General features: G+C 65.2%; 54 protein-coding genes (2 of these 54 cut by a window edge). 31 read left to right on the top strand and 23 right to left on the bottom strand.

The genetic code is table 11. The features are described 5' to 3' along the window. Window positions 1-916, top strand: the 3' portion of a protein-coding gene (locus CXX84_RS06760; RefSeq protein WP_102975946.1) for a Ppx/GppA phosphatase family protein. 74 nt of this gene lie to the left of the window's left edge; only the last 916 of its 990 coding nucleotides appear in the window; its start codon lies beyond the left edge, outside the window; its stop codon occupies window positions 914-916. A gap of 295 nt (window positions 917-1211) precedes the next feature. Further along, window positions 1212-2045 carry a pyrroline-5-carboxylate reductase gene (gene proC / locus CXX84_RS06765; protein ID WP_102975947.1) on the top strand — a complete coding sequence of 278 codons (834 nt, stop codon included), beginning with the start codon at window positions 1212-1214 and terminating at the stop codon, window positions 2043-2045. Window positions 2046-2063: 18 nt separating this feature from the next. Here proC and CXX84_RS06770 read toward each other — a convergent pair whose 3' ends face one another. Beyond that, complete coding sequence (locus tag CXX84_RS06770; RefSeq protein ID WP_172801511.1) at window positions 2064-2702, bottom strand: potassium channel family protein; 639 nt, start codon at window positions 2700-2702, stop codon at window positions 2064-2066. Window positions 2703-2742: 40 nt separating this feature from the next. Beyond that, window positions 2743-4176: a TrkH family potassium uptake protein gene (locus CXX84_RS06775; protein ID WP_102975948.1), complete on the bottom strand. Its 1434-nt coding sequence runs from the start codon at window positions 4174-4176 to the stop codon at window positions 2743-2745. 104 nt (window positions 4177-4280) lie between these two features. Here CXX84_RS06775 and CXX84_RS06780 point away from each other — a divergent pair, with 104 nt between their 5' ends. Both CXX84_RS06780 and CXX84_RS06785 read left to right on the top strand, forming a co-directional pair. Continuing rightward, window positions 4281-5492 (top strand): acetoin utilization protein AcuC, encoded by a 1212-nt coding sequence (locus CXX84_RS06780; RefSeq protein WP_102975949.1) that lies wholly within the window; start codon window positions 4281-4283, stop codon window positions 5490-5492. 87 nt (window positions 5493-5579) lie between these two features. Then, window positions 5580-6191, top strand: coding sequence for an ArsR/SmtB family transcription factor (locus CXX84_RS06785; protein ID WP_102975950.1), 612 nt, complete (start codon window positions 5580-5582; stop codon window positions 6189-6191). A gap of 60 nt (window positions 6192-6251) precedes the next feature. On the opposite strand, the gene CXX84_RS06790 is transcribed toward CXX84_RS06785, so the two are convergent. Then, window positions 6252-7598 carry an alpha-hydroxy acid oxidase gene (locus CXX84_RS06790; RefSeq protein WP_102976238.1) on the bottom strand — a complete coding sequence of 449 codons (1347 nt, stop codon included), beginning with the start codon at window positions 7596-7598 and terminating at the stop codon, window positions 6252-6254. 99 nt (window positions 7599-7697) lie between these two features. Here CXX84_RS06790 and CXX84_RS06795 point away from each other — a divergent pair, with 99 nt between their 5' ends. Beyond that, entirely contained in the window at window positions 7698-8387 is a 690-nt protein-coding gene (locus CXX84_RS06795; RefSeq protein WP_102976239.1) for a FadR/GntR family transcriptional regulator, read from the top strand. Window positions 8388-8390: 3 nt separating this feature from the next. Here CXX84_RS06795 and CXX84_RS06800 read toward each other — a convergent pair whose 3' ends face one another. After that, window positions 8391-9425, bottom strand: coding sequence for a LacI family DNA-binding transcriptional regulator (locus CXX84_RS06800; RefSeq protein WP_102975951.1), 1035 nt, complete (start codon window positions 9423-9425; stop codon window positions 8391-8393). A gap of 381 nt (window positions 9426-9806) precedes the next feature. Here CXX84_RS06800 and CXX84_RS06805 point away from each other — a divergent pair, with 381 nt between their 5' ends. The 5 genes from CXX84_RS06805 to CXX84_RS06825 are packed head-to-tail and all read left to right on the top strand — an operon-like array spanning window position 9807 to window position 15773. Then, window positions 9807-11264 carry a Gfo/Idh/MocA family oxidoreductase gene (locus CXX84_RS06805; protein ID WP_102975952.1) on the top strand — a complete coding sequence of 486 codons (1458 nt, stop codon included), beginning with the start codon at window positions 9807-9809 and terminating at the stop codon, window positions 11262-11264. Window positions 11265-11298: 34 nt separating this feature from the next. After that, window positions 11299-12264 carry an NAD-dependent epimerase/dehydratase family protein gene (locus CXX84_RS06810; protein WP_102975953.1) on the top strand — a complete coding sequence of 322 codons (966 nt, stop codon included), beginning with the start codon at window positions 11299-11301 and terminating at the stop codon, window positions 12262-12264. Then, on the top strand, window positions 12261-13166 hold the full coding sequence (locus tag CXX84_RS06815; protein WP_102975954.1) for a 5-dehydro-4-deoxyglucarate dehydratase: 906 nt from the start codon (window positions 12261-12263) through the stop codon (window positions 13164-13166). Before CXX84_RS06810 ends, CXX84_RS06815 begins: the two co-directional genes overlap by 4 nt. Continuing rightward, window positions 13166-14269, top strand: a complete 1104-nt coding sequence (locus CXX84_RS06820) for a mandelate racemase/muconate lactonizing enzyme family protein (protein WP_102975955.1) — start codon at window positions 13166-13168, stop codon at window positions 14267-14269. The genes CXX84_RS06815 and CXX84_RS06820 overlap by 1 nt, the downstream gene beginning before the upstream one ends. Before the next feature lie 52 nt (window positions 14270-14321). Continuing rightward, on the top strand, window positions 14322-15773 hold the full coding sequence (locus CXX84_RS06825) for an aldehyde dehydrogenase (NADP(+)) (RefSeq protein ID WP_102975956.1): 1452 nt from the start codon (window positions 14322-14324) through the stop codon (window positions 15771-15773). Window positions 15774-15835: 62 nt separating this feature from the next. Here CXX84_RS06825 and CXX84_RS06830 read toward each other — a convergent pair whose 3' ends face one another. From CXX84_RS06830 to CXX84_RS06845, 4 genes are read right to left on the bottom strand one after another with little or no spacing between them, the layout of a single operon-like run. Next, the gene (locus tag CXX84_RS06830) at window positions 15836-16951 is read right to left on the bottom strand and encodes a M24 family metallopeptidase (protein WP_102975957.1); all 1116 of its coding nucleotides are present in this window, start codon (window positions 16949-16951) and stop codon (window positions 15836-15838) included. Further along, window positions 16948-19008 (bottom strand): DUF6807 family protein, encoded by a 2061-nt coding sequence (locus tag CXX84_RS06835; RefSeq protein ID WP_102975958.1) that lies wholly within the window; start codon window positions 19006-19008, stop codon window positions 16948-16950. Before CXX84_RS06835 ends, CXX84_RS06830 begins: the two co-directional genes overlap by 4 nt. Continuing rightward, a complete protein-coding gene (locus CXX84_RS06840) occupies window positions 19005-20186 on the bottom strand; it encodes an acetylxylan esterase (RefSeq protein ID WP_223253002.1) in 1182 nt (393 codons plus the stop codon). Before CXX84_RS06840 ends, CXX84_RS06835 begins: the two co-directional genes overlap by 4 nt. Before the next feature lie 40 nt (window positions 20187-20226). Next, window positions 20227-21522, bottom strand: a complete 1296-nt coding sequence (locus tag CXX84_RS06845) for an ABC transporter substrate-binding protein (RefSeq protein ID WP_223253003.1) — start codon at window positions 21520-21522, stop codon at window positions 20227-20229. A 343-nt stretch (window positions 21523-21865) separates the two neighbouring features. Here CXX84_RS06845 and CXX84_RS06850 point away from each other — a divergent pair, with 343 nt between their 5' ends. The 3 genes from CXX84_RS06850 to CXX84_RS06860 all read left to right on the top strand — a co-directional run bounded on the left by CXX84_RS06850 (window position 21866) and on the right by CXX84_RS06860 (window position 25363). After that, window positions 21866-22810, top strand: a complete 945-nt coding sequence (locus CXX84_RS06850; RefSeq protein ID WP_102975961.1) for a carbohydrate ABC transporter permease — start codon at window positions 21866-21868, stop codon at window positions 22808-22810. Continuing rightward, a complete protein-coding gene (locus CXX84_RS06855; RefSeq protein WP_102975962.1) occupies window positions 22800-23741 on the top strand; it encodes a carbohydrate ABC transporter permease in 942 nt (313 codons plus the stop codon). Before CXX84_RS06850 ends, CXX84_RS06855 begins: the two co-directional genes overlap by 11 nt. Before the next feature lie 269 nt (window positions 23742-24010). After that, window positions 24011-25363, top strand: coding sequence for an ABC transporter substrate-binding protein (locus CXX84_RS06860; RefSeq protein WP_102975963.1), 1353 nt, complete (start codon window positions 24011-24013; stop codon window positions 25361-25363). 155 nt (window positions 25364-25518) lie between these two features. On the opposite strand, the gene CXX84_RS06865 is transcribed toward CXX84_RS06860, so the two are convergent. The 3 genes from CXX84_RS06865 to CXX84_RS06875 form a co-directional block, all read right to left on the bottom strand. Continuing rightward, on the bottom strand, window positions 25519-26049 hold the full coding sequence (locus CXX84_RS06865; protein ID WP_102975964.1) for a GNAT family N-acetyltransferase: 531 nt from the start codon (window positions 26047-26049) through the stop codon (window positions 25519-25521). Window positions 26050-26098: 49 nt separating this feature from the next. Next, on the bottom strand, window positions 26099-27565 hold the full coding sequence (locus CXX84_RS06870; protein WP_411266198.1) for a DUF222 domain-containing protein: 1467 nt from the start codon (window positions 27563-27565) through the stop codon (window positions 26099-26101). Between the two features lie 87 nt (window positions 27566-27652). Further along, window positions 27653-28249, bottom strand: a complete 597-nt coding sequence (locus tag CXX84_RS06875) for a DUF1992 domain-containing protein (protein ID WP_102975965.1) — start codon at window positions 28247-28249, stop codon at window positions 27653-27655. Window positions 28250-28368: 119 nt separating this feature from the next. Here CXX84_RS06875 and CXX84_RS06880 point away from each other — a divergent pair, with 119 nt between their 5' ends. After that, window positions 28369-30750 (top strand): beta-galactosidase, encoded by a 2382-nt coding sequence (locus CXX84_RS06880; RefSeq protein ID WP_102975966.1) that lies wholly within the window; start codon window positions 28369-28371, stop codon window positions 30748-30750. A gap of 118 nt (window positions 30751-30868) precedes the next feature. Here CXX84_RS06880 and CXX84_RS06885 read toward each other — a convergent pair whose 3' ends face one another. Further along, window positions 30869-31366, bottom strand: a complete 498-nt coding sequence (locus CXX84_RS06885) for an SRPBCC domain-containing protein (RefSeq protein ID WP_102975967.1) — start codon at window positions 31364-31366, stop codon at window positions 30869-30871. A 14-nt stretch (window positions 31367-31380) separates the two neighbouring features. Further along, window positions 31381-31713 (bottom strand): ArsR/SmtB family transcription factor, encoded by a 333-nt coding sequence (locus CXX84_RS06890; protein ID WP_102975968.1) that lies wholly within the window; start codon window positions 31711-31713, stop codon window positions 31381-31383. Window positions 31714-31815: 102 nt separating this feature from the next. Here CXX84_RS06890 and CXX84_RS06895 point away from each other — a divergent pair, with 102 nt between their 5' ends. Next, window positions 31816-32544 (top strand): hypothetical protein, encoded by a 729-nt coding sequence (locus CXX84_RS06895; RefSeq protein ID WP_102976241.1) that lies wholly within the window; start codon window positions 31816-31818, stop codon window positions 32542-32544. Window positions 32545-32583: 39 nt separating this feature from the next. Here the strand turns inward: CXX84_RS06895 and CXX84_RS06900 are convergent, their stop codons facing one another. Next, window positions 32584-33318, bottom strand: coding sequence for a GAF and ANTAR domain-containing protein (locus CXX84_RS06900; RefSeq protein WP_102975969.1), 735 nt, complete (start codon window positions 33316-33318; stop codon window positions 32584-32586). 270 nt (window positions 33319-33588) lie between these two features. On the opposite strand from CXX84_RS06900, the gene CXX84_RS06905 reads away from it, so the two are divergent. The 8 genes from CXX84_RS06905 (at window position 33589) to CXX84_RS06940 (ending at window position 39081) form a co-directional block, all read left to right on the top strand. Beyond that, window positions 33589-34305, top strand: coding sequence for a GAF and ANTAR domain-containing protein (locus tag CXX84_RS06905; protein WP_102975970.1), 717 nt, complete (start codon window positions 33589-33591; stop codon window positions 34303-34305). Between the two features lie 7 nt (window positions 34306-34312). Beyond that, window positions 34313-34642 (top strand): hypothetical protein, encoded by a 330-nt coding sequence (locus tag CXX84_RS06910; protein ID WP_102975971.1) that lies wholly within the window; start codon window positions 34313-34315, stop codon window positions 34640-34642. Between the two features lie 184 nt (window positions 34643-34826). Next, on the top strand, window positions 34827-35552 hold the full coding sequence (locus CXX84_RS06915; protein ID WP_102975972.1) for a GAF and ANTAR domain-containing protein: 726 nt from the start codon (window positions 34827-34829) through the stop codon (window positions 35550-35552). 1 nt (window position 35553) lies between these two features. Beyond that, a complete protein-coding gene (locus CXX84_RS06920; protein WP_102975973.1) occupies window positions 35554-35805 on the top strand; it encodes a hypothetical protein in 252 nt (83 codons plus the stop codon). Further along, window positions 35802-36569, top strand: a complete 768-nt coding sequence (locus CXX84_RS06925) for a GAF and ANTAR domain-containing protein (RefSeq protein ID WP_102975974.1) — start codon at window positions 35802-35804, stop codon at window positions 36567-36569. The genes CXX84_RS06920 and CXX84_RS06925 overlap by 4 nt, the downstream gene beginning before the upstream one ends. Window positions 36570-36886: 317 nt before the next feature. Continuing rightward, window positions 36887-37084 carry a hypothetical protein gene (locus CXX84_RS06930; protein ID WP_102975975.1) on the top strand — a complete coding sequence of 66 codons (198 nt, stop codon included), beginning with the start codon at window positions 36887-36889 and terminating at the stop codon, window positions 37082-37084. Between the two features lie 85 nt (window positions 37085-37169). Continuing rightward, the gene (locus CXX84_RS06935; RefSeq protein WP_411266199.1) at window positions 37170-38015 is read left to right on the top strand and encodes a type II CAAX prenyl endopeptidase Rce1 family protein; all 846 of its coding nucleotides are present in this window, start codon (window positions 37170-37172) and stop codon (window positions 38013-38015) included. 28 nt (window positions 38016-38043) lie between these two features. Beyond that, window positions 38044-39081 carry a nitronate monooxygenase gene (locus tag CXX84_RS06940; protein WP_223253004.1) on the top strand — a complete coding sequence of 346 codons (1038 nt, stop codon included), beginning with the start codon at window positions 38044-38046 and terminating at the stop codon, window positions 39079-39081. Between the two features lie 9 nt (window positions 39082-39090). Here CXX84_RS06940 and CXX84_RS06945 read toward each other — a convergent pair whose 3' ends face one another. Beyond that, on the bottom strand, window positions 39091-39270 hold the full coding sequence (locus tag CXX84_RS06945) for a hypothetical protein (protein WP_102975977.1): 180 nt from the start codon (window positions 39268-39270) through the stop codon (window positions 39091-39093). A gap of 124 nt (window positions 39271-39394) precedes the next feature. After that, on the bottom strand, window positions 39395-40435 hold the full coding sequence (locus CXX84_RS06950; RefSeq protein ID WP_102975978.1) for an NAD(P)-dependent alcohol dehydrogenase: 1041 nt from the start codon (window positions 40433-40435) through the stop codon (window positions 39395-39397). 152 nt (window positions 40436-40587) lie between these two features. Here CXX84_RS06950 and CXX84_RS06955 point away from each other — a divergent pair, with 152 nt between their 5' ends. Beyond that, entirely contained in the window at window positions 40588-41481 is an 894-nt protein-coding gene (locus CXX84_RS06955) for a helix-turn-helix transcriptional regulator (protein ID WP_102975979.1), read from the top strand. Window positions 41482-41529: 48 nt separating this feature from the next. On the opposite strand, the gene CXX84_RS06960 is transcribed toward CXX84_RS06955, so the two are convergent. Together CXX84_RS06960 and CXX84_RS18975 are read right to left on the bottom strand one after the other, a co-directional pair. Beyond that, window positions 41530-42588 (bottom strand): PQQ-dependent sugar dehydrogenase, encoded by a 1059-nt coding sequence (locus tag CXX84_RS06960; RefSeq protein ID WP_102976243.1) that lies wholly within the window; start codon window positions 42586-42588, stop codon window positions 41530-41532. Between the two features lie 133 nt (window positions 42589-42721). Beyond that, window positions 42722-42916, bottom strand: a complete 195-nt coding sequence (locus tag CXX84_RS18975; protein ID WP_146031846.1) for a hypothetical protein — start codon at window positions 42914-42916, stop codon at window positions 42722-42724. 6 nt (window positions 42917-42922) lie between these two features. Between CXX84_RS18975 and CXX84_RS06965 the strand changes: the two genes are divergently transcribed. Then, window positions 42923-44449 carry a glycosyltransferase family 39 protein gene (locus CXX84_RS06965; protein WP_102975980.1) on the top strand — a complete coding sequence of 509 codons (1527 nt, stop codon included), beginning with the start codon at window positions 42923-42925 and terminating at the stop codon, window positions 44447-44449. On the opposite strand, the gene CXX84_RS06970 is transcribed toward CXX84_RS06965, so the two are convergent. Beyond that, window positions 44446-45273 carry a phosphatase PAP2 family protein gene (locus CXX84_RS06970; RefSeq protein WP_223253006.1) on the bottom strand — a complete coding sequence of 276 codons (828 nt, stop codon included), beginning with the start codon at window positions 45271-45273 and terminating at the stop codon, window positions 44446-44448. The two genes, CXX84_RS06965 and CXX84_RS06970, sit on opposite strands and share 4 nt — an antisense overlap. A gap of 213 nt (window positions 45274-45486) precedes the next feature. Here CXX84_RS06970 and CXX84_RS06975 point away from each other — a divergent pair, with 213 nt between their 5' ends. Further along, window positions 45487-45783 carry a glycerate kinase gene (locus CXX84_RS06975; RefSeq protein ID WP_102975982.1) on the top strand — a complete coding sequence of 99 codons (297 nt, stop codon included), beginning with the start codon at window positions 45487-45489 and terminating at the stop codon, window positions 45781-45783. A gap of 39 nt (window positions 45784-45822) precedes the next feature. On the opposite strand, the gene CXX84_RS06980 is transcribed toward CXX84_RS06975, so the two are convergent. After that, window positions 45823-46641 (bottom strand): phosphotransferase enzyme family protein, encoded by an 819-nt coding sequence (locus CXX84_RS06980; RefSeq protein WP_102975983.1) that lies wholly within the window; start codon window positions 46639-46641, stop codon window positions 45823-45825. Window positions 46642-46768: 127 nt separating this feature from the next. On the opposite strand from CXX84_RS06980, the gene CXX84_RS06985 reads away from it, so the two are divergent. Continuing rightward, window positions 46769-47512: an alpha/beta fold hydrolase gene (locus CXX84_RS06985; RefSeq protein WP_102975984.1), complete on the top strand. Its 744-nt coding sequence runs from the start codon at window positions 46769-46771 to the stop codon at window positions 47510-47512. A 174-nt stretch (window positions 47513-47686) separates the two neighbouring features. Further along, complete coding sequence (locus CXX84_RS06990; protein WP_102975985.1) at window positions 47687-49327, top strand: arabinogalactan endo-beta-1,4-galactanase; 1641 nt, start codon at window positions 47687-47689, stop codon at window positions 49325-49327. A 61-nt stretch (window positions 49328-49388) separates the two neighbouring features. On the opposite strand, the gene CXX84_RS06995 is transcribed toward CXX84_RS06990, so the two are convergent. From CXX84_RS06995 to CXX84_RS07005, 3 genes are all read right to left on the bottom strand, one after another. Further along, a complete protein-coding gene (locus CXX84_RS06995) occupies window positions 49389-50744 on the bottom strand; it encodes an MFS transporter (RefSeq protein ID WP_102976244.1) in 1356 nt (451 codons plus the stop codon). A gap of 211 nt (window positions 50745-50955) precedes the next feature. Continuing rightward, a complete protein-coding gene (locus CXX84_RS07000) occupies window positions 50956-51168 on the bottom strand; it encodes a hypothetical protein (protein WP_102975986.1) in 213 nt (70 codons plus the stop codon). A 3-nt stretch (window positions 51169-51171) separates the two neighbouring features. Further along, window positions 51172-53232 carry a beta-galactosidase gene (locus CXX84_RS07005; protein ID WP_102975987.1) on the bottom strand — a complete coding sequence of 687 codons (2061 nt, stop codon included), beginning with the start codon at window positions 53230-53232 and terminating at the stop codon, window positions 51172-51174. 206 nt (window positions 53233-53438) lie between these two features. Here CXX84_RS07005 and CXX84_RS07010 point away from each other — a divergent pair, with 206 nt between their 5' ends. From CXX84_RS07010 to CXX84_RS07020, 3 genes are all read left to right on the top strand, one after another. After that, window positions 53439-54761 (top strand): ABC transporter substrate-binding protein, encoded by a 1323-nt coding sequence (locus tag CXX84_RS07010; RefSeq protein ID WP_102975988.1) that lies wholly within the window; start codon window positions 53439-53441, stop codon window positions 54759-54761. Between the two features lie 144 nt (window positions 54762-54905). After that, a complete protein-coding gene (locus CXX84_RS07015; RefSeq protein WP_102975989.1) occupies window positions 54906-55871 on the top strand; it encodes a carbohydrate ABC transporter permease in 966 nt (321 codons plus the stop codon). A 2-nt stretch (window positions 55872-55873) separates the two neighbouring features. Beyond that, window positions 55874-55947 carry the 5' portion of a carbohydrate ABC transporter permease gene (locus CXX84_RS07020; protein ID WP_102975990.1) on the top strand. 829 nt of this gene lie beyond the right edge of the window, so the window shows 74 of its 903 coding nt (coding positions 1-74); its start codon is at window positions 55874-55876; the stop codon falls past the right edge of the window.

Genomic DNA, 55947 nt, shown 5'->3' on the forward strand with positions numbered 1-55947 from the left:
CCCGGTTCCCTTCGCGTCGCACAAACGGCCGCTGTCCCTGGTCCAGTACCTGGAGCCGGACGGCAGCATCAACGACGCAGGCCAGCACGAGCTCACCGAGTTCGTCCTCGAAGCCTGGGAATTCGCTGCCAGGCACAAGGCAGAGGACCTCCTGGCCTTCTGTACATCGGCGATCCGCGAGGCCACCAACGGTCCCGAGGTTTTGGCCCGGGTCAAGCACGAAACCACCGTCACACTGCAGGAGCTCACCGGCAGCGAAGAAGCATCCATGACGTTCTTCGCCGTCCGGCGCTGGCACGGTTGGGGTGCCGGGCCGATCCTGAACCTCGACATCGGCGGCGGCTCCTTCGAGATGGCCTTCGGCCAGGACGAGCTCCCGGAAGTGGCCACCTCCGTACCGCTGGGTGCCAGCCGGCTCACGCGGGACTGGCTCGCCGAAGACCCGCCCTCGGCTAAGAGCGTTAAGGAGCTGCGGCGGTACATCCGCGCCACCCTCAAGCCTGCCGTCCGGGAATTCGACGGACTGGGCCGGGCCAACGTGGTCGCCGGAACGTCAAAGACTTTCCGCTCCCTGGCCCGGATCGCCGGCGCTGCCCCCAGCGCGGAAGGCCCCTACATTAAGCGGGAACTGCATGCTTCCGACCTGGGGATCTGGGCCCAGCGCATTTCGGCGATGAAGGCCGAGGACCGGCTTCACCTGCCCGGCGTCTCCGAGGCGCGCGCCCACCAGCTGCTGGCCGGAGCCCTCGTCGCGGAGGCCGCCCTGGAACTGTTCAAATTCAAAAAGCTTCGGATCTGCCCCTGGGCCCTGCGTGAAGGTCTCATTCTGCGCCGGCTGGACCAGTTGGTGTTTTCCGGGCCGCTGGAACTGGCACCCCACGTGGCGCCGCGGCAGGCTGTCGAAGCCGCGGTTTAGCGCACCGCCGCAACGCCCGCCGGGAGGCTTAAAAGCGGAAGCACCGGCGCCGGCACCAGGAAAATGGGGGAAAACCCGGTGCCGCCTGCCGGTGCCCTGGCAGGGATCCCCATCCCTGCCGCATCACTCGCACCCTCAATGAGGTACTCACTACGTTAGGGCTCCAAGTTGTGAGGTACCTGCACCAAACATGTGAGCCAGCTGGGAAGGCGATTTCGGCAGTTCCCGGGACTTTCCAGGTTCACCCGGGTCATCGATTTCTGCGGCGGCCGGGACAAGCTGTAATGATGGAGCCATGAGCAACCGAATCGCATTCCTTGGCTGTGGATCCATGAACGAAGCAATTCTGAGTGGCCTGCTGGAAGCCGGGACGGATCCGGCGGATGTCGTGGCAACTGTCCGCCGTGCAGAGCGCGCTGCGGAACTGGCCGAACGGCACCACGGCATCACCGCAATCGCCGGTGAGGAGGAGCCGGACAACAATAAACAGGCAACCAAGGGATCCGGCGTGGTGATCCTTGGCGTCAAACCGGTTGGCATCACGGACCTTGCCCGGGAGATCAGTAGCTCCCTCTCGCCCGGCACGGTGGTGGTCAGCGTGGCCGCGGCCGTGTCCATTGCCCAGCTTGAAGCGGCACTGCCGGCCGGACAGCCGGTCATCCGCTCCATGCCCAATACGCCGGCGAAGCTGGGCCGCGGCGTCGTGTCAGTCTCACCCGGCACCAACTGCACCCCGGAGCAGCTTCAGAAGGTCAAAGGCGTCCTGCGCAGCGCGGGAACCGTGGTGGAGGTTCCCGAGGAGCAGGTAGACGCGCTCTCGGCGATCAGCGGCTCAGGCCCCGCCTACGCCTTCTACCTGGCGGAGGCCATGGCAGCAGCCGGCCGGGAACTGGGCCTGGACCCTGACCTCTCCCTTCTCCTGGCCCGGGAGACCGTGGCAGGAGCGGGTTTCATGCTCGCTGAGCCCGGCGCCGATCCAACCGCACTGCGCAAGGCGGTGACAAGCCCGAACGGCACCACAGAACGCGCCATCGCCACCTTCGATGAGCGCGGCCTGCCGGCCATCATCGCGGCCGGCGCCCGGGCCGCCGCGGACCGGGCAGCGGAGATCACCAAGCAGCTCGGCTAGCGTGGGCGGACGCCGCCGTCAGGGCCGGGCGGCGAACCGTTCCAGCAGGTCCACATGGCCGGACACGATCAGCATGTCCCGGGAGGACACCTTGGTCTCCGGCCGGGCGTACGTGAAGTCTTCACCGGGGGACTTCACCCCGACGATCGTCACACCGTACTTTGAGCGGACCTTGGACTCGTCCAGCGTGAAACCCACTGTTTCCCGCGGCGGATACATCTTCACAATGGCGAAGTCGTCGTCGAACTCGATGAAGTCCAGCATCCGGCCGGAGACCAGGTGCGCGGCGCGGACGCCGGCGTCGGCTTCCGGGTAGATCACATGGTTGGCGCCGATGCGGGTGAGGATCTTGCCATGCGAGGGCGTGATGGCCTTGACCCACAGGTGCTCGATGCCCAGGTCCACCAGGTTGACGGTGATCAGCACCGAGGACTCGATGGACGTGCCCACGCCTACGACGGCGGAGCTGAACTCCTGCGCGCCCAGCTGGCGGAGCGCGTCGATGTTCGTGGCGTCGGCCTCCACCACGTGGGTCAGCAGCGGCGCCCACTTCTGCACCAGGGTCCGGTCGCGTTCGATCGCAAGGACCTCCCTGCCCTGCTTGACCAGCTGTTCCGCCGTGGAGGATCCGAAGCGGCCCAGCCCGATCACCAGCACCGGAGCGTTGTGCGCGGGACGCCGGGGGGCGTCTGGGGAACTAGCCAATGATGGGCCTCTCTTCGGGATAGTGGTACAACTGGCTGCGCTGGCGCAGTGCCAGTGCAGCGGCGAGGGTTACAGTGCCTACACGGCCAGCAAACATCAGTGCCGTCAGAACGTAAACGCCCGACGGCGGGACCTCGGCGCTGAGGTTTGTGCTGAGTCCGCAGGTGGCGAAGGCTGAAATGGTTTCGAACAGCACCCGGTCCAGGGAGGCACCACTGATATGCAGCAGGAGGAACGCTGAGACCGAAACCAGGGTGGCGCCGGCGACAATCACTGAGATGGCCACCCGCATAGTGCCCTCCGGGATGGTCCTGCCATAGACCTTGACGTCGGCGTCGCCGCGCGCTTCGGCGATGATCGCCAGGAACATCACGGCGATGGTGGTCACTTTGATGCCGCCCGCCGTCGAGGCTGAACCGCCACCGGCGAACATCAGGGCGTCCGTCAACAGCATGGTGGTGGATTCCATCTGGTTCTGGTCCACCAGGTTGAAGCCGCCGGACCGCATCATGACGGAGGCAAAGAGCGAGTGCGTAATCTTGTCACCAAAGTCCATGGAGCCAATGGTCCGCGAGTTCTCCCACTCCATCAGCCCCCACAGGAACGTGCCGGAGAACAGGAGGATGAAGGAGACCTGGATGGTGAGCTTGGTGTGCAGGTTCCACTTTTTGTAGTTCAGCCCGTTTTGCTGGAGGACCATCACCACGGGAAAACCGAGGCTGCCCAGGAAGACACCCAGCATGAGGGGAATGAGGATCCACAGATCGGTTTCGTAGGGCACGATGCCGTCCGAATGCGGGGTGAAGCCTGCATTGTTGAAGGATGAGATGGCATAGAAGATGCCGTGCCAGACGGACTGCCAGAACGGCTCACCCAGCGTGAGGAACCGGGGGATCAGGGCCAGCGCGAGGATCCCTTCGATGACCACTGAGGTTGTGATGACGATCCGCAGCAGGGTACCCACCTCGCCGAGGCGCCCTGCGTTGTTCATTGATTCCGCTGCAATGATCTTGCCGCGCACCCCGAGTCGCTTGCTCACCATCAGCGCCAGGAGGGATGCCAGGGTCAGGGTCCCGAGTCCGCCGATGAAGATGCCCGTCAGGATTACCAGTTGGCCAAAGAAGGACCAGTGGACCGCCGTCGAAACGACTGTCAGCCCTGTCACGCACACGGCCGAAACGGCTGTGAACAGAGCCTGGTGGGGTGGCGTGACAGTACCGGTGGCAGAGGAGATGGGCAGGGACAGCAGGAGCGTGAACACCAGACAGACCCCGGCGAACGCGCTGAGTGCCAGCCGGGCCGGCGAGGTGTTCGCAATGTCGTCGACGAAGTCGCGAAGACGCGTCAGTATCCAGAGGCCTTCCCGCTCCTGGGTTGCGGGATGCCAGTTGGCCGGGGTCCGGGGCCTCGACTGGCTTTGCGTCATGTGTGGCTTTTCCTCGGTTGAAACTGCTTCCTTGAGTAGTAAACCACTAATGCATGCGTAATGACCGGGCAGGAGGGGCGTCCGGCTCAGGTAGCCTGTGATTGATGACATACCTCCCGGGTCTCAGCCAGCCCGCGCCCCCAACGGTGGTGGCGTGGAGTTCTGACATGACCGCGTACAACTTCGGACCCGGCCATCCCATGGCACCGGAGCGGATGGACCTGACGGCCCGGTTGGCGGACAGCCTGGGCCTGTTCGACCTGGACCACGTTGCGGTGGAGGCACCGGAGGTCGCGGACGACGCGGCCCTTGAGTCCGTGCATTCCCCGGAGTTTGTTGCGGCAGTCAGGAGGGTCAGCGAGAATCCCGGCCAGCCTGATGAAGCGCGTGGCCTGGGCACCGAGGATGATCCTGCCTTTGCAGGCATGCACGAGGCCGCTGCCCGCCTTGCGGGTGCTTCGTTGCTGTCCGCGTCAAGGATCCTGGACGGCTCAGCCTTGCGTGCCATTAATTTTGGCGGCGGCATGCACCACGCAGCCCGGGAACGGGCCAGCGGATTCTGCATTTACAACGACGCCGCACTGGCTGTGCAGAAACTGCTCGACGGCGGCATCCGCAGGGTGGCGTACATCGACGTCGACGCGCATCACGGCGACGGGACGGAAAGTATCTTCTGGGATGACCCCCGCGTACTCACGGTTTCGCTGCATGAGAGCGGCATGACGCTTTTCCCGGGCACGGGGTTCGCCAACGAAATCGGCGGGCCGCAGGCAGAGGGGACAGCGGTCAACGTGGCCCTGCCCTCAGGGACGGGCGATGCCGGCTGGCTGCGCGCGTTCCACGCGGTGGTGCCGCAGCTGGTGGCGGCTTTCCAGCCGGAAGTGATCGTCAGCCAGCACGGGTGCGACTCCCACCGCGCGGATCCGCTGACCCACCTCAACCTCAGTGTTGACGGGCAGCGGGAGGCCGCCTCCGCCGTCGGATATCTTGCCGCCCGGCACTGCGACAACCGGTGGATCGCCACCGGAGGCGGAGGGTACAACGTCCTCCAGGTGGTCCCGCGGTCCTGGAGCCACCTGATCGGCATCGCGGCCGGCAGGCCTGTTCCCCTGCGTACCCCGGTCCCGCAGGACTGGCGGATGTATGTCGAGGAGAAATTCGGCTCCGCGGCACCGGTGATGATGAGTGACGACGTGGAGCTGTGGTGGCGGTCCTGGGAGGTCGGGTTCGACCCCAACGACGCCGTGGACCGCACGGTCATGGCCACCCGCAAGGCTGTCTTTCCGCTTCACGGACTGGACCCCTGGTTCGACTGAAGGCCCGTGCTGCTGCCGCCTTCCCAAACCCCCGCACCGCCGAAATAGTTGATGCCTTTCGACGTATATGTCGCTAGGGTGGGAGGCATGGTGACAGACGACGTATTTGCCGTCATAGCGGAATCGACCCGGCGGGACATCCTGCTCTCCCTCCGTTCAGGGGACAAGGCCGTGGGCGAGCTGGTGGAGGAATTGGCTGCAAGCCAGCCCACCATTTCCAAGCACCTCAAAGTCCTTCGCGAAGCCCAGCTGGTGAGCATGCGGGCACAGGGCCAGAAGCGCTACTACGCACTGAACCGCAAACCCCTCGAAGGCATCGCCAGCTGGCTTGAAACCCTCGACGTGGGGGCGGCCGCCCCCGCGGCAGCACAGCCCGCTCCGGCCGCCCGTGCCCACGCCGCTGCCGCAGAAACCGACGAGGCGCGGCAGCCTTCATCAAGCCCACGCAAGCCCGCGACCCCCCACAAGGAGGCAGCCACTGCCGGTGCCGTTGCGGCGGATGCCGTGTCCGCCGGTGTGCTGGTGCCGGACGGCGCCGAGCTGAGCCCCGCCGTCGTACTGCCCGGCGGAACTGCAGCGCCACTGAGCGACGACACCGTGCCCCAGCAGATCGGCAGGACGGTGGGCCGGGCCGCCACCAAGGCCGCGGACCTCCTGGCCAGCCTCCCCAACCTGCCGAAGTTTGGACGCAAGAAGTAGCCCTTAAGCACGTAAGCAGCCTCCATGACCGGCATGGAGGCTGCTTACGTGTGCGGCGACCTACTTGTTGAGCAGGCGCACGTGGTCCGGGGTCAGCTCGGAGATGCTGCTGACGCCCAGCAGGGCCATGGTGCGGGCCATGTCCTTTTCGAGGATCTGGATGGTGCGGTCAACGCCGGCGCGGCCGCCGGCCATCAGGCCGTACAGGTAAGCGCGGCCAATCAGGGTGAAGTCTGCGCCTAGGGCCAGGGCAGCCACGATGTCCGCACCGCTCATGATGCCTGTGTCCAGAATGATGGCTGCGTCGGTGCCGTCAGCGGTGAAGGCCTGCTTGACCTCGGGGAGCAGGTGGAACGGGATGGGCGCCCGGTCCAGCTGGCGGCCGCCGTGGTTGGAGAGGATCACGCCGTCGGCTCCGTGATCGACGACGCGCCGGGCGTCCTCCACTGTCTGGATGCCCTTGACCACCAGCTTGCCCTTCCAGGTTTCGCGCAGCCAGTCCAGGTCCTCGAACGTCAGGGTGGGATCGAACATGGAGTTGATCAGGTCGGCCACGGTGCCCGTGTAGCGTGACAGCGAGGCGAACGTGAGCGGCTCGTGGGTGAGGAAGTTGAACCACCAGGCGGGGCGGTAGGAGGCATCAAGGACGGTCTTGATGGTCAGTGCCGGCGGGATGGTCATGCCGTTACGGACGTCACGGAGGCGGGCGCCTGCCACGGCGGTGTCCACGGTGACCATCAGCGTGTCGTTGCCGGCCTTCGCTGCGCGGTCGATGAGTTCCAGGGAGCGGTCCCGGTCTGTCCAGAGGTAGAGCTGGAACCAGTTGCGGCCGTTGGGTGCCGCCGCGGCGACGTCCTCGATGGAAGCGGTACCCATGGTGGACAGCGTGTAGGGGATGCCGGCGGCTTCCGCTGCCTGCGACCCGGCGTACTCGCCCTCGGACTGCATCATCCGGGTGAATCCGGTGGGTGCGATGCCCACCGGGAGCCGGGACGGCTTGCCCAGGATCTCCGTGCTCAGGTCGATGGCGGACACGTTGCGGAGGATGCCGGGGCGGAATTCGATGTCCAGGAATGCCTGGCGGGCCCGGCGAAGGGTAATTTCTTCCTCGGCGGCGCCATCGGTGTAATCAAAGGGTGCCTGCGGGGTGCGCCGCTTGGCGATGTCCCGGAGCTCCCAGATGGTGCTGGCACGTTTGAGCCGGGCTTCCTTGCTGAACTCCGGCTTCTTGAACTGCATCAGGGGAGCCAGGTCCGAATATTTGGGGATGCGGCGCTTCAGTGCTGCCGGAACGCCGGAGGCGGCGGCTCCGGGGGAGGACAGCGTCGGGGCTGCGGCCGGCTGGATGTCGGCGGTATCCGGCGCAGGCGTCGTCTCCGGATTATTGGGCTGGATGGTGTGGGTCATGGCGTCCTCCATTTGGCCGGCAGGTCCGCTTCCGGGACCGCCTGTGGTCTAACCACACTGTAAGCCATGTGGTCGGACCACATCAAGTACCATTTTCCTATGCGAACGCACCAGCTTGTTTTGTCGTGGATCGAGAACGAGCTTTCCGAGGGCCGGCTGACGGTCGGCGGCCGCCTTCCGGCCGAACGCACGCTTGCGGAGCAGCTGAAGGTCTCACGGACATCGGTGCGTGAGGCAATCAGGATCCTGGAGGCCATGGGCGTCGTCCGGGCCGGCGTTGGCTCAGGCCCTGAAGCGGGGACCGTCGTCATTTCGGATCCGACGGCGGCCCTGGGCTCAGCCCTGCGGCTGCATGTTGCCACCCAGCATCTGCCCGTGGCGGACATCGTGGAAACCCGTGTGCTCCTGGAGTCCTGGGCGGCGTCGAAAGCCAGGCCGGACGCGCCGGAACTCGATGCGGCCGGAGCCCTGCTGGCGGAGATGGCCGTTGACGGGCTGGCCGTAGACGACTTCCTGGCGCTGGATGTCCGCTTCCACCTGGCACTGGCCGACGCCGCAGGCAACGCCGTGGTCAGTGCCATGATGGGCTCGTTGCGCGAATCCATCCAGCGGTACGCATCGCAGCTCACCTCCAACCTTCCGGATTGGGAGGCAACAGCCTCGCGGCTGAAGGCGGAGCACCGTGAGATCCTCGCCGCCATCAGGAATGACGACGGCGAAGGTGCGGCGAAGCTCGTTGCTGCCCACATCGAGGGCTACTACCAGGAAGCGGGCCTCGGCCCCGCGTGAAGGTCAGCCGTGGACTGCGGTCCGGGCGGCCTTTGCCGGACCCGTGCTGGCACGCACTTCAAGCCTCGGCTGGTAGCGGCTCCCGGGAGCGTCGCTCTCTTCGTTACGGATAAGGGCCCGCAGTTGATGCCAGGCCTGCTCGCCCAGCTCGGTGATGGGAACCGCAGCCGTGGTGAGCGCCGGCGTCGTGTATTTCGCGAAAGGGATGTCGTCGAAGCCTGTCACCGAGATGTCGCCGGGGACGTCGAGGCCGCGTTCATGCAGGCCGCTCATCAGGCCCATGGCCACCAGGTCGTTAAAGGCGAGGATTCCCGTGGCACCGCTCTCCAGCACAGCGTCCACAGCCTCGTGCCCGGTGTTGAAGTCGGAGCCGCCTTCAAGCATGGTCACTTGAACCTGGGGATGGGCCGCCTTGAACGCCTCCAGGCCCTGGAGCCGGAGGTTGTTGGAAGCGCTGCGGGGAGGACCGGCCAGGAACGCAAGGCGGCTGTGTCCCAGGTCCACCAAATGTTCGGCGATGTCCTGGACGCCCTGCCCGTAATCGACAACAAGGCTTGGCACTCCGGCCGCGGCGGTTGTGCGGTTGATCAGGACCAGCGGCCGGAGGGACGGCGCTATCTCTTCCAGTTCGGCGTCGCTCATACGGGGTGCGCAAAGGACCAGGCCGTCGCAGCGCCGGCGTGCCTCGCCGGCGAGGATGGACTCTTCGCTGGACACCTCAAATGAATCGGCGATCAGCACGCGGTAGCCGTCCTGGGCTGCGGCCCGGCTCAACCCGCGCAGAATGGCCTGGAAGGTGGGGTTGGCCAGGTCCGGAACCACGATGCCAATGGTGTCTGTCTTGCCCAGGGCAAGGCTTCGACCCACAGGGTTCGGCTGGTATTTCAGCTCTGCCGCAGCTGCCCGGACCCTCGCCGCAATCTCGGGGTCAACCGTAAAGTTGCCGTTCATGACGCGCGAAACCGTCGCGTGGGAGACCCCTGCCTTCACGGCAACATCTGCGATGCCGATTCTGCCGGATGCCGATTTCCTGACCATGCGTGGTCCCTTCCTTCGCGCCGCGTGCAGTGGCTGCCGGCGCCGTTCCCCTTGCTTGGGCAGGGTCCGGACCGGCTGTGTTGCGGCGTACTAGTCAAAGCATGTAGTGAGTGAAAGCATATAACGGGACGGGAAAGCGATTTCTCTTCTTTTCCCGGTTTTCCCGCACGATTTTCCCGTTCTTTCCCTGCTGGACGGCAGCCCCGAGCAGAAAACGCTTTCTTGTTGACCTGTCAATGGTTGACGGATGAGCGCCCGGGTTGATACAACTCATATAGCGGTCTGAGAAAACGCTTTCTCGGACCCAGGTTGAAAAGAACTGCAGCTTGAACGAACAGCGGCCCGTCCGGCCGGATTTTGAGTCTTCGAAAGGTACCCCTCATGGTCAACACAGCCGAGTCGACTTCTGCCTCAGAGGCACAGTCCGCGGCCGCGGACAGCACCGGGACTGCTCCCGCCGCCGTTGCAGCCGCCAGCCACGGCGGCAAAGCCCGCATTGCCCTGATCGGCACCGGCGGACGTTCCGAGATGTACATCCGTGCCATCTTCGGCAAGCACTCAGACAGCGCAGAGCTGGTGGCCTTCTCGGACGTGAACCCCGGCCGCGTGGAGTTCTACCAGAAGCTCATCCAGGAACTGGGGGCGCCCGGGCCGGTCGCAGCTTTTGATCCAGCTGACCTGACCTCTTTCATCCAGGCCAACAGCATTGACCGCGTCGTGGTGACCACCCCCGACTACACCCACGCGGACTACATCGTGGAAGCACTCCGCGCCGGCGCCGACGTCGTCGTCGAAAAGCCCCTCACCATCGATGCGGAGGGGTGCCGCCGCATCACCAAAGCCGTCCACGAAACCGGCCGCAACGTGGTGGTGACCTTCAACTACCGCTACTCGCCCCGCAACAGCGCCCTGAAGGAGATCATCCAGAGCGGCGTGATCGGCAAGGTCACCTCCATCGACTTCAGCTGGGTCCTTGACACCGTTCACGGCGCAGACTACTTCCGCCGCTGGCACCGCGAAAAGAAGAACTCCGGCGGCCTGCTGATCCACAAGGCATCCCACCACTTCGACCTGGTCAACTGGTGGATCGACGACGTCCCCGAGCGGGTCTTCGCCTCCGGCGGACTGAAGTTCTACGGCGACAAGAACGCCGCCGAACGCGGCCTTGGCCCCCGCCCCGAGCGCGGCACGCCCGACGCCAATGCGCCGGCCACTGCCGAGAAGGACCCCTTCACCCTGGACCTGCGCGAAGATGAGCGGCTCAAGGCCCTCTTCCTGGACAACGAGCACTACGACGGCTATCGCCGCGACCAGGACGTCTTCACCGGCGGCATCACCATCGAGGACAACCTCGCACTGGTGGTGGAGTACCAGGGCGGGCCGCGCCTGAGCTACTCGCTGAACGCCCACAGCCCCTGGGAGGGCTACCGGGTAGCAGTCAACGGCACGGAAGGCCGGGCGGAGCTGGAGGTCGTGGAACGCGCTGCCGTCACCAGCAGCACGGACAAGAAGACCGTGGTGGATCCGAGCGCCACGCCCATCGAAGAGGACGACGCCATCCGCCGCAACGGTGAACGCCTGGTGGTCCAGCGCCACTGGGAAGCCGCGTACGAGGTGCCGATCGTCAACGGTGAAGGCGGCCATGGCGGCGGCGACGAGCTCCTGCTCTCGGACCTCTTCAACGGCCCGGGTGAAGATCCGCTGGGACGCCCCTCGGGCTACCTGGACGGGCTGCGATCCGTCTCCGTCGGCATCGCCGGCAACCGCTCCCTTGAATCCTCCCTGCCCGTACGCGTCGAGGACCTGGACCTCGGCGTCGACCTCCGCCGCGGCAACTGAATCCTGCCCAGGACCTAACAACCGAAGGAATAACATGAGCAGGATCTTTGTCACAGGCGGCTCCGGCCGCCTGGGCCGCAGTGTTGTGGCAGGGCTGGCCGAGAAGGGCCATCACGTGATCTCGGTGGACCGTGATGCCGTTCCCGCCGACCTCCTGCCCGCCGGTGTCGTGCAGGAAACAGCAGACCTCCTGGCCCCGGGTGAGGCGTTGCGCCTCCTCCGGGAAACCGCGCCCGACGCCGTCATCCACCTTGCGGCGATAGCGGTACCGTTCAGCGCGCCCGAGGACGTCATTTTCGCCACGAACACGCGGCTCGCCTTTGCCGTCATCAGCGCGGCAACGGAAGTTGGCGTGCAGAAGATCGTCACTGCCAGCAGTCCCACGGTGCTTGGCTACGGATCTCCCGCCGGCTGGCTGCCGCCGTCATTCCCGCTCGATGAGCGGACACCCCCGCGGCCGTGGAACGCCTACGCACTGTCCAAACTGATCGCCGAGCAGACCGTGCAGACGTTCGCTGCCGCCCAGGGCGAGAAAATCCGGTACGCGGCGTTCCGTCCGTGCTTCGTCATCTCGCCGGAGGAATGGGAGGGAGCGCCGACGCAGCAGGGCCACACCCTCGCTGAACGGCTGGCCGATCCTGCCCTGTCCGCGCCCGCGCTGTTCAACTACGTGGATGCCCGGGACGTGGCGGACTTCCTGGACCTGCTGCTGGAGAAAATGCCATCCATCCCCAACGGCGAAACCTTCTTCGTGGGAGCCGGCGATGCGCTGGCCACCGCGCCCCTTGCCGAGCTCATGCCAAAATTCCTGCCCGGAAGCGAAACCCTCAGCGCAGGGCTCACCGGCACCAGCCCGGCCTTCTCCATCGCCAAAGCACAGGAACTCCTGGGCTGGCAGCCCACGCGCAGCTGGCGCACTGAACTGAAGTCCCACACCACCCTCAACGACGAGAACTCCGCGCTGGTTACGGCCGGCAGCGGAGCCAAGGAGACACCATGAAATTCGACGGCGTACTGTTCTTTCCCGTCACCCCGTTCACAGCCGAAGGTGCCGTAGACGTGGAGCTGCTCAAAGAGCACATCAGCTCACGGCTCCCGTTCGGGCCGGGCGGCGTTTTCCCGGCCTGCGGCACCGGTGAATTCCACGCCCTCAGCATCGAGGAGGTCCGCACGGTGGTGACGGCCGCCGTCGAGGTCGTGGCAGGAAAGGTTCCGGTTGTTGCCGGTGCCGGCGGTCCGCTGGGCCATGCCATTGCCGCCGCCCGTGTTGCAGAAGAAGCCGGTGCGGACGCCCTCCTGGTGCTGCCGCCGTACCTGGTCACCGGCCCCACCGACGGGCTCGTGGCCTACATCGAGGCTGTGGCCAATGCCAGCAGCCTTCCGGTGATCGTCTATCACCGCGGCAACGCCAAGTTCACGGCCGCCTCCATGGCCCGCCTGGCTGAAAACCCCAAGGTGGTCGGCTTCAAGGATGGCCTGGGGGACGTTGGCCTGGCACAGGAAATCGTGTCCGCCGTACGTGCCACCGGCCGTGAGGACTTCGCCCTGTTCAATGGCCTGCTGACGGCAGAACTGACCCAGGGCGCCTACCGCGGCCTCGGCATCCCGCTCTACTCCTCGGCCGCCTTCGCCATGGCCCCGGAGATCGCCAAGGCCTACTACGACGCCTACGTTGCCGGCGACGAGGACCGCCGCAACGCCCTGCTCGAAGGCTTCTACGCGCCCCTGGTCCGCCTCCGCGACCAGACCCCCGGGTTTGGCGTGTCGCTCATCAAGGCGGGCCTGCGCCTGGGCGGACTGCCCGTCGGCCCCGTGCGCCCGCCGCTGGTGGACCCCTCCGAGGAGCAGCTGGTGCAGCTGAAGGCCATCCTCGCCAAGGGCTACGAGCTGGCTGGCCGCTGATGAGTGCCCCCGCGGCTGTTGCCGTCCGCACCGAACCGCGCATCACAGGCCTCAGCACCAGGCTCATCACGGTTCCGCTGCGGCGCAGCTGGGGTGCGGAAGCCCCTGAAAACCATGTGATCGTTACGGAGATCCACACGGACGACGGCGGCGCGGGGCACGGTTTTTCGTGGACGCCCACCATTGGCCCGCAGGCGGTCAAAGCCTTGCTGGACCATGACATTGCCCCGTTCATCACCGGGCTGCCGGCCAACCCGGAAGTTGTCTGGGATGCGCTGTGGAAGCGGCTGCACGAGGCCGGCGGCGGAGGACTGACCACCATTGCGATGGCCGGCGTGGACCTGGCGCTGTGGGATCGCCAGGCCTCCCGGGCCAACACTTCCGTCACGGGATTTTTGGGCCAGCGCCAGGAGTCCGCGGAGGTGTACGGCTCGGGGGTAAACCTGCACTACAGCCTCGAAGAGCTCGTGGCGCAGACTGAGCGGTGGGTCGCAGCCGGCCATAACGCAGTAAAGATCAAGGTGGGCAAGCCGGACATCCGCGAGGACGCCGAGCGCGTCGCCGCGGTCCGGTCCGTCCTGGGGCCGGACCGGAAGCTGATGATTGACGCCAACCAGCGCTGGGACCTGCCCACCACGCTCAAAGCCCTGGATGTCCTGGCCGGGTTCGGACTGGAGTGGCTCGAAGAACCCATCCGCGCGGACGACCTGTGGGCGTACCGCAGGCTCCGGAAGCACTCGCCCGTGCCGATCGCCCTCGGTGAAAACCTGCACACCATCTACCGCTTCCGCGATTTCATAGAGGCGGAGGCAGTGGACATCATCCAGCCGAACATCATCCGGGTGGGAGGCATCACACCTTTCCGGCGCATCGTGGAACTTGCCCGGACCAACAGCATCAAGGTGATGCCGCACCTGCTCCCCGAATTGTCCGGCCAGCTGGCGCTCACACTCGCGGAGCCCACCCTGGTGGAGGACGTGGAGGAGGCATCCTTTGAGCAGCTGGGGATCCTGGCCGGCCCGTCGCCGGTCCGGTTCAGCAGCAGCCGGGTGACGCTCACGGACCAGCCAGGGCTCGGCTTCCGCTTCCACGACGCAGGCTGAAGCAGAACAACGCAGACTCGATGAATCCAGACACACAGAACAGGTACCTCAAGTGACTACTGCAACCCTTTCCCTGTCCGAGCTGACGGCCGCCGCTACGGAGGCAGCCAAAATTTCCGCGGCTGCCTCCGATGTGGAGCGCGCCGCCTGGCTCACCGCCGTGGCCGACGCACTGGACGCCAACGCCGCCGAGCTGGTGGAAATTGCCGATTCCGAGACGAGCCTTGGCGCCGCCCGCCTGACCGGCGAAGTGGCCCGGACAACCGGGCAGCTGCGCCTGTTCGCCAAGGTGATCACCGAGGGCTCATACCTTGAGGCCGTGATCGACCACGCGGACCCGAACTCCACGCCGCCCAAGCCGGACCTCCGCCGCATCCTGCGGCCGATTGGACCGGTGGCGGTGTTCTCCGCGTCCAACTTCCCGTTCGCGTTCTCCGTGGCCGGCGGCGATACTGCCTCTGCACTCGCCGTAGGATGCTCCGTGATCGTGAAAGCCCACTCGGGCCACCTGCGCCTCTCCGAACGGACGGCTGAAATCATGGCGGAGGCACTGCGGGCCGCCGGTGCGCCGGAAGGAATTTTCGCGCTGGTGTCCGGCCGCGAGGTGGGAACGGCGCTGGTCCAGGACCCGGCCATCAAGGCCGTGGGCTTCACCGGTTCCATCCCCGGCGGCCGTGCCCTCTTCGACCTGGCCACGTCCCGTCCGGATCCCATCCCGTTCTACGGCGAACTCGGCAGCCTGAACCCCGTCGTCGTCACCGGTGCCGCGCTGGCGGAGCGGTCCGGCCAGCTTGCCGAAGGCCTGGCGGGATCCTTCACCCTGGGCGCCGGCCAGTTCTGCACCAAGCCGGGGCTGGTCTTCATTCCGGCAGGCACCGACTTTGCCGCGAAAGTGGCCGAGGCCAGCAAGGACAAGCCCGCGCTCGGCATGCTCACCAGCCGGATTGCAGAGGCCTACCCGGACGGCCTGCGCAGCTTTGCGTCGGTGGACGGCGTTGATGTGGTCAGCGGCAGCGTGGACCAGGACGCCGTGGCCGATGGGGCCGCCCCGGTGGTCTTCAGCACCTCAGCAGCCAAGGCCCTGGAACGCCCCGAGGAACTGCTCGAGGAATGCTTCGGCCCCACCACCATGCTGATCGAATACACGGACCAGGAGGAGCTGTCCGCAGTCCTCGCCAAGGTACCTGGCAGCCTGACCGCCACGGTGCACGCCCAGCCGGGCGAGGATGTTTCGGGCCTGGTGGACCAGCTGTCCGAGCTCGCAGGCCGCGTCCTCTTTGACGGGTGGCCCACCGGTGTGGCCGTCAACTGGGCCCAGCAGCACGGCGGCCCCTACCCGGCCACCACCTCGCTCTTTACCTCGGTAGGCGCGACGGCGGTACGCCGCTTCCAGCGTCCGGTTGCCTACCAGGATGCGCCCGAAACGGTCCTGCACCCGGCACTGCACGACAGCAACCCGCTGGGCATTCCGCGCAGGGTTGACGGGGAACTGCAGCTTCCGTAGTCCTCAGCAGCACAAAAGAACCCCGGGACCGTGTTCGGTCCCGGGGTTCTTTTGTGCTGCGGCTAGAGCTGCAGGGTGGCCGGCCGCTCGAGCCCGTTGACGGTCGTGGAGGGCCAGCGCGGGTCCACGGTGAGGACCTGCACGCCGGACTCGGTGAGCTGGACGGTGTCCTCGATCTTGACGCCGGGTCCGGACGGATTCCAGGTGAAGGCCTGGTTCGGGACAACAGTGTCCGTCGCGGCGGAGGTGACGCGGGGGTCCCGTCCGGCGTAACCGGCAGGCCCGCCCTGGTGGTGCTGCTCCCACTGGTCGGCTCCGAAACCGTGCCGCGTGTAGGCGGCCTGGATCTCGGTGAAGATCCGGTCCAGCCGGGCACCTGGGACCGTGGCGTCGAAGATGTCCGCCTCCACCGCTGCGATGCGTGCCTCGGCGTCGCGCTCCTGTGGAGTGCCGGCGTCGAACCTTACCCAGCGGGTGATGTTGGCGACCATCCCGTCCCTGCGTGCGCAGACCACTGCCATGGCGCGGCGGCCCAGCGGCGAGTGGGTGGCCAGCGGGTGCCGGAAGTCGCTCCGGCTGCTGCCGTTGCACAGCAGGACCAGCGGCTCCGCGCCGGCTGCGACCACCCGGGCTGCCAGCGCAGCCACCAGCTCGAACTCGGTGGTCTCCGGCCGGGCTGTGGACAGCACGTCCGTCATGATGCCGGCCACGTCCGCGTTGAGGCGGGCGTAGCGGGCAGTCTCGGCCGGCAGCAGCTGCTGGCGGGCAGCGCGCAGCTCGGCGGCGACGTCCGCCTCGGCTGCCGGTGCAGCGCTTCCGGCAATGCCGACGGCGGCAGCGGCCTGGTGCAGGTTGCCGTACCAAGGCACGGAATGAAGGGTGACGCCATCCGGCAGTTCCTCGGCAGCGATCCGGCCTGCCTCGTTGTTGAACGTGACCAGGTGGTCACCGCCGCGGTCAACCAGGACGGCCGCGATGGGATCGCCGGCCAGGCTGATGTGGACCCGGCTGCCGTCCAGGTACCACGTCAGGGCTGTGTTGCTGGTCAGCAGCAGCGACTCCTGGCCTTTGGCGTCCAGGATATCCAGCACCCGTTGGCGTTTGATGGCCCGGTCCCCGGCAGAGGCAGGAGCGGTCCTGCCCAGGAGTAACGAGGTGTCGGCTGTTGTCTGGGTCATGAACGGTTCCCCTGCTGGTTGATGAGTGCTTCGATGTCGGTTGTGCCCAGGACGCCGTCGGCCACGAGGACGGTGACGCTGCGCTGTACGGGATTCCCCGGTTCGGCAATGACCGGACTCTCCCAGGCAAGGGACTGGCCCACCCCGGGGTATCCGTCCACCCGGACGAACCACGGATCGGTGGAACCTTCTGCAGCCACGAACACGAGGGTTGCCGCGCCGCCGTCGAACGTTCCTGCCCATGCCAGCCACGGCGCCACGGAGCCGTGCACCTCCGGCTCGCCGGCACCCGCCGGTGTCCACACCGTGGCTTCCCCACATGCCGGCAGCCGCCAGAAGAAACCGCCGTAGCCGCCTTCAAACCGGCCGTTGGAGCCGGGGCTGCCCAGGCTGACAGCCTGGCCGCCGGCGGGAGAGAGGGCAAAGGCAAGCGTCAGCTGCCAAACGGAGGCGTTGACGCCGGACCAGGTCCAGGTGCGGTCTTCATGAAGCACCGGCGTACCATCGGGCCCGTTCCAGGCCAGGGTTTCCTGCAGACGGCATGCGGCGCCCCCCGTCTGCGTAGCCATCTCTTCGACCTGTGTGTCTTTGACTGCGATGCTGCCGTGGTCGGGACGCCAAACGTACTGGCCCGCTTCACGGGTGTAGGTGCGGCCGCCCCAGAAATTGACGCCGTCCACATCCTGCAGGGCCACGCCGGCGCCGAGGTGCCAGACATGGTCCAGCGGCTGGTGGTCCGTGACCACGGTGCCGGCCAGGGTGCGGATTGGGTGCAGGTAGGGCCGCGGTGAAGAGACGGCACGGATCCGGCTGCCGTCCTGGTACGCCGCAACGGGATTGCCGTCCAAGGTAAGCGTCCGGACCGGCGGGAGTTCCCGGGCCCACGGCAGTCCGAGCTCGGCGAAGGTGGCCTGGGCCTTGACGGCGCGTTCCATGGCCGCGGCAATGCCATGCACCACGGGGTGGGCCTCGTCGCCTTCGCCCGCCCACGTGACATAGTCAGCGTTGATGGGTTGCGGTGCAGGGGCTGTCCGGATCGCCTCGAGCACGGTGGTGAAGGCGCCGGTGTCCGGGAGTGCGCACAGCAGCGGCGTGCCGGCGCTGCGTGCCGCCAAGAGGTTTTCCAGCAGGTCCGTCCGGCCGAATTTTTCGCGGCGTTCGCCGTCGGGCGTGGTGATGACCACCTCGTCCTCGGTGTAGAAGAGGGTGATCTCGCCACGGGTGCCGTGCACCGTGACGGAGGGACGCTGCTGCTCGGGCGCACACAGCGTCAGCGCGCACAGCAGTGTGCGGCCGCCGCTGGTAAGGATGCGGATGATGGAGGTGTCGTCGCTCTCGGTCCCGTGGGCGCGGTACAGGTCCGTTTCAACTGATTCAACGTCCGCGAGGGTGTGCGCGCCGGCGAGGTGGAGCCCAGTGGCCACGGCATGGGCCAGTGCGTTGGTCGCCACGCCGTCCACCACATCGATGCCGTCCAGGCTCCGCTTTCCGGCCCAGCGCGATCGCTTGAAGTAAGCCTTGTTCCGCACCCACTGCCCCTTGGCGCTCAGTCCCAGGACCTCGCCAACGCTGCCGGATTCCACGAGTTCCCGGATGGCCGGGAGCGCATGGGATCCCAGGCTTTGGAAACCCACCTGGACCAGCCCTCCCGCAGCTTCCGCGGCTGCCAGTACCTCCTGGAACCGGGCAAGCGATGCGACCGGCGGCTTTTCCACGTACACGTCCTTCCCTGCCGAAAGCGCCGCAAGGGCCAGGGGAGCGTGCGTTTGGATGGGGGTGGCGAGGATCACGACGTCGATGCCCGGGTCCGCTGCCAGCAGTTGGGCCAGGTCGTCAAACACAGCTACCGATGGGGCCAGGCGTCCCGGCGCGGGCGGGTTCGGGTCCGCCACGGCAACCAGTTCCAGGACGCCTGCCTGCTGGAGCCTGGCGAGGTTGGCAAGGTGCCGTTCGCCGAAGCCGTGGACACCCACCAGGGCGATGCGCGGGACGGTAGCCGGTGCGGCCCCTCCTCCGGTGTGGATTGCGGATTCCGCGGTGGCGGACTGATTAATCATCGGGAGGGTCCTTGGTAGCTGGGAGTAGGGAGGGTTTGGGGATCATTGGCGTTGAGTGACCCGGCCAGGAAATCGAGCGCTTCCTGTTGCATGCCGGCAGTGAAAACGTGGCCGCCCGGCCAAAAGCTCCCGGTGTAGCTTTCCTGGCCGTGCAATGACTCCAGGATGCGGTGCGCGTCGCGCATGCCGTCTTCGGGAAAAAGCTGGTCTGCCAGGGCGTACTGCACCAGGAGGCTGTCGGCACCGGACCTGGCCGTGAGTTCGGGCCAGTCGCCCAGCCTCCAGAGTCCCGGCGTTTGCAGCAGCCATGAGTGGGCGTCCAGGTAGGCAGGCAGAAGAGACTGGAAGGTGGTCATCATGCACGTGACCACATAGGTTTTGATGCGGGGATTCAGGGCGGCGAGGGCGACGGAACGGCCGCCGCCACCGGAGAAACCTATGCAGCCCAGCCTGTCCTGGTCCACGTCCGGCAAACCGGCCAGGACCTCCAGGGCGGCGAGGTCGTCGTGGGCCACCATGCCGGCGAGGCTTGTGCCCAGCAGGCCCGCTGCCTTGGCCACGGTTTCCTCGTGGAATCCTGCGGCAGCGTTGTAGATCTCGGCTTCGGAAGGGACGACGCCGTCCTCCCGCCACTGTGCCAGCCTCGCCTCAAGTGCCGAAGCTGTCCGCCACGGCGGGGCGGAAAGATCAAAGCGGCGGCTGCCCCACGCGAAGGTGTCGTGCGCCAGGACGGCGAAACCACGCCGGGCCACCTCGGTGGCAAGGGCGCGGCCGTCGTAGTGCCCAGCTGTAGCCTGCTCCGCCGAAGGATGCTGCGCGGGCGCGGGCAGTTCCACCAGTCGGTCCGCCCCGCCGAATTTGTTTCCGCCGTGGCAGTGCAGCGCCAGGACGCCGGGCAGCGGCCCGGAACTGCCGGCCGGCCGGATCAGCCAGCCAGTAGTGCGGGGACCGAAGCCCAACTGCCAGCTGACCTGGGAGGTGGTGACGCCGTCGTGCGTCTTTTCCCAGTGGACCGCCACCTCCGGCTGCGGTGGCGCTCCCGGAACGCCCAGGGCGTCCGCGAGTTCCTGGGCAGCCGGGGTGGCGGCCTGGTACCGGGGGTGGTGCTGGATGTAGGCAGGCCAATCCCCGTATCCGGCGATCGCGCTGGGCCTGGCTGGCTCGCTGCTTACGGTCACTGGCCTGCCTCCTGGTTGAGATGTTGTGATGCGGGTGGGATCAGCCCAGGTTCGAGTTGACTTCCTGGATGAAGCCCTTGGCAGCGTCCTGCGGGGAGATCTTGCCGAACAGCACATCCGTGTTGAACCGGTTCAGGACCTCCATGGTGGCGGAGGAACCTGCAGGGAACGGCAGCGGCGGTTCGATGTCCATCTCGGCGATGCGGTCCAGGTATTCGGCTTCCTTCTGCTGCGATTCCTTCAGGAGGGGAGTGATGGCAGCTTTGAGTTCGGTGTTGGCCGGCATGCCGCGGTCGCTCTTGATCTTGTTGGCAGCGTCCACGTTGTTCACCAGGTAGTTGATGAAGAGAGCCGCTTCCTTGGGGTGCGCGGACTTGGACGAGATTGCGTACTCCATGGAGGACCGCAGCCACGCACCAGGCTGCTTGCTCTCGCCGGGCAGCTTCATCATGACCAGCGGAGAACCCGAGTAGGAGTTCATCTGGTTGCTCCAGGAGATCTTCATGCCCTGTTTGCCCTGGCCCATCAGGGTCATTTCGGGCTGGGCAGAACCGTCCTCCACGGTCTGTGAAGCGGAGGGTGCGCCGCCGGTCTCCATGAGCTTCTTGTTCAGCTCGAACCACTTGGCTGCCGTGCCCTCGCTGATGGCCAGCTTCTTGCCGTCATCGGTGTACAGATCCTCGCCGTTCTGGCGGGCCCACACAGCCAGGAAGGAGTCGTTGGACATGGGGGTGGTGCCGAACGTGCCTGCCGGGGACTTCTCTGTGATTTCGGCGGCGATCTCCGTGTAGTCGTCCCAGGTCCACGTTTCGTCGTCGGGCAGCTCTACGCCGGCAGCCTCGAAGACTTTCGGGTCGACCACCATGGACATCGAGTTCACGCCGGCAGTGATGGTGTACTGCTTGCCGTCGATCTTGCCGAGGTCCACGGTGCCTTCGGCGAACTTGGAGGTGTCGATCTCCTCCTTGACTTTGTCCAGGTCCAGCAGGACGCCCCGGCTCGCGTATTCGCTGGGGTAGGCGCCACTCATGGCGAAGACGTCCGGAGTGGTCCCGCCGGCGATCTGGGTGGCCATCTTGTCCCAGTAGGAACTGAACTCCGTGTTCTCGCCCTGCACCTTGATGCCCGGGTTCGCGGCCTCGAAATCCTTGATGACGTCGAGGGTTGTTTTGGCCCGGGAATCGTTGCCCCACCAGGCAAAACGAATGGTGACGGGATCCTCGGCGGTGCCGACTTTTCCGGCTTCGGAATTGCCGCCGCAGCCCGTAAGGACCATGGCGAGGGCTGCCGTTGCTCCCGCAACCCCCATGACTGACTTCGTGAGACGTAACCGCATTGTCCTGCCCCTTAGGTGATGTGATCTTATTCGTAGTGACGTGCATAACAGAAAGCGTTTTCTCAAAAACTAACAAAGGGCTATACAGGAGTCAAGAAACCGTTTACTTTGGTACCGAGCCGCTTTTCAATCCGCACCTCCCGCGGCAGGAAAGTCCGCCGGGACTCTGCCCCGGGAGACCCTCCAGGAACGGGAGCAGCACCTATCGCCGAGGCGATACCAGGAACGTGGAGGCCACGATGACCAAAGGAGACCACATGGCCGCTAAGCACATACCCAGGGCGTTGCGGCCGGCAGGAATGCCGGCAGCAGCGGGCCTGATGACAGGAACGGGACGGCAACAGTGAGCGCCATCAGCGAACTCAGCTCCATAACCCGGCGCAAGGGCAAAGCCACCGCCGCAGAGAAGAAGGCCAACGGCCGGGACAACAAGGCAGCGTATATCTTCCTGCTGCCGTGGCTGGTGGGCCTTGTAGCCATCACCATCGGTCCCATGATCATGTCGTTGTATCTGTCCTTTACGGACTACAACCTGCTCCAGCCGCCGGAATGGGTAGGGCTGGACAACTTCACCCGCATGCTCAGTGACGCCCGGCTGCACAACTCGCTTGGCGTGACCTTCACGTACGTGTTCGTCGGTGTGCCGCTCCAGCTCGCCGTGGCGCTGCTGATCGCGCTGGTCCTGGACAAGGGCCTCCGCGGCCTGCCTTTCTACCGCTCAGTGTTCTACCTGCCGTCCCTCCTGGGCGGTTCGGTGGCCGTCGCCATCCTGTGGAAGCAGATTTTTGGCACCACAGGCCTCGTGAACCAGGTCCTGGCAATGTTCGGCATTCAGGGACCGGGGTGGATTTCGGACCCCAGCACAGCGCTTGGCTCCATCATCCTGCTGCACGTCTGGACGTTCGGCGCCCCGATGATCATCTTCCTGGCCGGCCTCCGCCAGATACCGCACATGTACTACGAGGCTGCCAGGGTTGACGGCGCCACCACCCTCCAGCAGTTCTGGCGGATCACCCTGCCGATGCTGAGCCCGATCATCTTCTTCAACCTGGTGCTCCAGATCATCGGATCGTTCCAGTCCTTCACCCAGGCGTTCATCGTTTCGGGCGGCAACGGCGGACCGTCGGACTCCACGATGTTCTTCACGCTGTACCTCTACCAAAAGGGCTTTGGCCAGTTCGACATGGGTTACGCGTCAGCCATGGCATGGGTCCTGCTGGTGATCATCGGCGTCTTCACCGCCATCAACTTCATCGCTTCTAAGTATTGGGTTTTCTATGACGACTAAGCTGGAGACGCTGCCCACCCCGGACAAGAAGTCCGGAGGCGCCGGCAAGCCTACGAACCACCGCAAGCCCCGCGAGTCCCGCGGAACCCTGGCCTTTAGCCGGGCGCAGCGCGGAAAATCCCTGATGAAGCACGGCATCCTGATCCTGGCCGGCGGCCTGATGATCTACCCGCTGCTCTGGATGGTTGTTTCATCGCTGCGTCCCAACGAGCTGATCTTCCGCGAACCGGGACTCTGGCTCAACAGCCTGGAGATGAGCAACTACACCTCCGGCTGGTCGGCCCTGACGCACCCCTTTGGCCACTACATGATCAACTCGGCGATCGTGGTCATCGGATCCATCCTTGGCAACCTGATCTCATGCTCGATGGCTGCCTACGCCTTCGCCCGGCTGCAGTTCACTGCCAAGAAGCTGCTGTTCGGCATCATGCTCCTGACCATCATGCTGCCGTTCCACGTGGTGATCGTTCCGCAGTACATCCTGTTCTCGCAGATCGGCTGGGTGAACACCTTCTGGCCGCTGATCGTGCCCAAGCTGCTGGCTACCGAAGCGTTCTTCGTCTTCCTTATGGTGCAGTTCATCCGCGGCATTCCGCGTGAGCTGGATGAGGCTGCGAGGATCGACGGCGCCGGTCATCCGCGCATCTTCCTGCGGGTCATCCTGCCGCTGATGGTGCCGGCACTGGCCACCACCACCATCTTCACGTTCATCTGGACCTGGAATGACTTCTTCGGGGCCCTCATCTACCTCACGGATCCGGACATGTTCACCGTTCCGGTAGCACTCCGGGCCTTCGTCGACTCACAGTCCGCAACCAGCTGGGGATCCCTGTTCGCGATGTCCATCGTGTCCCTCCTGCCGGTATTCCTGGTGTTCCTCTTCGGCCAGCGGTTCCTCATCAAGGGCATCGCGACCACCGGCATCAAGTAAAGTCAGGTCCTCCAGGCGGCGCGGTATTGCGGCGTTCTGGAGAGCAACTCCCCGAACGGCCCGTCGTTGCGACGGGCCGTTCGGCCGTGGGGCCCGCGGCTGGGCGCCCGAAGGAAGAAAAGAGGCCGGAGGATGTTCCCTCAAGTCTTGTATTACAAGTTTGCCACTTGTAGTATTAGCTCCAGAAAGCGCTTTCGTGTTTAGCTTTTATCCCCTCAGTGATCCGCAGTATTCCCCAGCATCAAGATCAAAGAAGATCGGAGTTACCAGTGCAGCTTTTTCCCCGCCCTGCGTCTGCTGCCAGGCAACCGTCACGTTCCCATGGCGCAACCCGCCGCATCCGTAAGACGGGCGTCGTTGCAGCCGCTGCCGCCGTCGTCATGGCCCTTAGTGCCTGCGGCGGAGGGTCCACCCCGCAAAATGCTGATGGCCCCGTCGAGCTCCGGTTCTCCTGGTGGGGCGGCGACAAGCGCGCCCAGCTGACCCAGGAAGCCATCAAGCAGTTCGAAGCAGAGAACCCGAACATCAAGATCAAGCCCGAGTTCGGCGACTGGAGCGGGTACTGGGACAAGCTGGCCACCCAGGTTGCCGCCAACGACGCACCGGACATCATTCAGATGGACGAAAAGTACATCACGGAATACTCCAGCCGTGGCGCCCTCCTGGATCTTTCCAAGTATGAGATCGATACCTCCAAGCTCGACGAGGCTGCACTCAACGCAGGCAAGAGCGAGGACGGTTTGACGGGCATCGCCGCCGGCATCAACGCCGCCACGATCCTGGCCAACCCTGCTGTCTTTGAGGCCGCCGGCGTTCCGATCCCCGATGACTCCACTTGGACCTGGGAGGACTTCGGCCGCATTGCAGCCGAGATCACCGAGAAGTCGCCCGGTGGCACCTACGGTGCTGCTGCATACGGTACGGACGAAGCTTCCTTGGGTGTTTGGCTCCGGCAGAACGACAAGTCCCTCTACACTTCGGACGGCAAGCTTGGATTCGAGCCGGAAGACATCGCCGAATGGTGGGCGTTCCTGAAGGACCTCAGCGCGAAGAAGGCAGTGCCGTCCGCTTCCGAGGTTATTGAGGCAGAGGCCGCGCCGCTGGACCAGAGCGGGCTGGCAACGGGCAAGAACGCCATGGCGTTCTGGTGGTCCAACCAGGCACCTGCCCTGGAAAAGGCCTCCGGTGGCGACCTGAAGATCATGCGGTTCCCCACCAAGACCGGTTCAGCCGAGGATGCCGGGCTTTGGTACAAGGCCTCACAGTTCTGGTCCGCTTCGTCCCGCACCAAGCACCCTGAGGAAACCGCCAAGTTCATCGACTTCCTGGCCAACAACGTCAAGGCGGGCGAAGCGCTCCTGGCAGACCGCGGCGTCTACCCGAACTCGGAAGTCCGCGCGGCCATCGAGTCCAAGCTCACCCCGGCTGACGTGAAGGTGGTCAAGTTCATTGACCAGATCAAGGAGGAGTTGGGCGAGGCTCCGGCTCCGCCGCCGAAGGGCGCCGGCGCGATCCAGGAAATCATCAAGCGGTACACCTCCGAGGTTCTCTTCGAACGGTTATCCACGGATGAGGCGGGCAAGAAAGCCCACGCCGAGATGTCGTCCGCTATCAGCAGCTAGTTCTCACACCGCCATCACGGCTCAGGACGGCCTGGAGTGGATGCCTCCTCCACCCACACCGTCCGACGGCGGGTGACCGGCTCCGCCCCGGCGGGAACCTTTGGTTCCTTCCGGGGCGGAGCTGTTTAACGTTGAAGCTATGGATCTACCTGCGCTTAGCCCGGATTGTCGGGGTCGTAAGGCTTGATTTCCCTGACCATGACAGTGCGCGGCCAGGTATCCAACCCGTGTTGCTTTTCCCTGCGTACCACCGCTCTCTGCCCGCTGCTCCACTCGGTGTCCGGTAAGTGGGTGAAGCCCAAGCGTTCGTAGTAGGGAGCGTTCCATGGAACGCCCGAGAAAGTGGTCAGCGAGAGTCCCCGGAGCTTTCTTCCGGCGGCCCATCGTTCCACGTGGGCTATAAGTGTGCTGCCGATGCCACGCCGGCCCTGGTCCGGATCGACGGTGACCTGCTCGATGTGTGCCCACACTCCAAGGACATCCACCAGGATGTATGCAATTGCTGCCCCGGAGGGTCCAGTGGCAACCCAGGCACGGCCCGCACGCTGGTAGGCAGCCAGTTCCTCCTCGGTCATTGGGGGATCGTCGGCAACTGAGTCCATGCCGAACGATCGAAAGAGTTGCCCGGCTGCCACTTCAATATCCCGGATACGTTGCAGGTCCCCTGGTTCCGCTGGCCGAATCATCTGGCCAGTATCACCTGGCTCGAAGCGTGATCTTGTACCGCCGGTCCTGTCAGGCATGGGGCGTGTGGCGTGATGGTGGTCGGTCAACCCAGAAGGACGGTATGGCGCGGCCCGGGACCTGGACAGCGTGCTCCGCCGGATGCCTGTGCTCCGCCGACGGGTGCAGCGCTCGGTGCGGAAGCAGTGCAATGGCTGTGCCTGGCGGTGGTGGTGCGGTGGAGTGGTAGGTGTGGCCGGTGGGGGTCCGGAGCTGCACGGTGTGTCGTGGTCCGGGCACTGTGCGGGTCGTCCAGCCGGGTGTTTCTTTGGTGTGGTTGCAGGCTTCGCAAAGGCCCTGGCCGTTGGTACTGCTTGTGGGTCCGTGCTGGTGCCGGGGGATGATGTGGTCGTGGTGGCGGATAGGCGCGTCGCAGTAGGGGGTGCGGCAGGTGTCGTCCCGTGTTTGAAGGAAGCGGCGGAGCCCGGGAGGGAAGAGCCGGGCTTTGGAGTCCATGGCCAGCAGTTCCCCGGTGGCGGGGGCGGTGTAGAGCCGGCGGAGCCACGTTGTCAGCTCTCCGGTTTCAGGTTCCTGACTCAGGACTGCTTTCCTGGCCCACTCGGCGGGGACGATGCCGTAGCCGGCCAGGCGGGCTGGTTCGCTGTCGCCCTGGAAGAGGGTGCGGTCGGTCATGACGAGCTGAATTTCGATGCCGCTGATCCCGCCAGGGGTGCCGGTCACGCGCTGCACCAGTTCATCGGCCATGATCTGGCCCTTGCCGCGCTCATCACCGGAGGCCCGCCGGGTGTCGGCGTTCCGCGTCAGGGCCGCGAAGACAGCGACACCCTGCGCCACGGGCAGCAGGGCGGTCAGGCGGGTCATGGTGTCCGGTGCCGGCCGGAGAGTCACGGTCCGATCACTGATGGCGTGGCCGGCCCGTTTCGCGACCGAGCCCGGGTCCCGCCGGTACGCTGCCGCGCGAACGGCGGCAATGACGGCACGGTCCCCGGCGCCGGCAAGGGTGCCGGTGTCCGCGGCGATTTCCTCATCCACGGCGCAGCGGTCCTCGGCGGACAGGCACGTTGTTTCCTTCACAATAAGGGTGGCCCGCCATTCATTCAGCTGCCCGGACTGCAAAGCGGCCAGGGTGTGGGGCATCTCGGTAGCCAGCGCTTTTGCCAGCCCCAGGAGCCGGCCGCCCCGGGCCGGGGACTCCCGCCGCGCCAACGCGATCTCAGCACCAACCCCGGCGCCGAGCTCATCCGCCCGACCACCTGCCGCGGCCTGCTCCCGCCGCCGGGAGAGTTCAAAAGCAACAGCGATTTCGGCCTGCCGGGCAGAGGCCAGCGACTTCAGATCCTCAAGCGCCCGCAACTGGTCGATCATCCCCGGACCGTCATCCGCGACAGGAACCGACGCCAAAGTCCTGGAGGCATCCGCAATGGAAGGCAACCCGGCAGTTGGCACGGAAGCCAGGCCCAAAGAACGCACAGCGCGACGATCCGTCTGCCCTGCTTCCCAAACCCCAGTTGCTGCCATAACCCAACTCTGCCAAAGACCACTGACAATAAAGCGAGAGAAAACCGCTATGTGGAAAACCCGAAACGGCAGCGCCCGTCCAGCGCGTTAAGTGGTACCTTTCCACAGCCGCTGCCACCAGGAACGCTGCGGTTCCGGTTCTTCCGGCGCCTCGGCAGTCCGTGCGGCACGGCGTTGACGCCAGCGCCCCACCTCCTCTTCGACGTCACGAATTTTGGTAATCACCGGCGGCCCGCCCTGGAGCTGGCGCCGGGCGTCAATGACGCGCCGGTTAAAGTCCTCCAGGACGTCCCGCACCTGTTGCTCCGTGTACTGGGCATCCAGCTTGCCATCGAGCTCGGCGTCCTCCTTGCGGAGCAGGATTGCGGGCGGTCCGAGGCCGCTGATGTTTTCCCGCTGCAGGAGGCCCTTGACCCACCAGTCGGGATCGTAGGACTCCCCCAGCCCTGGAATTGGCTTGCCCGCGTACTTGAGGTTGTCGAACTTGCCCTGCGCCATGGCATCGCGGACCAGGTATTCCGCCCGGGCAGCGTCACTTACCTTTTTGCGCTTCTCGCGCTCCTTCTCATCAAGGGCATCGAGCGCCGCTTCCTCCTCGGCGCTGATGCCCGCTCCCCGATAGGAACGAAGCTCGGCGGCACGCTCCACACGCTTCCGGAAGTCCCCTCCGCCGCTGCTGCTCATAACCGCCACCACCTCATATTCAACCCGGCCTCCCTTCCAGTATTCAAAAGCACTCCGCCAGGTTCAACGCCTGCCGCGGACAAACGGCAGAAAGCGCTTCCTGACCTATACTCGCTCCTATGCCCACGCACCCGCCAAGCCCCGCCGCCCTCCTCCGCGTGACCCACCAGCCCTGGGATTCGCCCGCCACCATTCCTGCCATGAGCAACTCGGTGGACCGGCATAACAGGTACCGGCTCACCAATCGGTACCTGGAAATCGGCGGGAAACCGGCCCTTCCCGTTTCCGGAGAGCTCCATTTCAGCCGCGTCCCCCGCACAAGGTGGGAAGAGCGGCTCCGGCTGATGAAGGCGGGCGGAATCACCGTGGTGGCGTCCTATATCTTCTGGATCCATCACGAACCAAGGGAAAGCACAGCGAGTTTCGAGGGGAACCTGGATGTCGCCGCCTTCGTCCGGCTCTGCTCGGACATCGGGCTGGATGTGGTGCTGCGCATCGGCCCCTGGTGCCACGGCGAGGTGCGCAACGGCGGTTTCCCGGACTGGGTTCAGTCAGCCCCGGTGAAGCACCGAACCAACGATCCTGCCTACCTGGAACTGGTCAGGGGCTGGTTCGGCCACCTGGGTGAAGAACTGGCCGGACTGGGAGGCCCCGGCAGCAATATCATCGGCATCCAGCTTGAAAACGAGCTGTATGACCAGCCCGGGCACATCACCGAACTTAAAGGGCTGGCACGAAACGCAGGCCTTTCGGCCCCTATCTGGACTGCGACGGCGTGGGGCGGCGCCGACCTGCCCGAGGGTGAGGTCCTGCCACTCTTCGGCGGTTACGGAGACGGTTTCTGGGTGGACGCGGACGCTCCCTGGGACCCCACGTTCCGTGAACACTATTTCTTCAGCCACGTCTGGGATGACCCCGGCATTGGCGCTGATATCCGTGAGCACCTCGGAAACAGCCCAGGGGCAGCTGCGCCGCGAACGCCGTCGGCCCTGTTTCCGCCCGCCACCTGCGAACTGGCCGGCGGCATGGCCACCGCCTACCAGCGCCGGCCCTGGCCGCGCGGACTGGATGTGGCGGCAGTGGCCCACAACAAGATCGGCAACGGCTCATCCTGGCAGGGTTACTACATGTTCGCCGGCGGCAGCAATCCCGACGACGGGCTGCAGGAGTCGCAGGCCACCGGCTACCCCAATGACCTGCCCCGGTTCGACTACGACTTCCATGCCCCGATCGGGACCTCGGGCCGCCCAGCTTTCAGCTTTGCGGCATTGCGGAAGCAGCACGCATTCCTGGCTGCTTTTGGTGACCGGACCGCGGAGATGCCCTCCACACTCCCCCAAGTCATGCCCGCCGGGATCGAGGACACATCAACCCTGCGCTGGGCACTCCGCAGCAATGGGAATGCAGGCTTCGTCTTCATTACCTGGCATCAGCCGCATGTCCCGCTCGGCACCTATGAAGGAGCGCAGTTTGAGGTCGTGCTCGACGCCGGACCGGTCACCTTCCCTGCCGTCCCCGTCGACATTCCGGCCGGCACCATAGCCCACTGGCCGGTGAACCTGGAGGCGTGCGGGGTGACGCTGGAATGGGCCACGGCCTCTCCGCTGTCCCTCCTTGCGCCAGCCCGGGAAATTCCAGGATCGCGTCCCACCCTGGTACTCACCGCCGAAAACGGCATCCCGGTGGAACTCCGCTTTGCGCCCGGCACAAAGGTCTTCCGGCCCGGGCACGCAGACCTGCCTGCCGGCACCGACGAATCCTTCCGGATCCCCACGGATGAGCCCATCGTCTTGACAGCCCAGGCAGGAGACGCGGCACTGGATGTGCTGGTCCTGCCCGCGGACATGGGCAACAACGCGTGGGTGCTGGACACACGCCGCGGCCGCGAGCTGGTTATCTCCCAGGAACCGGTATGGGTTGATGGCCAAGGACGCATCGCCGGACGCTTCCGCAAGCAGCAGGAGGTCCGGTGCTACCGCCCGGCGTCACGGTCCTTCACCGCGCTGCCTGTCCTGGTGACAGGCGCGGCAGGCGACGGGCACAGCCAGGAGCGGGACCTCCGGGCGGAACTGGTGCGCCCTGCGGCCCCGGTGCCCGCGTCATTCGGCTCCAGGGCAAACCGGGCCGCAGCCCCGCAACCGAACGCCATTGACGAACTTGCGCAGACATACTCGCTGGAAATCCCTGCCGCGGCTTTTGCCACTGACCACGTGGAGCTTGACATCCGCTGGGCCGGAGACGTTGCCCAGCTCTTGGTGGATGGAAGACCGGTGGCCGACCGGTTCTGGGACGGATCCCCCTGGCTGCTGGAGGTTTCCGACGCGGGCATCCGGCGCGGTTCCGAGGTCATCCTGCAGATCCTCCCGCTTTCCCCGGACGCAAAGATCGGGCTGCCACTCGAGGCCCGGCTCCGGAGGGAAGCCACGGCCGGGGATCTCATTGCCCTGGACTCAGTCCGGCTGATTCCCTGGACGGGATGGCAGGAGCACCCGGAGGCATAAGCCTCTGCCGGCTGGGCAGAGCGGCTGTGACCACTTCTCCACGCAGCAACGAAGGCGTACGACGGCGGGACGTGCCGCCGTCGTACGCCTTCCTTGTGGTTGTGCCGCAGTAAGCCGCTCAGGCGTTGGCGTGTTCGGCGAGGATGGCGTCGATCTGGCCGACAGCCTCCTTCATGCCTTCCTCCATACCCATCTGGACCATCTGCTCCATCTGCTCTTCAGATTCGAAGGTGGAGACAATGACCATCCTTGTTCGTCCGCCTGCGTCTTCGAGCGTGACTGTGGCGTGCGTGGTGCCCATCGCCTCCACGGGGTCGCCATTATCGTCCGCGAAACCGTCGTCGAACTCCAGGCGGTTCGGGGCCTGGATGGCAGTGAAACGCCACCAGCCACCCGCCTTTTCACCCTCGGGACCGGTCATGTAATAGCTGGCCTTTCCGCCGGGCTCGAAGTCGAACCGCTCGAAGGTGGCGGGCCAGGTGGGCGGCCCCCACCAGCGCTCCAGCTGGCGCGGGTCTTCCCAGAGCTGCCAGACGCGCTCGACGCCGGCGCCGAACTCCGCGGTCAGGGTGAAGCTGAGCGCCTCGAGATTCTTGGTTGTATCAGTAACCGACATTGCAGAACCCTTCCTTATCCTTCAGCCAGAATGTCGGCGATCCGGTCGACGCGCTGCCGCCAGATCGCCTCGTACTCATCGAGCAGCAGGCGGGCTTTTTGCAGGCCGTCATGATTACCCCGCACAATCTGCTCCCTTCCGCGCTTTTCCTTGGTCACCAGGGCTGCGCGCTCCAACACCGCCACGTGCTTTTGTACTGCGGCGAAACTCATGGCGTAAAGGCCAGCCAGGCCGGATACCGAGTACTCCTCCACCGTCACCCGCCGCACAATATCGCGGCGGGTGGAATCGGCGAGCGCCTGGAACAGGCGGTCAAGTTCGGTGTCACTCAGCTGATCTACAACCATTTGGTTGTACGATAGTCCTGCGTTGCATTCGTGTCAATGGTTTTCGTCAGCACACAGATCCGGCCTCCCGCAGGCACTCCCGGCACCGGTATCTTGAAGGCCATGAGCATCTTTTTGGCCGGCGCAGGGCCGGACGCTGCAGCCTTCCCGGAGCTGTTTGACCGCTTTGCCGGGGAGGTCCAGCAGCGGACCGTCCACCAGCGCCCTGCGCGGGTTGCCATAGTGGTCCATGATCGGGGCGGGAACCCCGAGGGCCTCCTGCCGGCGTACACGGAGCCGCTTCTGGCCCGCCTGCCACTGGAGACGGTGCCGGTCCTGCTCCATGCCGGTGCACCGGCTGACCCTTCCGTGTTCGACGGCGTTGATGGAGTGGTAGTGGGCGGCGGACTGACGCCGGCGTACTGGGAAGGCCTCGCCGGTTCTGCGGCCGCCATTTCTCGCGCAGCCGCAGCGGGTACGCCGTACCTGGGCTTTTCGGCCGGGGCAATGATCGCGCCGGCGAGGGCACTCCTTGGGGGTTACCTGAGCAAGGGAATAGAGGTCTGCGGGGAGGAATGCTCCGAGGGCCTGGCGGAACTGGAGATCCGCGCCGGGCTGGGCCTGGCCGGGTTCGCGGTGGACGTGCACGCAGCTCAGGCCGGCACGCTCAGCCGGGCGGTGGGAGCCGTGGCGGCGGGCCTTGCTGACCGGGCCGTGGCGGTTGACGAAAATACGGCACTGGTTCTGTCCGCAGCAGGCGACGGGTCTTTTGAGGTCCTTGGCCGGGGCAACTGCTGGGACATCCGCGGGTCCGGTGCCGGCTGCACCGTAACAGTCCTCAACGCCGGCTGAACTACCGCCGGGGGTCAGGCCTCCGGAGCCTGCACGGCCCTAGCCGTCGAAGTGGGTGCGGATACCGCTTCCGGACAGCTGCTCGATCAGTTCGGCAGCAACGTCGCGCAGTTTCCGGTTGCGGTTGCTGGATACCTTTGTGAGGATCTCCATCGCTTCTGACTGGGAACACCTGTTTTGTGCCATGATGACGCCGCAGGCAAGGTTGATGGCTGTCCGGCTTTGCATGGCGGCTTCCAGATCCTCCGCCCGGCTTTGCGCTGTCTTGATGCGGACCGAGAGGTGGAGCGTGTTGTGGGCCGCGGCTGCAAAGCCTACGGCTTTGTCATAGACGTTCGCTGAGAAGACGCCCGGTTTCGACGCGAAAAAGTTCAGGGCCGCACTTGCTTCACTGTTGATTTCCAGCGGGACCCCCAGCGAGCTGCGGACGTTGGCCTCTGCGAACCTCCGGGTGAGCTCCGGCCACCGGGAATCCGCAGAGACGTCATCGATAATCACTGGGGACATCTCCCGCAGTGCCCTGAGGCACGGGCCGTCGCCCACAGCCTGCTCCAGCTCATCCAGTTCCACCGCGCGCTGGCTGCTGCCGGCCACGGTGGTGGGCCGCCGCCTGAGCTTCAGGGTAACTGCACATTGGATCTCATCGTCGGCTGCTTCAGAGACGGCGGCTGCTGCAAGTCCGGCGAGGCCGGTGAGGAACTCAACAGCGTTTTCCGCACCCACCAGGATGGTCTGGAGTTGTTCTAGAGGTTCGTTGCCCGGTGCACTCGACATGGGCCAATCCTACTGTCCCGCGTGTCCAAACCGCAGCGGGAGTGCGGTTTGGACGGGAAGGCGCCCCTGTCAGCGGATATTTATGTAGTGCGCACTACTCATGGCATCCTCCTGACCGCAGCGGTTCTGGGCCATGATGATGCCGATGTCCACATCCCGGCCTACATCCAGCTTGGGTACCACCAAGGACAGTCGCAATCCTGCTGAGGGAGAGGCCACACCGTTAGTAACGCGGCTTCAGGAAAAGATCCTTGGCTTTATGCTGAGACTATGGCGCAACTTCCCCTTGACGAGCTCAGCACTGTCATTGCTCGTATTCAGGGACTGCTGCTGACGGAGGAAAAGGTCACCACAGCCGTCCGGCTCCTGGCCCAGGCCGCTAAGGAGTCGGTGCCCGGCACCATTGGAGCCGGGGTTTCCCTCCTTGACGCGCGGGGGCGCCGCACCAGCAGCGGCTACACGGACATGATCGTGCGCCAGGCGGACGCCGTCCAGTACGAACGCGGGGAAGGCCCTTGCCTCACAGCCTGGGCCGCTGAGGAACCCGTGTTGGTCCCTGACCTCGCCTCCGAGTCCCGGTGGCCGGAGTGGCGCAAAGGAGTTGCCGGACTGCCCATCCTGTCTGTGGTCAGCGCGCCCCTGATGGCTGGCGGGCAATCCATCGGCGCCTTGAAGTTGTACGCAGCTGCGCCCAACGTTTATGACGAGGGCAGCGCCGCCCTGCTCCAGCTCTTCGCCGCCCCGGCAGCCACCCTGCTCTCGCATATCCAGGCCAGCGAGGCTCCGCTCAGGATGAGCGAGGGGCTGCAGGCATCCCTGTATACCCGGGACATGGTGAACCGCGCCTGCGGCGTCCTGATGGAGCGGCGGGCTCTCTCCCATGAAGATGCCCTGCAGCTGCTGATCAAGCAGGCCCGTGAAGAACATGCAGCATTGCACCAAGTGTGTGAACGTGTCCTCGCCGGGACGCCGGCCTCCGGAATTTAGGACGGCCATGGGTTTCGATGCCAATGAGCCGGAACAACGGCGCAGGCTCCGTGCAGCTATCAAGGCGGTGGACATCTCAGTATCCGAGTTGTGGTTGAAGTACTTCGGCCTCTCCGGAGACGCCGGAGAATATGAGGTGGAAGCCTACCTGCAGGGGCTCCTGTCCCTGCCGCCGGTCCAGCGCGACCTGCTTGCCCTGGCAGCCAACGAACTGATTGACGATCTCCCGCGGCCGCGGGCACCTTACTCCGATGATTTTGAGGATGCTGACCAGGGTGACGCGGAATCAGCGGGCCGCGAGGACGGCGGCGGACGCCAACCGGAGCCGGGCGAGTAGCTGACGCGGCCCCTATATCAAAGAGCGTGCCATATCAATAGTCCCGGCATGGGCGTAGTCTCGATAGTAGGAGATTTCCGGATAGCAACAGATCCAGGGGTTGAATAGCCGGGCCAGCCGCGTAGAGAGCGGCAGACCGCACGCCAGCAGCAATGTTTCTGGCACGCCTAGGGATCGAGGCCTGATGGCCAAGGAAAGTACGCTCACCACTTCTGACCGGATGCAGGACTTGCTGCTTGACAGCCCCGGCTTCCCCGAATTCCTCCTGGGCCTGGCCACTATCTCGGCCTCACTTCTGGGCCCGGGAAGACCCTTTTCCTGCACCATCACGATGGAACGCGACGGCGGCCCGGCCACAGTTGCCAGCAGCAGCGAGGAGGGCCGGCGGCTGGATGAAACACAGTACGCGTTCAACGACGGGCCATGCCTCACTGCCGTGCGGCAACAGCAGCTTGTGCGAGTCCCGGACCTGACCAGCGACGAACGATGGAGCGACTACCTGAAAGCCGCAGTCCGGGAAGGTGTACGGTCGGCGCTTGCGGTCCCCATCGCCGTAGACCTGCCAGTGCGGGCCAGTCTCAACTGCTACGCACACACCGCAGGTGCTTTCAACGAGGAAACAGTGGAGCTCCTGGAACAGCACGCTGCCTCCATGTCCAGGGTTCTCCGGATCGCCCTGCGCCTGCATGGGGCGGAGGTGTATCCGCAGCACCTCAGGGCTGCGCTCAAGTCACGGGCCGTTGTGGACGCAGCCGTGTCGCTGATTATGCTCCAGCACCGGGGCGGGCGGAACGGCGCGCTGGAAATCCTCCGGCTGGCTGCAACGTCCAGTAACCGCAGAATCAGCGAGATCGCCAGTGACATTGTCCGGGGAGTCCGGCTCCCGGCACACCAGGCGGACGGAGCCTAGGATGTTTCCTTACGAGGCCGGTGGCTCCGGGCAGCCGGACGGCTCTGCCCACCACAGCAAGGGCGCCGCCCAGAGGTTCCGTGAGGCGCAGCTGCCACTCGAGAAGCTGTGGATGTACTACTACGGCATTGGCGGTGACATCGATGAGATGTCCTTGGATGCCTTCCTCCATGACGCGCTTGACATTCCCGCCGCGCAGGTGGAACTCATCTCCGCAGCGATGACGGAAATGGCAGAAGGTGATGCCCCATGACGTCCTACGAAGAGAGCCCTGGCAGCCTGGACACGGGCCGGCAGGAGTTCCACGGCGCGGAAACGACACTGCAGAACCTGGTCCTGGACAGCCAGGACATCGTCGACTTTCTCACGGAGCTGGCGGTCATCGCATCTTCCCGGCTGTCCACCCCTGGATATCCTGTCCACGCCGGAGTTACGGTGCTCCGCCACAAGCGGCCCGAGGCTGTGGCCAGCAGCGATGCCCAGGCTAAAGCCCTGGACGAGCTGCAGAACGGCTTTGGGGACGGCCCTTGCCTCACTGCCCTGCGCATCAAAAGGCCGCTGCTGGTTTCGGATCTGACCGGCGAGCAACGGTGGCCGTACGCGAAGGCTGCCAAGGCGAACGGCGTAGCCTCAATCCTTGCGGTGCCGCTGGATTTGGCCGGCGAGGCGGAAGCAGTCCTGAACCTCTATTCCGGCCGCACCCACGGATTTTCGGCTGACGACATCTCCACGGTGGAAGGGTTTGCAAGCCAGGCGTCAGCGTCACTGCGGCTGGTCCTTCGCATCACGCAGTTGAGTGAAGCGCGGAATGACCTCTCCAGTGCCCTGGAGTCCCGCACCGTCATAGACATGGCCATTGGCGCCATCATGGCCGAAAACAGATGCAGCCGGGATACCGCATTCAGCATCCTCACCAAGGCCTCCAGCACGCGGAACGTCAAGCTCCGGGAGGTGGCAGCTTCCGTAATTGCATCCATCTCCGGCGAAAAGCAGATCAACACTTTCTTCGACGAGTAGGCGCGGCTTCCCCCAAGAGGCACCCCATCCGCCGGCAGGCGTGACGAGGCTCACCCGAAACATTCTTGAGACCCGCCCTTCCAGCTGGGCACTATTGAAGGCAGCGGCAGGAAGATCCATCCGGGGCGCAGCGCTTCCTGCATGCCGGTGTGCTTGATCACATCCAGCTGAATCCGGTTGCCAAACCGTACTGGCAACCTGCACTATTGAAATCACGGGAATGCGCTTTCCCACCTGCAGTCCGTCCTCATAGACGAGGACACGGTCCGGGCAATGAAGACTCCGGGCCGTCCACCGCAAGAAATGGAAGTTGAATAATGACGTTCGATGCCAGTAACTCCGTGACCCTGAAAATCTGGGACCGGTCCACCCTGCACCACACCCTCGACTCAGCGGTCAGCGACCTTTCCGCCCGGCACAACACCACCACCTGCCGTGTCGCCGTCACGTGCAGCGGGCCTAACACCTTCACCCTGAGCCTTCGCGGCGAAGGCCAGGCGCTGGCCTCCGCCTAAGCGGCACAGCCGGAAGCGGACGACGGCGGGGCAGCCCGCCGTCGTCCGCTTCCGTTAACGCCGCCAGCACTTAGTGTTGTTAACCATGAGGCAGCAACCACGGGCCCAGGCCGACGCCCTCCCCGCAGGCCCGGCGAAACCCGCCACGAACCCGCTTTCCGTGGTCCCGGCTGCCCTTGTCTCGGCGTCGGGCTTCCTGCTCTTCGCATGGCAGGACCGCCTCTCCGGGTTCCTGCTGCTGGCAGCCGCGCTGGCTGTGGCCGCGTTCATCAGCCGCCGGCTCCTGGTTGACCTGGCACTGATCGGCGTGGGCCTGTCTGCCATGAGCCTGGTCCCCATCACCACGGACATCAGCACCGAACATATGTCCGTGATGGGAACCGCCATGGTCCTCGCCGTCGGCATTCCCTATTCGGTCTCGAGGTTCGTCACCAGGGACCACGCGATCCGCTTTCCCATCAGGACCGGTCAACCATGGACGCGGGCCGAGAAGTGGTACCTGCCTGCAGTCCTGGTGATCGGGTACGCGCTTATGCCTGTGTACATGATCCGTACCGGCGTCTACACCAACTGGCCTGCGGTGAGCGACCCGGACGGGATCGCCCGGCTGTTCCTTGGCACCAACGTCTTGGGCATCTGGGACGAACTCTTCTTCATCTGCACGGCGTTCACCCTGCTGCGCCGGCACGTGCCCGACTGGCAGGCCAACCTGCTGCAGGCGGTCCTGTTCACATCGTTCCTCTGGGAACTGGGCTTCCACTCGTGGGCGCCCTTCTTTATCTTCCCGTTTGCGCTGCTGCAGGCCCGGTTGTTCACGGTGACCAGGTCGCTGTCCTACATTGTCAGCGTCCACCTGCTGTTCGACTTCGTGCTGTTCCTGGTCCTCATCCATGCGCACAACCGCGAATGGATCGACATTTTCCTGTACTAAGCCCCCTGCAACGAAAGCGACCACCACCTTGGACAAACAGGACAGCAGCGCTGCCCGGTTCACCATCGCCGCCCTTGCGGTGCCGGTGATCCAGGCCCCGATGGCCGGCGGACCGTCCACGCCGGAACTGGCTGCGGCGGTCAGCTCCCAGGGAGGACTGGGCTTCCTGGCCGCCGGCTACAAGACGGCGTCAGCTGTCAAAGCGGAAATCGAAGCTGCCCGGAAGCTCACCAACGCCCCCCTTGGCGTGAACGTGTTCGTGCCGCAACCCTCAGTCATTGGCGCGGAGGAGTTGGAGCAGTACGCCCTGTCCCTGGCGCCGGACGGTGAGCGCTTCGGCATTACGCTGGGACACCCACGCCATGACGACGACGACTGGGACAACAAGATCGAGGTCCTGCTGGAGCAGGCGCCCGAGGCCGTTTCCTTCACCTTCGATCTCCCGGACCGCACAGTCATAACCGCCTTGCAGCAGCGGGGTGTGTATGTAATCGGCACCGTCACGTCCCGGGCTGAAGCGGTCCGGGCACTGGAGTCAGGCGTGGACGCCCTGTGCGTGCAGGGACCTGAAGCTGGAGGGCACCGGGGAACATTCGACCCTGCAGCCCAGCCGGACGATCAGTCCCTGCACGGCCTGCTTGAAGAACTCGCCGGTCTCCAGGTGCCGCTGATAGCAGCCGGCGGGATCACCACCGGGGAGGATACCCGGGCAGCACTTTCCCATGGTGCTGCCGCCGTCCAGGCCGGAACGGCATTCCTGCGGGCGGACGAAGCCGGCACCAAGGCCGCCCACCGGCTGGCCCTTTCTTCCGGGCGTTTCAGCACCACGTCGGTCACGCGCGCCTTCTCGGGGCGGAACGCGCGCGGCCTCGCCAACGAATTCATGCGGCGGCACGACGGCGAGGCGCCCTGCGGATATCCGGAGATCCACCACCTCACCACTCCCCTCCGCGCGGCTGCCGCCGCTGCCGGGGATCCGGAGTGGTTGAACCTGTGGGCCGGAACCGGATTCGCACGCACCATGGAAGGGCCGGCAGCAAGCATCCTTGCTGCCCTCAAGCCATAAGGCGGGAACCTACTCCTCGCCCGTGTCCTGCGCTTCGAGGTACCTGTCCATGGCTTCGCACGCCTGTTTCCAGCGGGCATTCAACGCATGCCGGCTCAGCGGTTCGGAGATTCCGCTGAGCACTCTTTCAATGGCCTCAGATGCGGCGTCCCTGGCCCGGTCCTGCGCCGCCGGGGTGTAGTAGTTCATGCCGGTAATTCGTCACACCGGCTGGTGCGGATGGCGGAAAAGTACCCCGGGCACGACGGCGGCCGGCCCCTGTTCGGGACCGGCCGCCGTCGAACGCGTCTTGTTAGCCGGACGCGCGCTGGTGCTAGAGCGTGGCGGTATCGATGACGAAGCGGTAGCGGACGTCCGACGCCAGGACGCGCTCGTAGGCCTCGTTGATCTTCTCGGCGGGGATGACCTCGATTTCGGCGCCCAGTCCGTGCTCGGCACAGAAGTCCAGCATTTCCTGCGTCTCGCGGATGCCGCCGATCATCGATCCCGCGAAGGACCGGCGTCCGCCAATCAGGGCAAACGCATTGACGGGGAGCGGTTCGGCCGGCGCGCCCACGTTCACGAGCGCACCGTCGAGCTTGAGCAGCTGCAGGTAGGAGCTGATGTCGATCGAGGCGCTGACGGTGTTGATGATCAGGTCGAACGTGCCGGCCAGTTCCTGGAAGGTGTTTTCGTCGCTGGTGGCGTAGTAGTGGTCCGCACCCAGCTTCAGGCCGTCTTCCTGCTTCTTCAGCGACTGGGACAGTACCGTGACCTCGGCACCCATGGCGTGGGCAAGCTTGACGGCCATGTGGCCCAGTCCGCCGAGGCCGACGACGGCAACGTTCTTGCCGGGTCCGGCACCCCAGTGCCGCAGCGGGGAGAAGGTGGTGATGCCGGCGCACAGCAGCGGCGCGGCGACGTCAAGATCGATGCCTTCGGGGATCCGCACCACGAAGTCCTCGGTGACCACAACGTGGGTGGAGTAGCCGCCCTGGGTGATGGTCCCGTCGCGGTCCACGGCGCCGTACGTGCCGGTGTTGCCCTTGAGGCAGTACTGCTCTTCGCCTTGAAGGCAGTTGGCGCACTCGCCGCAGGAGTTGACCATGCAGCCGACGCCTACGCGGTCACCCACGGCATGCTTCGTTACGGCCGAACCCACCTCAGTAACGATGCCGGCGATCTCGTGCCCGGGAACCAGCGGGTACTGCTGCGGGCCCCAGTCACCGCGGACGGTGTGGATGTCTGAGTGGCAGATGCCGGCAAACCTGATCTCGATCAGGACGTCGTTGGGGCCGACGGCGCGGCGTTCGATGGTGGTGGGAATGAGGTCCTCGGTGGAGGACGGGGATGCATAGGCCTTGACGGTAGTCATGGGTCTCCTGAGGTGTTTGTTGGGGGGGCTAATAAAATGCTACAGGGCAGCTGTGCCAACGAACGCTGAAATGGCCTGGCCAGCGGGGCCCTGCTGTAACTGGTCTTGGGAGTCCTACCTTCCGGTTCAGGGATAGGCCGTAACGTGTCCTTATGGACAACAGAGCCGAGGTACGGCAGTTCCTCTCCACCCGCCGCGGACGCATCACCCCTGAGCAGGCAGGCGTTGAGCCTTACGGCGGACGCCGCCGGGTGCCTGGGCTCCGCCGCGAGGAAGTGGCCCGCCTGGCAGGGGTCAGCGTGGATTACTACACCCGACTGGAGCGCGGGAACCTGGCCGGCGTATCGGACAGCGTGCTGGACGCCATCGCACAGGCGCTGGAACTGGACCGCGCTGAACACGACCACTTGTACGACCTCGCGCAGGCCGCCAACATGTCTGGACGCAAGCGGGCTGCGAGCGTTGCGGGGCACACTCCCTCGGGCGTACGGCCGGAGTTGCAGTACCTGCTGGACACCATCACCGGGGCGCCGGCTTTTATTGGGAACAACCGGCTGGACATCCTGGCTGCCAACACCCTGGGCTATGCGCTGTACTCGGACATGTACCGCGGCAATGCACGGCCGGCGAACCATTCACGGTTCATCTTCCTGGACTCCCGCTCGCACGACTTTTACCCCGACTGGGACCGGGCAGCCAACGTCAACGTCGCCATCCTGCGCCGCGAATCAGGGCGCAGCCCCCATGACAAGGGCATCACGGAACTGGTCGGTGAACTCTCCAAGCGCAGTGACGAATTCCGTACCCGGTGGGCAGCCCACAACGTCCGCAGGCACTACGCCGGAACAAAGTTCTTCAAGCACCCCGTGGTGGGAGTCCTCGAGCTGAACTACCAGGTCCTGGGACTGGAAGAAGATCCCGGCCGTACCCTCACGGTTTACCCCGCCACACCGGGCAGCCCCACTGACCAGGCGCTCAAACTTCTCGCATCCTGGGCAGTGACGGAGAACATCGTCGAAGCAGCCCTGGCCCACGCCAAAAGCTAGCACCGGCAGTCCCTGGCCGCTCGGGGGAAGCACTGACACTGCCTGGCGTCAACCTTCCGACAACGGAACTGCGAGGATTTGGTCATCCCCGGGCCTTGGATCACCCCGGCCGTCGGTGTTGTTGGTCATAAACCACAGCTGCCCGTCCGGAGCGAGCGCCACGTCACGGATACGGCCGTACTCCCGGCTGTAGTGGTCCGTAAAGGCAGTGGGGTCAGAGACGGCAACAGACCTCAAGACCTGGCCCCGAAGATTGGCGATGAACAGGGTGCCGCCAGCATAAGCCATGCCGCTGGGACTTGCGGCGCCCGGCTGCCATTGCTGCAGGGGATCAACAAAGCCTTCCCGGTTTGCAATCCCTTCCACCGTGGGCCACCCGTAGTTGGCGCCCGGTGTGATGACGTTCAGCTCGTCCCACGTGTTTTGTCCGAATTCGGTGGCGAACAGGGTCCCGTCATCCGCCCATGCCAGCCCCTGCGGGTTCCGGTGTCCGTAGCTGTACGTGAGGGAACCGGGGAAGGGATTGTCGGCGGGCACGCCGCCGTCGGGAGTCATCCGCAGAATCTTGCCGGACAGCGAGTTCCGGTCCTGGGCACTGTCCCGCCGCTGCGCATCGCCCGAGGTCACGTACAGCATCCCGTCAGGACCGAAGGCGATCCGGCCGCCGTCGTGCGTGCTTCCTGCCGGGATGCCGTCAAGCAGGGTGTCCGGCTCACCGAGGGACAAGGACCCGGGCGCGCCGGTCACAGTGAAACGTTGGACCCGGTTGCCGTCCGACGCCGTCGAATAGACATAGAGGTCCCCTTCTTTGCCCACCGCGAGGCCGAGGAGGCCTGCTTCACCGCGGGCAGCCACCCCTTCGACGGTCCCGACAGACCGCGAGGAGCCGTCCGGTGCGAGTTCGAGAATGCGTCCGCTGTTCCGTTCGCTGACCAGCGGGATTCCGTCGCGGAACACCACCGACCATGGGGCCGCTAAACCGGTGGCAACCGGCCGGGTCGTTCCGGTGACGGTGGCCGGGGCTGAAGGAACCGGGGGTGAAGTAGCCGGGGGTGAAGTAGCCGGGGGTGAAGCAGCCGCCCCAGAGGAGGCAGGTGCCGAGGACATTGCCGCCGTGGACGGTGCCGTGGATGGCGCAGGTGGCGGCGCCGCGCAAGCGGCCAGGAGGATCCCTGTGCCAAGGGCAGCCGCGGTAAGGGTCCAGTGGCGCATGCGCTTCTCCAATCAATCACGGTGGTGCTCAGGGCGTGGCTCCTTCCAGCATCGCCCATGGGCGATGCCGGGTGTTGAAATCACATAAACAAGTTTGCAGATCATGGCGCCGGATTGCCTCGTTTGTGCTTCTGATGGCGCCATCAGCAGCGCTATTTTCTTCCGCTACGCCTCCATTGCTTAAACGGCGGAAAGTCCGCAGCTTCCATTCCTCGAATACCATGATGGGATGCCTGCTGTCCCGTCCGCCATGTCCCACGCCCCCCGACACCTGCAAGGGAGCAAAGGGGTAAACCCGCCGTCCGGCCATGGCCGGCCATGGGCAGCACCAACGGCGATCGGCCTGCTGGCCTTTTGCGCCGCTTTCATCGGTTCCTGGGTCCCATCCTTCTGGGACGACGAAGTGGCCACTATTTCCGCAGCCGGCAGGTCACCCGGACAGCTGCTGATGCTCCTGCAGTCGGTGGACGCCGTCCACGGGCTCTATTACTTCCTGATGCACTATTGGACGTCGGTTTTCGGGTTTTCGGAACTGGCCATGAGGCTGCCCTCAGCGGTCGCGGTGGCCCTGGCATGCGCCGGAACGGTCGTCATCGGACGGAAGCTTGGCTCGGCCCGTATTGGCCTGGCTGCCGGGTTTGTCCTGGCACTGCTTCCCCGGATGGTCTGGGCAGGAACGGAGGCACGGCAGTCCGCCTTCACTGCCCTGTTCGCGGTTGCCCTGACCCTCCTGCTGATCCGGGCCTGGCAGTCAAACAGGGTGGGTGACTGGCTGTTGTACGGGGTGTGCGCGGTGCTGGGCATCTGGATGTTCATGTTCTTTGCCCTGGCCGTGGCCTCCCACGCCGCCGCGGCGCTTTTCCTCAAGCGCCGGCCCATCGCCACGCTGGCCGCCAGCGCGGCAGTGGGGGCTGTGGTCCTGCCCTTCCTGTTGTACGCCCTGGGCCAGAAGGCCCAGGTGGACTGGATCCAGGACCGGTCCCTTGCCCAGAACCTGATGACGGCCGCCGTCAAGCAGTTCTTCTACGGTGATGACAGGCCGACGGAAAACCTTCCTCCGCAATGGGTCCTTGGCTTTGTGGTGCTGCTCGGCGTCCTGGAAATCAGCCTCGTGGTGTGGGGTTTGCGGGCTGCAACCCGTAATCCAGCCCTGCGGCCCCTGGCAGTTTTGGGACTGGCGAGTGTGGCCGTACCAATGGCCGGGCTGCTGCTGGTGAGCGTTGCAGCGCAGCCGGTATACGTCGCCCGCTACCTCACGTTCACTGCACCGGCCTTCGCCCTCCTGGTGGGCCTCGGCATAAGCCACCTGCCGGCTGGCCGAACGTGGGTGAAGTACGTTGTCGTTGCTGCGCTGGCCTTGGCCAGCCTCGTTCCCCAGCTCACCCTCAAGAGCGTCATCAACGAACCGCCGGACACGGAGCGGCAGCTCGCGGATCTCGTGGACGACGCCCCAGGAAAGCCGGCAGCCATCGTCTATCTGCACCCGCACCTTCGCGACATGGCCCTCGCCTATCCGGAGGACTTCGACGGCGTGAAGGACCTCTCCCTCCAGGAAAGCCCCGGAGATTCAGGGACGCTGTGGGGCGAGAACAGGGCAGTCACCGCCGAGCAGCTCGCAGGACTGGGGGAAGTCTGGTTCGTCGGCGACGGTAAGGGTGCACCGAACGATTTTTCGGCCTTCGCGGCGGCAGGGTGCGCAGAGACAAGGGCACTCCCCTATCAGCGGGTCACCATGGTTGTCTTCGAGTGCCGCTAGGCCTGCACAGGCGGATGAACCCTGGTGGTGAGGTAGAGCCTGTGCGCGGTAATGACCAACGCCAGCCAGGCGGCTCCCAGCGCCCAGGCACCGAGTACATCGGTAAGCCAATGGTGTCCCAGGTAGACGCGGCTTAGCCCCATCGTGGCGGCAAAGACTGCCGCCGCCACGATCGTCAATATCCGGGCACGGGCAGATTTCAGGCGGAGGATGACCAGGTACGCCACAATTCCGGCGATCACTGCTGAGTTCAGTGAGTGCCCGCTGGGGAATGAGGCGGAATATTCGTACGGCGGCACGGCATCTGCCAGGTCCGGCCTGGTCCTGCCCACCAGTTCCTTGCCGGCGACGGTCATCAGCAGGGAGCCGAGACCGGCAACGAGCATCAGGATGACAGGCGTCCAGGAACGCCGTTTCAACGCGAGCGCACCCATCACGACCAGGGCCAGCACGGGCATGCCGACAGTTCCGCCAACATCCGTGTAGGCAGTGATGAGGACGTCCAGGCCAGGGGACCTGAAGGTCTTCGCGCCATCCAGGACGGGATGGTCGAGCCCGGCCACACCGTCGGCTTCGACAACGGATTCGTAAACCTCCGCGAAAACCGCGGCAAGGGAAACTGCCAGGACGGCCCCGACAGCAAGCGTGAGGAGCAGCACGCCGTGGGAACCGATGAGGGCGCTGGCACGCCGGGCGAGGGAGGCCAGGAGCCGGCCGGGCGTAGTGTCCCACCGGGTGAGGTCCTGCCCGCCGACATAGCGGTCCTGGTGGACTTCGCCCGGCACGCCCGTCACACTGGCCCCGGTGGCAGCCGGTTTGGCCACACCCGCCCTAGCCGCACCCGAGGGGGGCGGATTCTTGCCTGCAACCATGGCTTCCGGCCTTCCTTGCATCAACCTGAAATTAGTAAGCAAGCTTACCTTGATCCTTGGCCGGGAGGGGTACATCGGCCATCAAGTGCACCACGGCGGGGCGCGGGCGGCCGAAGCGCACCATGAAGTCATCGTGGGCGACTACATGGCCCGGCCGAGGGTGCCATCGATCTCCAGACTCCCCGCGGCAAGGTACCGGCAGAGGTGGCCCGGCGGGCCCAGGCGGCGGGTGTTCCAGTGCTGGCTCTTGCAGGCTCCATTGGCAAGGATTCGAGCGATGTCCATGCCGCAGGCATCGACGCAATCGCCGGGATCATCCCCATTCCCATGGACCTGGACACTGCCGTGGCGGAGGGGGCAACGCTGCTGCGCGAAGCCACCGAGCGGACTTTCCGGGTGCTGCTGCTGGGCTCCGCCATCTCGTCGAGGCTGGGCGACCCACGGCTGGGCACCGCAGCTTAAGGCCAGCCGGTATGTTCGTGTTCCGTCCAGGTACCCGGTTTATAGGAGGGCTTTCCTCAGTGCGCCGGCATTCTCAGCCAGCCATGTCCCGGCCCTGGGGAGCCTGTCCTTGAGCCCCTGGTCCCACCACCGGCGGAAGACCGGGTCAGCCTCGGCTGCAGCCTTCATGGTCAGCGCCGAATTCCGTTGACGGCGGATCGCGGCATCAACCACCTGGCTTCTTTGCCCGGCACTCATTCCATAGGCATCGGCAAACAACCTCACGCGGTGCGGGACGTCCATGCTGCGGAACGCCGGACTGCGGTCCCGCGGATCCAGCAGCGGCGCCCACCAGTAAAGCGCATTGGCAACGTCTGCGACCCGGGTGGTGGGCCTGGCCAGGTCGAAGTCGATCAGCGCCGCCGGCCTGCCTTCCTGGAACACCACGTTCCCCGGGCAGTAATCCTGGTGTGAGACGAGCTCCGGTTCCAGAAACAGGGGTTCAACCCCCGGAGGCGGGGTCCCCGGGAGCGTCCCGAACACGGCGTCCGGCGGAGGAACCCATCCTTCGGCAGCGTCATGCAGGCGCCTGACCAGCCGGGCCAGGTCCGTCAGGTGGTGGTCAGCCGCGGCGGATTCCGGCAGGGGCTCCACCGGCACCTCACCGGGGATGTACGTGAGGACTTCGCGGCCTTCCGCGTCATAACCGAGGGGTACCGGTGCCCCTTCGAATCCCTGCTCGTGCAGGTGCGTGAGAAACGCGTGCACTGTCGCAGTGAACGGCCGGACAGGCCTGCGCACTGTATTCCCGATACGCAGGACGTCGGTCCAGCCATTACTGCCCAACCGCTCCTTGTGGTGCTGCCCGGCGTTTTCCATAAACCGGATGTCCTTCCCCGTGGTTTCTGAATGAGTTGCCTCCGCGCTTCAGTATCATCCCGATGTACCGAATGCCGGTGGCCTTGGGGGCCGCGGGTGGGCGCGGCACTTCTGGAAGACTGGTTGCATGAGTCCGGAGCCCAAGGGGGAACGTTCCACCCTCGTTTTTATTCACGGCGGCGGGGCAGGTCCCTGGATGTGGGGGCACCAGGTTGACTGTTTCTCCCCGGATTTTACTGTCCTCACTCCTGTCCTTCCCGGCCATGACACCCATGCCCGGAGCGTTTTCTCCACCCACCTGGAGGCAGCAGAAGACGTGGCCCGCCAGGTTGGGCGGGCGGAGCAGCCCCGGCCCGTCACTGTCATCGGCTTTTCTCTCGGCGGGCAGACAGCCGTTCAACTGGCAGCGTCCTACCCGAATCTTGTGGACCGTCTTGTGGTGGTGAGCTCCCTCCTGCAGCCGTGGCGTGGAGCTGGTGCCCTTGGCCTGGTGGCGGCCGGAGCCGCCCCGTTATCCAGGAACCGTCGCTTCGCCAAGGCACAGGCTGCCGAACTGTCCGTTCCCCCGGCACTCTTCGAGGACTACTACGCACTGTCACGGTCCATATCTGCCAGAACAGTCAGGAACCTGATCCGCGCAAACTTCTCGTTCACTGTTCCGGCCACGGTACGCGCTTCTTCCAGGCCGGTCCTCCTGATGGCCGGAGACCGGGAGGACGCACGGCTTCTGCGCGACATGGAGTCCGTCCACACGGAATTCCCGAACAGCACGCTGCACATCCACCACGGGGCCCGGCACGGCCTGCCCCTTGCCCGGCCCGCGCAGTTCAACGACTCCCTTCACCGGTGGCTCACCGCGACTGCGGAATAGCGCGAAACTACTGGGAGCGATTACAGCTCAGTCACCCAAAACTCCTCTAACTCAGTCGAATGAACCTCTCTGTGCAGGCGCTGCTGCTTGTGCTAGAACTGGGAGCGCACACGGTTCGTCGGGCTCGCCTTGGCTGCGGACCAGCTTCCACTTCATACCGTCATGGAGGACGACATGAAACAACACCACCCGAAGATCCACCGCGCAAGGAACCGGAACCGCCCATCGGCAGTGGTAGCGGCCTCGCTCCTCGCTGTCGTATCGCTGCCCGCAGGAGTCACCCCCGCCGTCGCGGAGACTCCCCGTACCCAAGGCGGTGCCGCCGTCGTCAACGGAGACTTTTCCCAGGGCCTGGCGGGATGGAAGGCCACGGGCGACCCGCTGTCCACCAACGTGGCAGAGTCCGGCAATCCGCAGCTGAGCCAGCGCCTTGTTGCCGACGGCACCGTGAACCTGCGCCAGAAAACCGGCACCCTCGCCGAGGGCTGGTGGACGGTGTCCGCACGGGTCAAGGCTGAGGGGACACTTGGTGCTTCCCGGATCGGGCTGAGGAACTGCGGTGTCGACGGCGGGACGGTCCTTCCGTCCACAGCGCAGGACGGCGCATGGCTTCAGATCTCCGCCGACGCTTACGTGACGAAGACCGGGTGCGAGATTGTCATCGAAACCCGCGGCAAGGCCGGCGACTGGGCAGTGGTGGATGACGTCACGCTGACGCCCGGATCTGTACAGCGCGCCATCCGCGGTGCCGACCTTTCCAACCTCGCCAAGAACGAGGACATGGGCGCGGCCTACTTCGACGCGAACGGCCGCCCCGTGGACGCCGTGCAGGCCTTCGCGGATGCCGGAGCCAACCTCGTAAGGCTCAAGGTGTGGGTCAACCCCGCCGACGGCTACAACACCACGGACGAAGTGGTGGCCACGGCCAAGCGCGCCAAGGCCGCCGGCATGAAGGTCCTCGTTGACTTCCACTACAGTGACCGCTGGACCGACCCCGGCGCCCAGGGCATGCCCGCGGCCTGGGTGGGCCTCAGCCCCCAGGCCGTGGCGGACGCCGTGTATGCGCACACCACTGAGGTGCTGACTGCATTGGAGAACGCCGGTGCGACGGCGGACTCGGTGCAGGTGGGCAACGAGATCAATCCGGGCATGCTGTGGCCCCTTGGCCAGACGTGGGACGTCAACCCCCAGGACGACGTCAAGGGAGCACAGTGGGACAACCTGGCATTGTTCCTCTCGGCCGGGGCGCGGGCCACCAAGGACGTCAACGCCCAGACGGATGTCATCCTGCATCTGACCAACATCAACAACGGAATCGGCGGACTGACCTGGTGGTACGACGAGGTCACCAAGAGGGGCGTGCAGTTCGACACGATCGGGCTGTCCTACTACGGCTACTGGCACGGGTCCATGGCTGACCTGCAGAACGCCATCACCACCCTGTCCGCCCGCTATGACCGAAACGTGATCGTGGTGGAAAACTCCTACCCGTTCACGCTCGCTGACAACGCGGTTGATCCGTGGGAGAACGTCATAGCCCGGGAAGGCCAGCTCATCCCCGGCTACCCGGCCACCCCCGAAGGACAGGCAGCCAACTTTCGTGCAGTCCAGGACGTCGTGGCTTCTGCACCCGGTGGACGTGGTCTCGGCGTTGTCTCCTGGGAGCCGGCGTGGACAGCGGTTCCGGGCAACGGGTGGGATCCCGCAGACCCCACCACCGGCAACGCATGGGAAAACCAGGCAATGTTCGGCTTTGACGGCCGTGCCCTTCCGGCACTGCAGGAATTCGCTCCGGATCCCGGCCTCAAACGCTGACCCCTGCACGCAAAAAGCCGCGTCTGCCCATTACGGCAGGCGCGGCTTTTGGCGTGGCTTGTCAGTGCTTCTGTACGTCGAGGTCCTCGAGCGATTTGCCCTTCGTGTCAGAGGACAGGAAGGTGGCAGCCGCTGCCACGAGGCAAATCCCGAAGGTGATGAGCCCGATGACCACCGGAACGTTTGCGGACCCGGGAGGAGCCACCGCCGTGAAGATGCTCGGGAAGAACGACGCGATCATGAGGCCGACGTTCTGCGACACTGCGAAGCCGGTGACACGGATCCGCGTGGGGAACTGCTCCTGGAAGAACGTGGCAAAAGTTGCGTTCCACATTTGGAAGAAGACGCCCTGGACAATCACGACACAGACAAAGACCAGGAACAGGCTTTTCTGGTCGATGGCCCACAGGTAGGCCCCCGACATCAGGCCGCCCCCAATTCCGCCGGCCACCATCAGCACCCGCCGCCCGATCCGGTCGGACAGGGCACCGAAGAACGGGATCGTCGCTACTGCGGCGAGGTTGGCCACAAGGGTTACCCAGAGGAACTGGCTGCTGGAGAAGCCAATACCGTAGCCCTCCTGGGTCGCATAGGAGACGCCGAAGATGAGGGTCGCCATGCCCACCACATTGGTGAACGTCATGATGACGCACAGGATCATGACGCGCGGGTGCGTGCGCAGCAGGTCAACAAGCGGGAACCGCCGCTTCACTGTGCCGGCTTCCGACTGCGCCAGGTAGGCCGGGGGCTCCTGGACCCGCCGCCGGATGATGTAGCCGGCAAGGATTACGAAGGCGCTGAGCAGGAAGGGAATGCGCCAGCCCCAGGCCTGGAACTGGTCTTCCGGGAGCAGTGCCGCCAGCGGCAGCAGGACGCCGGTGGCCAGGATGGATCCCACCTGCGTGCCTTGAAGGCTGAAGCTTGCGAAGAAGCCGCGCCGGGCGTCAGGTGAGTGCTCAACGATCATGGCGCTGGCGCCGCCCAGTTCGCCTGCCACCGCAAACCCCTGGATCAGGCGGAGGACCACCAGCAGGATGGGGGCGAGGATACCGACCTGTCCGTACGTGGGCAGGAGCCCGACGGCGAACGTCGCGAAGCCCATCAGCAGCATCGCCAGGACCAGGACGTTCTTGCGCCCGTGCCTGTCACCGTATGCGCCCAGGACAATGGCTCCGACGGGACGGGAAACGTAACCTACGGCATAGGTGGCCAACGAGGCGATGATCGCAACGGTGGGGTTCTCGGAGGGGAAGAAGAGAGCCGGAAAGATCAGCGTCGCCGCCAGGCCGTACAGCGCGAAGTCGTAGTACTCCAGCGCGCCGCCAATCCAGCCGCTCATGGCGGCCTTCCTGGGATCCCTGCCTTTGATGCCGGCGTTGAGGGCCGGCCGGCCGTTTCCGGTGGTGGTGATGCTCATGTCGCTGACATCCTTCTCGTCATTGGCAAGGAACCGGAAAGTCAATTCCGGATTGTCTGGTGGATCAGGGACGCTGGCACTCTTCCGGCTGCGCATATCCGTCGCGCCGCGTCTGTTTTTGAATCGTTTCATAACGAGTATAGGCAGTGCCGACCGTCACGTCAAAGCCTTCCCCCACCCACAGGCCATCGGCCCATGGGCGGGGGTGTGCTTAGCTGGTTAGTTCCCGGGTCAGGCCGAACGGCACCCGGTCACTGAGGGAAACGCGGAAGTGGCCCGGATTGAGGCGCGTGACCAGGATTCCGTGTGTCCGGGTGCGGGTTGCGATCACCTGAAGTTCCTGGACCGCGGAATTCAGCCGGTCCTCCATCTCGCCGGCGCTGGTGACCCTGACGTCGACGTATTCTTCTGTGGCTGTTGGCATGCCCTAAACCTCCGCCGTGCTGGAGTGGATGACGCGGACAGTCCCTGCCGGGACCATGGCCGTCCCGCTGACAGGTTCGCCGCTGAGGAGGTCGCGTCCGGCGGCCGGGTATTCGGCGTCGGAATCTGCGTGGTTGATCAGGAAGGTGAAGGTGTCCGGCCCGTTGTTCCGGGACGCAACTTCCAGCCCGGCCGGTGGCCGCGGCGCCGCCTCAATCCCGGCGCTTTCGACGGCGTCAAGCACCACGGCGGCGAGGTCCCCACCGTCGATCCTGGTGGAGACATACCAGGCGGATCCCTCACCGAAGTCATTGCGGGTGACGGCAGGCCGTGATGCCGCCGGTCCATCCACGTAATGGCTGATGACCGCTGCCGTACCGGGATGGATTTCCTCCGTCCAGACGCTGCCCGCGGCACCGCTGCTGAGGGCAACGGTCTCGTCCTCGCGGAGCGGCAGGAACTCATGGATTTCCAGGCCCAGCACCTCGCGCAGTGCTCCCGGCGAGGCACCGGCCGGAACCGTGTCATTGGCATCCACGACGCCGGAAAAGTAGGACACCAGCAGGTTGCCGCCATCCCGCACGTAGTTCTTGAGGTTGGCAGCAGCCTTGTCGCCCACCAGGTAGAGGGCCGGGGCGACTACCAGATCGTAGCCGGAAAGGTCCGCTTCCGGGTGTGCGAAGTCAGTGCTGATGCCGGCCTGCCAGAGGGCTGTGTAGTACGCCTCGATACGTTCACGGTGGTCAAGATCGCTGCTGGGCCGCCATTCCAGGTCCTGCGCCCAGAAGGACTCCACGTCCCAAAGGATGGCGACGCGGGACGTCACCGTGGACCCCTTGGCGGCGGCGAGCTTCTTCAGGTCATCGCCCAGGTCCAGCACTTCACGCCAGATCCGCGTGCCGGTACCGGCGTGCGGAAGCATGGCGGAGTGGAACTTCTCGGCACCGAACCTGGACGCCCGGAACTGGAAGAACATCACGGCGTCCGCGCCGCGGGCCAGGTGGGAGAGGCTGTTGCGGGCCAGCTCGCCAGGGCGCTTGGCGATGTTCCGGCCCTGCCAGTTCACTGCACCGGTTGAGTGTTCCATCAGCATCCAGGGCTTGTTCCCTGCCAGCGAGCGGGTGAGATCGGCGTCCATGGCGAGCAGGACGTGGTTGTCCGTCCGCTGGGCCACGAGGTAGTGGTCGTTGGCAACGATGTCCACCTCCTTGCTCCACTTCCAGTAGTCGGCCGCGAGGCAGTTGGTGGCCATGAAGTTGGTGGTGACGGGAATGTCCGGCGTGTACCGGCGGATCACGTCCCGCTCGTTGAGGTAGCACTCAAGCAGCGCGTCCGAGGTGAAGCGGCGGAAGTCCAGGCGCTGGGACTGGTTGCTCACGCTGGCGGAGAGCCTGGGCGCGTCGATTTCGTCCCATTCGCCATACTTCTGGCCCCAGAAGAGGGTGCCCCAGGCGCTGTTCAATTTTTCCAGCGTCCCGTAGCGGGCTCGGAGCCAGTCCCGGAACGCCGTCACGGAGCAGTCATCGTAGGAGTCGCTGACCGGTGCGCCGTATTCGTTGTGCACGTGCCACAGGACCAGCGCGGGGTGTGAGGCGTAGCGGCGGGCCAGCTGCTCCGTGATGTTGGCTGCGGCTCGGCGGTACTCGGGCGAGCTGGGGCTGGCCATGCCCCGTGAGCCGTTGCCCAGCGTGACGCCCTCCCGCGTGACCGGGCGGGCGTGCGGGTACTTTTTCCAGAACCATGCCGGAGGCGCGGCCGTGGGCGTGCCCAGATCCACGCTGATGCCGGCCTCGTGCAGGAGATCCATCAGGTGGTCCAGCCATTCGAAGTCATACTCGCCTTCGCGCGGCTCCAGCAGCACCCAGGAGAAGATGCCAATGCTGACCAGGTTGATGCCGGCTTCCTTCATCAACGCGATGTCCTCCACCCACACCTCGCGCGGCCACTGCTCAGGGTTGTAGTCCCCGCCATAGCAAAGGCCGGCCGGCCGCTGGACCCAGGGCGCAGGTGAGCGCTCCGGCGCTGCAGCGGTCTGCGGCACCGCGCGGTGAAGGACGTCTGTCATGGGGGATTCTCCTTAGTACTGTGTGCGGTCCCAGTTCTATCACAGCGATTAGGGCGTACACCATGAGTAATCCTCTATTGACATAGCTCACAGCATTATGAATTACTGGAACCGCTCACAGTCATGCGGCCTTGGTCCGGATGCGCGGTGATGATTCAGCAGACCAATTCAGCTTTTCGACATAGCTTTTCGACAAGGAGGACGAAATGCGCAAGACATTTCGTGCAGGCGCTGTGGCCATGCTCGCCGCGGCCGCGATGCTTACCGCAGGATGCTCCGGTACTTCGGGTACTGGTTCCAGCGGGTCAGCAGGTGATCCGGACCAGAAGGTGGAACTGACCTATTGGGCCTGGGCCCCCAACCTGGACAAGGTGGTGGAGGTCTGGAACGAGAAGAACCCCAACATCCATGTCACGGTCAACAAGCAGGACGGCGGCGATCCGGCCGTCACCAAGCTGCTGACCGCCGTCAAGGCCGGCAGCGGCGCCCCCGACCTGATCCAGGCCGAATACCAGAAGATCCCCACCATGGTGGCCGCCGACGCCCTGGCCGACCTGTCCGGGACCGAGGCCAATGAGACCGAGAGCCACTTCCCCGATGGCGTCTGGGACTCCGTGACGCTCGGCGGCGACGCCCTCTACGCTGTTCCCCAGGACACCGGCCCCATGGTGTTCTACTACCGCGCGGACATCTTCGAGAAGCTCGGGCTTTCCGTTCCCACCACCTGGGAAGAATACGCCCAGGCCGCGAAGGCAGTGCATGCCGCTGATCCCGAGGCTTACCTCGGCACCTTCTCCTCCAACGACGCCGGCTGGTTCACCGGCATGGCCCAGCAGGCAGGTGCCTCCTGGTGGGGTGTCGACGGCGACGCCTGGAGTGTGAACATCGCCGAAGATCCCACCCAAAAGGTTGCGGAGTACTGGGGCGGCCTGGTGGAAGAGGGCACCATCGACAACAAGCCGATGTACACGCCGGAATGGAACACTGCGCTGAACACCGGCAAGCAGGTGGGCTGGCTGAGCGCCGCCTGGGGCCCGGGCGTGCTCTCGGGCAACGCCGGCGCCACGGCCGGGCAGTGGAAGGTGGCACCCATGCCGCAGTGGGATGCCTCCAAGCCCTCCACCGGCAACTGGGGTGGTTCCTCCACCGCGGTAACCACCCAGTCCAAGAACGCCGACGCCGCAGCGAAATTCGCCACCTGGCTGAACACGGACCCCGAAGCAGTGAAGGCCCTGGTCAAGGAGACCGGCATCTACCCGGCCGACAATGAAGGCGCCAAGTCGGCCCTCACGGAGGCCCCGGAGTTCTTCGCCAACCAGCCCGACTTCTATGACGTGGTGGGTGACGCGGCACAGAACGTCGGTTCCTTCACCTACGGTCCCAATGTCAACGTTGCCTTCAACGCCTACAATGACGAGTTCGCCAAGGCAGCCCAGGCAAAGCAGAAGAGCGCCTTCGCCAGCGCCGTGGAATCCATGCAGCAGGTCACCGTTGATGACCTGAAGCAGAGCGGCTTCACCGTCAAGTAGCTCCCGGCACCAGCCCGGCAGTACAGACTCCGGTTCCGGGAGGGGCTCCCCTGAGGCACCCTCCCGGAACCGGCACCACCTTCGAATTCACCCAAGCTCGAATCCACACAGCTGGAATCCACACAAGGAAGTGCACCCGTGGCAATGACCGCGACCAAGCCCGGTCCGGCGGCAGATACCGCAGCCGGAACCCCCAGGCGGGCAAAGAACTTCAAATCCCGGGTGCTCATCCCCTATGCCATGCTGGCGCCGGGCATCATCCTTTTCCTCGTGTTCATGGCCGCACCCATTGTCTACACGCTGGTGCTGAGCTTCCAGAAGAAAAAGGTCAGCGGCCTGGGCCTCGGCAAGGGATCCCAGAGCCAGGTGTTCGCCGGCTTCGAAAACTACGTCAATGCCCTGACGGACCCGGAGTTCCTGGGCAGTGTGCTCCGCGTGCTGCTGTACGGCCTCATCCTGATTCCGCTGATGCTCGGTTTCGCCCTGCTGTTCGCACTCCTGCTGGACTCCCGGCGGACCAGGGCCGGCAGCTTCTCCCGCACCGCGATCTTCCTTCCCTACGCCGTGCCCGCGGTCATCAGCTCACTCCTCTGGGGCTTCCTGTACCTGCCCGGCGTCAGCCCTTTCCACTTCCTTGCCCGGCAGTTCGGCGTCGCGCTTCCCTCGCTGCTGGACCCGAACCTCGTGACCTTCGCCATCTGCAACATCGCCCTCTGGGGCGGCGTGGGCTTCAACATGATCGTGATGTACACGTCGCTGAAGGCCGTGCCCAGCGAGATCTACGAGGCAGCGAAGCTGGACGGCTGCTCTGAAATCCAGACAGCGTTGCGGATCAAGATCCCCATCATCGCCCCCTCGCTGGTGATGACAGCCCTGTTCTCAATGATTGCCACGCTGCAGGTCTTCGCCGAACCCACCACCCTGCGCCCCCTCGCCAACAGCCTGTCCACCAGCTGGTCACCGCTGATGCTGGTCTACCGCGACGCCTTCACGCGCAACGACGTCTACTCGGCTGCCGCCACCAGCATCGTGATCGCCGCCGCCACCTTCATCATTTCCTTCCTGTTCCTGCGCGTTGTGCAGAAGCGGGCCTTCGGACAGGAGAACTGACCGTGACCACCCTCGCCCCCGCCCGGACTGCCGCCGCAAAGTCCCCGCGCAGTTCAACCGGCGCAGTTTCCGCACA

Source organism: Arthrobacter sp. AFG7.2 (assembly GCF_002892835.1).
Taxonomy (GTDB): domain Bacteria; phylum Actinomycetota; class Actinomycetes; order Actinomycetales; family Micrococcaceae; genus Arthrobacter.

Bases quoted from the DNA above. Each gene is read 5' to 3' on its own strand.
- proC (WP_102975947.1), top strand. From the start codon at position 1,212: ATGAGCAACCGAATCGCATTCCTTGGCTGTGGATCCATGAACGAAGCA.
- CXX84_RS06775 (WP_102975948.1), bottom strand. From the start codon at position 4,176: ATGACGCAAAGCCAGTCGAGGCCCCGGACCCCGGCCAACTGGCATCCC.
- CXX84_RS06780 (WP_102975949.1), top strand. From the start codon at position 4,281: ATGACATACCTCCCGGGTCTCAGCCAGCCCGCGCCCCCAACGGTGGTG.
- CXX84_RS06785 (WP_102975950.1), top strand. From the start codon at position 5,580: ATGGTGACAGACGACGTATTTGCCGTCATAGCGGAATCGACCCGGCGG.
- CXX84_RS06790 (WP_102976238.1), bottom strand. From the start codon at position 7,598: ATGACCCACACCATCCAGCCCAATAATCCGGAGACGACGCCTGCGCCG.
- CXX84_RS06795 (WP_102976239.1), top strand. From the start codon at position 7,698: ATGCGAACGCACCAGCTTGTTTTGTCGTGGATCGAGAACGAGCTTTCC.
- CXX84_RS06800 (WP_102975951.1), bottom strand. From the start codon at position 9,425: ATGGTCAGGAAATCGGCATCCGGCAGAATCGGCATCGCAGATGTTGCC.
- CXX84_RS06805 (WP_102975952.1), top strand. From the start codon at position 9,807: ATGGTCAACACAGCCGAGTCGACTTCTGCCTCAGAGGCACAGTCCGCG.
- CXX84_RS06810 (WP_102975953.1), top strand. From the start codon at position 11,299: ATGAGCAGGATCTTTGTCACAGGCGGCTCCGGCCGCCTGGGCCGCAGT.
- CXX84_RS06815 (WP_102975954.1), top strand. From the start codon at position 12,261: ATGAAATTCGACGGCGTACTGTTCTTTCCCGTCACCCCGTTCACAGCC.
- CXX84_RS06820 (WP_102975955.1), top strand. From the start codon at position 13,166: ATGAGTGCCCCCGCGGCTGTTGCCGTCCGCACCGAACCGCGCATCACA.
- CXX84_RS06830 (WP_102975957.1), bottom strand. From the start codon at position 16,951: ATGACCCAGACAACAGCCGACACCTCGTTACTCCTGGGCAGGACCGCT.
- CXX84_RS06835 (WP_102975958.1), bottom strand. From the start codon at position 19,008: ATGATTAATCAGTCCGCCACCGCGGAATCCGCAATCCACACCGGAGGA.
- CXX84_RS06845 (WP_223253003.1), bottom strand. From the start codon at position 21,522: ATGCGGTTACGTCTCACGAAGTCAGTCATGGGGGTTGCGGGAGCAACG.
- CXX84_RS06855 (WP_102975962.1), top strand. From the start codon at position 22,800: ATGACGACTAAGCTGGAGACGCTGCCCACCCCGGACAAGAAGTCCGGA.
- CXX84_RS06865 (WP_102975964.1), bottom strand. From the start codon at position 26,049: ATGATTCGGCCAGCGGAACCAGGGGACCTGCAACGTATCCGGGATATT.
- CXX84_RS06870 (WP_411266198.1), bottom strand. From the start codon at position 27,565: ATGGCAGCAACTGGGGTTTGGGAAGCAGGGCAGACGGATCGTCGCGCT.
- CXX84_RS06875 (WP_102975965.1), bottom strand. From the start codon at position 28,249: ATGAGCAGCAGCGGCGGAGGGGACTTCCGGAAGCGTGTGGAGCGTGCC.
- CXX84_RS06880 (WP_102975966.1), top strand. From the start codon at position 28,369: ATGCCCACGCACCCGCCAAGCCCCGCCGCCCTCCTCCGCGTGACCCAC.
- CXX84_RS06885 (WP_102975967.1), bottom strand. From the start codon at position 31,366: ATGTCGGTTACTGATACAACCAAGAATCTCGAGGCGCTCAGCTTCACC.
- CXX84_RS06890 (WP_102975968.1), bottom strand. From the start codon at position 31,713: ATGGTTGTAGATCAGCTGAGTGACACCGAACTTGACCGCCTGTTCCAG.
- CXX84_RS06895 (WP_102976241.1), top strand. From the start codon at position 31,816: ATGAGCATCTTTTTGGCCGGCGCAGGGCCGGACGCTGCAGCCTTCCCG.
- CXX84_RS06900 (WP_102975969.1), bottom strand. From the start codon at position 33,318: ATGTCGAGTGCACCGGGCAACGAACCTCTAGAACAACTCCAGACCATC.
- CXX84_RS06905 (WP_102975970.1), top strand. From the start codon at position 33,589: ATGGCGCAACTTCCCCTTGACGAGCTCAGCACTGTCATTGCTCGTATT.
- CXX84_RS06910 (WP_102975971.1), top strand. From the start codon at position 34,313: ATGGGTTTCGATGCCAATGAGCCGGAACAACGGCGCAGGCTCCGTGCA.
- CXX84_RS06915 (WP_102975972.1), top strand. From the start codon at position 34,827: ATGGCCAAGGAAAGTACGCTCACCACTTCTGACCGGATGCAGGACTTG.
- CXX84_RS06920 (WP_102975973.1), top strand. From the start codon at position 35,554: ATGTTTCCTTACGAGGCCGGTGGCTCCGGGCAGCCGGACGGCTCTGCC.
- CXX84_RS06925 (WP_102975974.1), top strand. From the start codon at position 35,802: ATGACGTCCTACGAAGAGAGCCCTGGCAGCCTGGACACGGGCCGGCAG.
- CXX84_RS06930 (WP_102975975.1), top strand. From the start codon at position 36,887: ATGACGTTCGATGCCAGTAACTCCGTGACCCTGAAAATCTGGGACCGG.
- CXX84_RS06935 (WP_411266199.1), top strand. From the start codon at position 37,170: ATGAGGCAGCAACCACGGGCCCAGGCCGACGCCCTCCCCGCAGGCCCG.
- CXX84_RS06945 (WP_102975977.1), bottom strand. From the start codon at position 39,270: ATGAACTACTACACCCCGGCGGCGCAGGACCGGGCCAGGGACGCCGCA.
- CXX84_RS06950 (WP_102975978.1), bottom strand. From the start codon at position 40,435: ATGACTACCGTCAAGGCCTATGCATCCCCGTCCTCCACCGAGGACCTC.
- CXX84_RS06955 (WP_102975979.1), top strand. From the start codon at position 40,588: ATGGACAACAGAGCCGAGGTACGGCAGTTCCTCTCCACCCGCCGCGGA.
- CXX84_RS06960 (WP_102976243.1), bottom strand. From the start codon at position 42,588: ATGTCCTCGGCACCTGCCTCCTCTGGGGCGGCTGCTTCACCCCCGGCT.
- CXX84_RS18975 (WP_146031846.1), bottom strand. From the start codon at position 42,916: ATGGTATTCGAGGAATGGAAGCTGCGGACTTTCCGCCGTTTAAGCAAT.
- CXX84_RS06965 (WP_102975980.1), top strand. From the start codon at position 42,923: ATGCCTGCTGTCCCGTCCGCCATGTCCCACGCCCCCCGACACCTGCAA.
- CXX84_RS06980 (WP_102975983.1), bottom strand. From the start codon at position 46,641: ATGGAAAACGCCGGGCAGCACCACAAGGAGCGGTTGGGCAGTAATGGC.
- CXX84_RS06985 (WP_102975984.1), top strand. From the start codon at position 46,769: ATGAGTCCGGAGCCCAAGGGGGAACGTTCCACCCTCGTTTTTATTCAC.
- CXX84_RS06990 (WP_102975985.1), top strand. From the start codon at position 47,687: ATGAAACAACACCACCCGAAGATCCACCGCGCAAGGAACCGGAACCGC.
- CXX84_RS06995 (WP_102976244.1), bottom strand. From the start codon at position 50,744: ATGAGCATCACCACCACCGGAAACGGCCGGCCGGCCCTCAACGCCGGC.
- CXX84_RS07000 (WP_102975986.1), bottom strand. From the start codon at position 51,168: ATGCCAACAGCCACAGAAGAATACGTCGACGTCAGGGTCACCAGCGCC.
- CXX84_RS07005 (WP_102975987.1), bottom strand. From the start codon at position 53,232: ATGACAGACGTCCTTCACCGCGCGGTGCCGCAGACCGCTGCAGCGCCG.
- CXX84_RS07010 (WP_102975988.1), top strand. From the start codon at position 53,439: ATGCGCAAGACATTTCGTGCAGGCGCTGTGGCCATGCTCGCCGCGGCC.
- CXX84_RS07015 (WP_102975989.1), top strand. From the start codon at position 54,906: ATGACCGCGACCAAGCCCGGTCCGGCGGCAGATACCGCAGCCGGAACC.